This window comes from Burkholderia arboris (assembly GCF_902499125.1).
GTDB classification, from domain to species: Bacteria; Pseudomonadota; Gammaproteobacteria; order Burkholderiales; family Burkholderiaceae; genus Burkholderia; species Burkholderia arboris.
The window spans coordinates 1-57,175 of record NZ_CABVPX010000010.1; the positions used below are offsets into that span (position 1 = coordinate 1).

At 68.3% G+C, this 57,175-nt stretch carries 50 protein-coding genes, 1 tRNA gene and 1 pseudogene; 18 read left to right on the forward strand and 34 right to left on the reverse strand.

The annotated features are described in order from the left end of the window. Positions 1-226 (forward strand): annotated as a pseudogene (locus BLA15945_RS14090) (glycosyltransferase); the annotation flags it as partial. 15 nt (positions 227-241) lie between these two features. Beyond that, positions 242-1,504 carry a glycosyltransferase family 87 protein gene (locus tag BLA15945_RS14095; RefSeq protein ID WP_174992686.1) on the forward strand — a complete coding sequence of 421 codons (1,263 nt, stop codon included), beginning with the start codon at positions 242-244 and terminating at the stop codon, positions 1,502-1,504. Here the strand turns inward: BLA15945_RS14095 and BLA15945_RS14100 are convergent. From BLA15945_RS14100 to BLA15945_RS14160, 13 genes are all read right to left on the reverse strand, one after another. Next, complete coding sequence (locus BLA15945_RS14100; protein ID WP_174992687.1) at positions 1,468-2,508, reverse strand: TadG family pilus assembly protein; 1,041 nt, start codon at positions 2,506-2,508, stop codon at positions 1,468-1,470. The genes BLA15945_RS14095 and BLA15945_RS14100 overlap by 37 nt on opposite strands. Beyond that, positions 2,501-2,929, reverse strand: coding sequence for a TadE/TadG family type IV pilus assembly protein (locus BLA15945_RS14105; protein ID WP_059237172.1), 429 nt, complete (start codon positions 2,927-2,929; stop codon positions 2,501-2,503). Before BLA15945_RS14105 ends, BLA15945_RS14100 begins: the two co-directional genes overlap by 8 nt. Further along, complete coding sequence (locus BLA15945_RS14110) at positions 2,926-3,801, reverse strand: tetratricopeptide repeat protein (protein ID WP_174992688.1); 876 nt, start codon at positions 3,799-3,801, stop codon at positions 2,926-2,928. Before BLA15945_RS14110 ends, BLA15945_RS14105 begins: the two co-directional genes overlap by 4 nt. Further along, positions 3,798-4,742 (reverse strand): type II secretion system F family protein, encoded by a 945-nt coding sequence (locus BLA15945_RS14115; protein WP_174992689.1) that lies wholly within the window; start codon positions 4,740-4,742, stop codon positions 3,798-3,800. The genes BLA15945_RS14110 and BLA15945_RS14115 overlap by 4 nt, the downstream gene beginning before the upstream one ends. Continuing rightward, positions 4,739-5,716 (reverse strand): type II secretion system F family protein, encoded by a 978-nt coding sequence (locus BLA15945_RS14120; protein WP_174992690.1) that lies wholly within the window; start codon positions 5,714-5,716, stop codon positions 4,739-4,741. The genes BLA15945_RS14115 and BLA15945_RS14120 overlap by 4 nt, the downstream gene beginning before the upstream one ends. After that, a complete protein-coding gene (locus tag BLA15945_RS14125; protein WP_174992691.1) occupies positions 5,713-7,137 on the reverse strand; it encodes a CpaF family protein in 1,425 nt (474 codons plus the stop codon). Before BLA15945_RS14125 ends, BLA15945_RS14120 begins: the two co-directional genes overlap by 4 nt. Further along, positions 7,134-8,357: an AAA family ATPase gene (locus tag BLA15945_RS14130; protein ID WP_174992692.1), complete on the reverse strand. Its 1,224-nt coding sequence runs from the start codon at positions 8,355-8,357 to the stop codon at positions 7,134-7,136. Before BLA15945_RS14130 ends, BLA15945_RS14125 begins: the two co-directional genes overlap by 4 nt. A gap of 20 nt (positions 8,358-8,377) precedes the next feature. Continuing rightward, entirely contained in the window at positions 8,378-8,758 is a 381-nt protein-coding gene (locus BLA15945_RS14135) for a CpaD family pilus assembly lipoprotein (protein ID WP_059237177.1), read from the reverse strand. Between the two features lie 15 nt (positions 8,759-8,773). Beyond that, entirely contained in the window at positions 8,774-10,156 is a 1,383-nt protein-coding gene (locus BLA15945_RS14140; protein WP_174992693.1) for a type II and III secretion system protein family protein, read from the reverse strand. Between the two features lie 54 nt (positions 10,157-10,210). Beyond that, positions 10,211-11,230: a Flp pilus assembly protein CpaB gene (gene cpaB, locus BLA15945_RS14145; RefSeq protein ID WP_174992694.1), complete on the reverse strand. Its 1,020-nt coding sequence runs from the start codon at positions 11,228-11,230 to the stop codon at positions 10,211-10,213. Between the two features lie 19 nt (positions 11,231-11,249). Continuing rightward, positions 11,250-11,723, reverse strand: coding sequence for an A24 family peptidase (locus BLA15945_RS14150; protein WP_059237180.1), 474 nt, complete (start codon positions 11,721-11,723; stop codon positions 11,250-11,252). A gap of 88 nt (positions 11,724-11,811) precedes the next feature. Next, positions 11,812-11,994: a Flp family type IVb pilin gene (locus BLA15945_RS14155; RefSeq protein WP_041493341.1), complete on the reverse strand. Its 183-nt coding sequence runs from the start codon at positions 11,992-11,994 to the stop codon at positions 11,812-11,814. Positions 11,995-12,307: 313 nt separating this feature from the next. Beyond that, complete coding sequence (locus BLA15945_RS14160) at positions 12,308-12,643, reverse strand: hypothetical protein (RefSeq protein WP_155627206.1); 336 nt, start codon at positions 12,641-12,643, stop codon at positions 12,308-12,310. Between the two features lie 216 nt (positions 12,644-12,859). Here BLA15945_RS14160 and BLA15945_RS14165 point away from each other — a divergent pair, with 216 nt between their 5' ends. The 6 genes from BLA15945_RS14165 (at position 12,860) to BLA15945_RS14190 (ending at position 18,721) form a co-directional block, all read left to right on the forward strand. Next, positions 12,860-13,927 carry an ABC transporter substrate-binding protein gene (locus BLA15945_RS14165; RefSeq protein ID WP_174992695.1) on the forward strand — a complete coding sequence of 356 codons (1,068 nt, stop codon included), beginning with the start codon at positions 12,860-12,862 and terminating at the stop codon, positions 13,925-13,927. Positions 13,928-13,942: 15 nt separating this feature from the next. Further along, the gene (locus tag BLA15945_RS14170) at positions 13,943-14,785 is read left to right on the forward strand and encodes an ABC transporter permease (RefSeq protein ID WP_174992696.1); all 843 of its coding nucleotides are present in this window, start codon (positions 13,943-13,945) and stop codon (positions 14,783-14,785) included. Positions 14,786-14,820: 35 nt separating this feature from the next. Next, on the forward strand, positions 14,821-15,636 hold the full coding sequence (locus tag BLA15945_RS14175; protein WP_174992697.1) for an ABC transporter permease: 816 nt from the start codon (positions 14,821-14,823) through the stop codon (positions 15,634-15,636). A gap of 40 nt (positions 15,637-15,676) precedes the next feature. Next, positions 15,677-16,522 carry an ABC transporter ATP-binding protein gene (locus tag BLA15945_RS14180; protein ID WP_174992698.1) on the forward strand — a complete coding sequence of 282 codons (846 nt, stop codon included), beginning with the start codon at positions 15,677-15,679 and terminating at the stop codon, positions 16,520-16,522. A gap of 147 nt (positions 16,523-16,669) precedes the next feature. Beyond that, entirely contained in the window at positions 16,670-17,623 is a 954-nt protein-coding gene (locus BLA15945_RS14185; protein WP_059237185.1) for a TauD/TfdA dioxygenase family protein, read from the forward strand. Positions 17,624-17,773: 150 nt separating this feature from the next. Next, a complete protein-coding gene (locus BLA15945_RS14190; RefSeq protein ID WP_174992699.1) occupies positions 17,774-18,721 on the forward strand; it encodes a TauD/TfdA dioxygenase family protein in 948 nt (315 codons plus the stop codon). 45 nt (positions 18,722-18,766) lie between these two features. Here BLA15945_RS14190 and BLA15945_RS14195 read toward each other — a convergent pair whose 3' ends face one another. Next, positions 18,767-20,428: an ABC transporter substrate-binding protein gene (locus BLA15945_RS14195; protein WP_174992700.1), complete on the reverse strand. Its 1,662-nt coding sequence runs from the start codon at positions 20,426-20,428 to the stop codon at positions 18,767-18,769. Between the two features lie 299 nt (positions 20,429-20,727). Here BLA15945_RS14195 and BLA15945_RS14200 point away from each other — a divergent pair, with 299 nt between their 5' ends. Next, positions 20,728-21,135 (forward strand): DUF427 domain-containing protein, encoded by a 408-nt coding sequence (locus BLA15945_RS14200; RefSeq protein ID WP_059237188.1) that lies wholly within the window; start codon positions 20,728-20,730, stop codon positions 21,133-21,135. A 174-nt stretch (positions 21,136-21,309) separates the two neighbouring features. Then, positions 21,310-22,302 (forward strand): sulfonate ABC transporter substrate-binding protein, encoded by a 993-nt coding sequence (locus BLA15945_RS14205; RefSeq protein ID WP_174992701.1) that lies wholly within the window; start codon positions 21,310-21,312, stop codon positions 22,300-22,302. A 4-nt stretch (positions 22,303-22,306) separates the two neighbouring features. Here BLA15945_RS14205 and BLA15945_RS14210 read toward each other — a convergent pair whose 3' ends face one another. Further along, on the reverse strand, positions 22,307-22,891 hold the full coding sequence (locus BLA15945_RS14210; RefSeq protein WP_059237190.1) for a putative glycolipid-binding domain-containing protein: 585 nt from the start codon (positions 22,889-22,891) through the stop codon (positions 22,307-22,309). Positions 22,892-23,125: 234 nt separating this feature from the next. Here BLA15945_RS14210 and BLA15945_RS14215 point away from each other — a divergent pair, with 234 nt between their 5' ends. Then, positions 23,126-24,034 (forward strand): LysR family transcriptional regulator, encoded by a 909-nt coding sequence (locus tag BLA15945_RS14215; protein WP_059237191.1) that lies wholly within the window; start codon positions 23,126-23,128, stop codon positions 24,032-24,034. A 26-nt stretch (positions 24,035-24,060) separates the two neighbouring features. On the opposite strand, the gene potE is transcribed toward BLA15945_RS14215, so the two are convergent. After that, positions 24,061-25,446: a putrescine-ornithine antiporter gene (potE, locus tag BLA15945_RS14220; protein ID WP_059237192.1), complete on the reverse strand. Its 1,386-nt coding sequence runs from the start codon at positions 25,444-25,446 to the stop codon at positions 24,061-24,063. Between the two features lie 62 nt (positions 25,447-25,508). Then, positions 25,509-27,809 carry an Orn/Lys/Arg family decarboxylase gene (locus BLA15945_RS14225; RefSeq protein WP_059237193.1) on the reverse strand — a complete coding sequence of 767 codons (2,301 nt, stop codon included), beginning with the start codon at positions 27,807-27,809 and terminating at the stop codon, positions 25,509-25,511. Positions 27,810-28,315: 506 nt separating this feature from the next. Between BLA15945_RS14225 and BLA15945_RS14230 the strand changes: the two genes are divergently transcribed. Both BLA15945_RS14230 and BLA15945_RS14235 read left to right on the forward strand, forming a co-directional pair. Beyond that, entirely contained in the window at positions 28,316-30,496 is a 2,181-nt protein-coding gene (locus BLA15945_RS14230; protein ID WP_174992702.1) for an ornithine decarboxylase, read from the forward strand. A gap of 304 nt (positions 30,497-30,800) precedes the next feature. Then, positions 30,801-31,964 (forward strand): MFS transporter, encoded by a 1,164-nt coding sequence (locus BLA15945_RS14235; RefSeq protein WP_174992703.1) that lies wholly within the window; start codon positions 30,801-30,803, stop codon positions 31,962-31,964. Positions 31,965-31,998: 34 nt separating this feature from the next. Here BLA15945_RS14235 and BLA15945_RS14240 read toward each other — a convergent pair whose 3' ends face one another. The 8 genes from BLA15945_RS14240 to BLA15945_RS14275 form a co-directional block, all read right to left on the reverse strand. Next, positions 31,999-33,156 carry an iron-containing alcohol dehydrogenase gene (locus BLA15945_RS14240; protein ID WP_174992704.1) on the reverse strand — a complete coding sequence of 386 codons (1,158 nt, stop codon included), beginning with the start codon at positions 33,154-33,156 and terminating at the stop codon, positions 31,999-32,001. Next, on the reverse strand, positions 33,153-33,488 hold the full coding sequence (locus BLA15945_RS14245; protein WP_059237196.1) for a putative quinol monooxygenase: 336 nt from the start codon (positions 33,486-33,488) through the stop codon (positions 33,153-33,155). The genes BLA15945_RS14240 and BLA15945_RS14245 overlap by 4 nt, the downstream gene beginning before the upstream one ends. A 28-nt stretch (positions 33,489-33,516) precedes the next feature. Further along, entirely contained in the window at positions 33,517-34,092 is a 576-nt protein-coding gene (locus tag BLA15945_RS14250) for a glycerol-3-phosphate responsive antiterminator (protein ID WP_059237197.1), read from the reverse strand. 5 nt (positions 34,093-34,097) lie between these two features. After that, entirely contained in the window at positions 34,098-35,657 is a 1,560-nt protein-coding gene (locus tag BLA15945_RS14255) for an FAD-binding oxidoreductase (protein WP_174992705.1), read from the reverse strand. Further along, a complete protein-coding gene (locus BLA15945_RS14260; RefSeq protein WP_174992706.1) occupies positions 35,654-37,333 on the reverse strand; it encodes a glycerol-3-phosphate dehydrogenase/oxidase in 1,680 nt (559 codons plus the stop codon). Before BLA15945_RS14260 ends, BLA15945_RS14255 begins: the two co-directional genes overlap by 4 nt. A gap of 18 nt (positions 37,334-37,351) precedes the next feature. After that, positions 37,352-38,893: an FGGY family carbohydrate kinase gene (locus tag BLA15945_RS14265; RefSeq protein WP_174992707.1), complete on the reverse strand. Its 1,542-nt coding sequence runs from the start codon at positions 38,891-38,893 to the stop codon at positions 37,352-37,354. Then, a complete protein-coding gene (locus tag BLA15945_RS14270; RefSeq protein WP_174992708.1) occupies positions 38,890-40,353 on the reverse strand; it encodes an MFS transporter in 1,464 nt (487 codons plus the stop codon). The genes BLA15945_RS14265 and BLA15945_RS14270 overlap by 4 nt, the downstream gene beginning before the upstream one ends. A 240-nt stretch (positions 40,354-40,593) precedes the next feature. Further along, positions 40,594-41,310, reverse strand: a complete 717-nt coding sequence (locus tag BLA15945_RS14275; protein WP_174992709.1) for an SDR family oxidoreductase — start codon at positions 41,308-41,310, stop codon at positions 40,594-40,596. Positions 41,311-41,442: 132 nt separating this feature from the next. Here BLA15945_RS14275 and BLA15945_RS14280 point away from each other — a divergent pair, with 132 nt between their 5' ends. Beyond that, positions 41,443-42,420: a LysR family transcriptional regulator gene (locus BLA15945_RS14280; RefSeq protein WP_174992710.1), complete on the forward strand. Its 978-nt coding sequence runs from the start codon at positions 41,443-41,445 to the stop codon at positions 42,418-42,420. A gap of 11 nt (positions 42,421-42,431) precedes the next feature. On the opposite strand, the gene BLA15945_RS14285 is transcribed toward BLA15945_RS14280, so the two are convergent. Next, the gene (locus BLA15945_RS14285; RefSeq protein WP_174992711.1) at positions 42,432-43,169 is read right to left on the reverse strand and encodes an SDR family oxidoreductase; all 738 of its coding nucleotides are present in this window, start codon (positions 43,167-43,169) and stop codon (positions 42,432-42,434) included. Positions 43,170-43,272: 103 nt separating this feature from the next. Here BLA15945_RS14285 and BLA15945_RS14290 point away from each other — a divergent pair, with 103 nt between their 5' ends. The 3 genes from BLA15945_RS14290 to BLA15945_RS14300 all read left to right on the forward strand — a co-directional run bounded on the left by BLA15945_RS14290 (position 43,273) and on the right by BLA15945_RS14300 (position 46,369). Next, on the forward strand, positions 43,273-44,220 hold the full coding sequence (locus tag BLA15945_RS14290; protein WP_174992712.1) for a LysR family transcriptional regulator: 948 nt from the start codon (positions 43,273-43,275) through the stop codon (positions 44,218-44,220). 127 nt (positions 44,221-44,347) lie between these two features. Then, positions 44,348-45,736, forward strand: a complete 1,389-nt coding sequence (locus tag BLA15945_RS14295; protein ID WP_059237206.1) for a nucleobase:cation symporter-2 family protein — start codon at positions 44,348-44,350, stop codon at positions 45,734-45,736. Positions 45,737-45,943: 207 nt separating this feature from the next. Next, on the forward strand, positions 45,944-46,369 hold the full coding sequence (locus BLA15945_RS14300; RefSeq protein WP_174992713.1) for an NUDIX hydrolase: 426 nt from the start codon (positions 45,944-45,946) through the stop codon (positions 46,367-46,369). Between the two features lie 74 nt (positions 46,370-46,443). On the opposite strand, the gene BLA15945_RS14305 is transcribed toward BLA15945_RS14300, so the two are convergent. From BLA15945_RS14305 to fdnG, 8 genes are all read right to left on the reverse strand, one after another. After that, positions 46,444-46,656: a hypothetical protein gene (locus tag BLA15945_RS14305; protein WP_059237208.1), complete on the reverse strand. Its 213-nt coding sequence runs from the start codon at positions 46,654-46,656 to the stop codon at positions 46,444-46,446. 203 nt (positions 46,657-46,859) lie between these two features. Next, positions 46,860-46,955 (reverse strand) — tRNA-Sec (locus BLA15945_RS14310). Between the two features lie 32 nt (positions 46,956-46,987). Continuing rightward, positions 46,988-48,913: a selenocysteine-specific translation elongation factor gene (selB, locus tag BLA15945_RS14315; RefSeq protein ID WP_174992714.1), complete on the reverse strand. Its 1,926-nt coding sequence runs from the start codon at positions 48,911-48,913 to the stop codon at positions 46,988-46,990. Further along, positions 48,910-50,349, reverse strand: a complete 1,440-nt coding sequence (gene selA / locus BLA15945_RS14320; RefSeq protein WP_174992715.1) for an L-seryl-tRNA(Sec) selenium transferase — start codon at positions 50,347-50,349, stop codon at positions 48,910-48,912. The genes selB and selA overlap by 4 nt, the downstream gene beginning before the upstream one ends. A 75-nt stretch (positions 50,350-50,424) precedes the next feature. Next, complete coding sequence (gene fdhE / locus BLA15945_RS14325) at positions 50,425-51,360, reverse strand: formate dehydrogenase accessory protein FdhE (protein ID WP_174992716.1); 936 nt, start codon at positions 51,358-51,360, stop codon at positions 50,425-50,427. 108 nt (positions 51,361-51,468) lie between these two features. Next, a complete protein-coding gene (locus BLA15945_RS14330) occupies positions 51,469-52,095 on the reverse strand; it encodes a formate dehydrogenase subunit gamma (RefSeq protein ID WP_059237212.1) in 627 nt (208 codons plus the stop codon). Next, a complete protein-coding gene (fdxH, locus tag BLA15945_RS14335) occupies positions 52,092-53,006 on the reverse strand; it encodes a formate dehydrogenase subunit beta (protein WP_059237213.1) in 915 nt (304 codons plus the stop codon). The genes BLA15945_RS14330 and fdxH overlap by 4 nt, the downstream gene beginning before the upstream one ends. 10 nt (positions 53,007-53,016) lie before the next feature. Then, entirely contained in the window at positions 53,017-56,088 is a 3,072-nt protein-coding gene (gene fdnG, locus BLA15945_RS14340) for a formate dehydrogenase-N subunit alpha (RefSeq protein ID WP_081051928.1), read from the reverse strand. Positions 56,089-56,230: 142 nt separating this feature from the next. Between fdnG and BLA15945_RS14345 the strand changes: the two genes are divergently transcribed. Continuing rightward, positions 56,231-57,163 (forward strand): YihY/virulence factor BrkB family protein, encoded by a 933-nt coding sequence (locus tag BLA15945_RS14345; RefSeq protein WP_059237215.1) that lies wholly within the window; start codon positions 56,231-56,233, stop codon positions 57,161-57,163. Positions 57,164-57,175 lie beyond the last annotated feature (12 nt).

The following is a 57,175-nucleotide window of genomic DNA, read 5'->3' on the forward strand; positions in this document are numbered from 1 at the left end:
CGGCATCGGCGTCATCGGCGAATACCTCGGCCGCATCTATCACGAATCGAAGCAGCGCCCGGTCTATCTCGTGCGGCAGCGCTTCCACGCGCAGCGTGACGCAGCCGCGCATCCGGCGTCGACGCTGCTGCAGTTCCCGCTCAAGCGCCCGCACGCGGCCCGCCGCCGGACGCCACTACCCGCGGCGGTGGCCGGCCACGGCGCGCGGAAAGCCTCCGCCAAGTAACCGCGCATGCGACGCATGGATCTCCCCCGGCAATCGGCGCGATCGGCGGCCCCTCCCCTGCGCGCCTGGCTGACACCCCGGCGCGTCGTTGCATACAGCGCCGTCGCGCTCGCGTGCTACGCGCTACTCCTCGCACTCTGGATATCCGTCATACGTCACGCGCCCGCCACCGCCCTGTCACGTCCGGGCGCCGGCTACGCGGTGTTCTGGACGGCGTCGTACGTGATGCTGCACGGCTCGCCGTGGCAAGCGTACGACTTGCCAACCTTCGCGCGGCTGGCGGCCGAACTGTTCCCGCAGTTCCGCCACGAAAACTTCGTCGCGTGGCTGTACCCGCCCACCAACCTGCTGCTCGTGACGCCGCTGGCGCTGCTGCCCCATGCGATCGGCTATCCGCTGTTCGTCGCGTTCGGTGTCGTCGTATTCGGTTTCGCCGCATTACGCGTATCGGGCCTCGGCGCGCTCCCCGGCGCGGCACGTGCCGGCGGGATCGCGCTGGTCGCCGCTCCGTGCGTGTTCGTCACCGCGATGTTCGGGCAGAACGCGTTCCTGACCGCGTCGTGCGCGGCGCTGGCCGTCCGCTGGGCGGACCGCCGGCCGATGTGGGCCGGCCTCTGCATCGGCCTGCTGTCGGCCAAGCCGCAGATGGCGCTGCTGTTCCCGTTCGTGCTGGTCGCGACGCGCGCATGGCGCACGATCGCGTGGGCCGCGCTCGCCACCACCGCGTTCGCCGCGTTGAGCGTACTGATCTGCGGTGTCGAGTCGCTACACCTGTTCGTCGCCGGTACGGCGCTCGCGCGGTCGCTCCTCCTCGAGCAAGGCGTCGTGTTCTGGCTCGCGTCGCCTGCGCCATTCGCCGCCTTCCGTCTCGCGGGCCTGCCGCCTGGCATCGCGTATGCCGCGCAGGCGTGCGTCGCGGCGCTGGCGATCGCCGTCGCCTGCGTCGTATGGACGCGCTCGCGCGACGTCCGCCTGCGCGCGGCGGTGCTGGCGGTCGCGACCCTCGCGGCGAACCCGTACGTGTGGCACTACGAGCTCGCCTGGCTCGGCATCGCGATCGCGTGCATGCTGGCGGCCAGCTGGCAGGACGGCTGGCGGCGCGGCGAGCAGACCGCGATCGCGCTCATGTGGCTGCTGCCGGCCGTCGAATACCTGAACCCGTGGCTGCAATGGCCGCAGGTCGGCCCGGCCGTCACGCTGTTCACGCTGCTCGTGCTGCTGCGCCGCGCCGGCCCGGGCGCTCAAAACGCGAGGCGCGGCGGCACGTATACGCCGTAGTACGGCCCCACGCCGGTCGCGACGCCCGTCATCTTCACGCCGGCGACGAAATGGCCCTGGATGTACTTGGACGAGCCGCCGAGCGACACGTCGATATGGAACGGCGCGAATGCGACGATCGGCACGGTGGTGCTGGTCGCGGTCTGCGTGACGACCGGCACCACCACCGTCGTGCCGACCGGCACCGACGCGTAGAGCGCCGTCTTCGAGCCGGTCGCGAGATTGATGCTGTCGCCGATGTTGAGCGTCGTCGGATTGCCGGTCGCCATCAGCCCCGCAATCGTCGACGTGTCGGTCGCGGTCGACTGGAACGACGTCCACTGCCCGCCCATGCACAGCAGGCCATAGATCTGACCGTTCGTGATCGAGAATTCAAACGGCTGGCCCGTCAGCGGATTGATCAGCGGCTGGTTGGTCGCCGCGTTCCAGTACAGGTTGTACACGCACTGGTCGATCGCGACCGGAAACAGCCCGCCTGCCCCGATCCCGCCCGGCGCCGCCAGCACCGCCACCGCGGTCGCGCTGTCGGATGCGCCGGGAATCCCCAGCAGCCCGGCGAGCAGCAGCGGAATCGAGCCGCCGTTCACGCCGGGCGCGCGCGACACGGTGACCTGCACCGCCGGCACGTCGTACGTGCCGGGCGTGATGGTCGTCGGCTGCATCGACGCGGGGCTGCGCGTGACGTTCCAGTATCCGGTGGTCACCGTGCCGGTCGACAGCGCCGCACCGGCCGCCGAGTTCAGCGCGATCACACCGTTCGCCGCCGGCGCGGCCTGCGACCAGTTCACCGCACCGCCGCTCGGCGACATCATCGCATCGGCCCCGGCGAGCGCGGCCGCATCGGCCGCGTTCTGCAGCTGGTTGTTCACCGTGACCACCCACGCGATATCGATCGCCAGCGCGCCGAACGACAGCAGCGGAATCAGGAACAGCAGGAAGAACAGCGCGACCGAACCGCGCTGCCGCACGGGGCCGACCGGTTGCGTGGCGGTCACGTCATTCATAGAGCATCACCGACGTCGCCGAGACCGTCACGGGGCCGGTCAGCGCGCTGAACGCGGACCCCAGCACGAGCCCCGAGTACGTGTAGGTCACGGTCACCGTCAGCGCGGTGCCCGACGTCGTGCCGTTCGCCTGCGTCACGGTCACCGCCGGTGTCGTCGCCGTGCCGCCGGTGATCAGGCTGTTCTGCATGGCGGTCTGTGCGATGCCGGCGATCTGCGTCGTGGTCAGCATCGGCACCCGCAACATGACGCCGGCGCGCGCCGCCTCGCGGCTCGCGTTCGTGATGACGGCCTTGTCGCACAGGATCAGGCTCGTGTCGATGATGCCGATCAGCACCATCAGCAGGAACGGCAGCATCAGCACGAACTCGAGGGACACGACGCCGCGCGCGCGGCGCGCGCCCGTCGCCCCGCGTGTCATTTTGCAGCCCCCGCACCCGGCGGTGCGACGCCCGGTTCCAGCGCCGCGCCGGACAGTGGCGGCGGGCTGCCGGCCCCTCCGGCAACCCCTGCGCCCCCGCGCGACGCAAGCCGCGCGCGCACCGCCTGGTAAAAGCGCAGGTTGTCGGCCACCGCCGATGGGGGCAAATCCGCGGACAGCAGCTTCTTCGCCGAATCGGTGTTGCCGAGCACGCCGTACGCGAACGCGAGGTTCTGGCGCGCCTGCCACGGCGCGGACGGCAGCCCGGCGACGTCGAGCAGCACGTTCACGCCCTCGCGCGGCCGGTTGCTCAGCACGAGCGACAGCCCAAGGTCGACGCGCAACCCCTGCGCGTCCGGATGCGCACGCAGTGCCTCGCGATACACGGCCTGCGCATCCGCATGACGCCCCTGCAGGTCGAGTACGGTACCGAGCCCTTCCGCCGCGAGCGGATGATCCGGCTGCGCGGCCAGCAGGTCGCGATAGCGCTGCGCGGCTTCGTCGAGACGGCGCTGCCGCAACGCGACGCGCGCGAGCCCGAGCCGCGGGCCGAGCTCCGCGGGCGCCTGTCGCTGCGCTTCGTCGTAGAGGATCCGCGCGCGCTCCAGATCGCCCGCGCGGTAGTTGACGTCGCCGAGCCCGAGGCGCGCCGCGAGCGAATCGGGATGCTTCGCAAGCACCTTCTCGTACAGCGTCGACGCGAGATCGACGTTGCCGCCCGCGAGCGCGCTGTCCGCGATGCGCAGCTCGGCCTGCGGGTCGTCGCTCCGGTGCGACAGCACCGGCCGCGTCTGGATGCCCGGCGTGCCGCAGCCGGCCAGTACCGGCAGTACGGCCGCGAGCGCGAACGCGCGTACGACGGATCGTGTCATCTGAATACCTCGAGCAGGCGAATCGCCGCCGGGCCCGCCGCGATCAGGCAAACCGTCGGCAGGATGAACAGCATCATCGGCAGCGTGATCTTCGGCGCCAGCTTCGCGGCCCGCTCCTCGAGCGCGACGATCTGCTCGGTGCGCTCGGTGCGCGACAGCGTGCGCAGCGCCTGCGTGATCGGCGTGCCGAACCGCTGCGATTGCGTCAGCGTGGTCGCGAGCGAGCGCGCCGACGTGAAATCGACGCGCGTCGCGAAATGCGCGAGCGTCGCGGATACGTCGCCACTCAGCGTCAGCTCGTCCGCGCATACGGTCAGCTCGTCGGCGAGCGGCGGGCAGATGCGCGACAGCTCGTGCGCGACGCGCCGGATGCCCGACGCGAGGCTGTTGCCGGCCATCGTGCAGATCACGAGCAGGTCGAGCGCGTCCGGAAAGCACGCGGCGATGATCCGCCGCCGCCGCCGGATCATCGCGCCGAGCACGTATTCAGGCACGATCACGCCGATCACGAACGCGGCGATCATCGCCAGCGCACGGATCACGAAGTATTCGCCGAAGCGCGGAATGAGCGGGCTGAACACGATCGCGCCGCACGCGAACAGCACGCCGCAGCTCAGCTTGATCCCGATCATCGACGACACCGCACGGCGCTCGCGAAAGCCCGCGCGCGTCAGCTGCAGGCCGAGCTTGACGCGCTGCATCGGGTCGAGCACCGGCAGCCGTTCGCCCAGTTGCGCGAGCCGGCGCGTCAGGTCAAGGCGGACCCCGCCCGGCTGCAGCCACCCCGCCACCGGTGCAGGCGGGTGCTGCCCGGCAGCCTGCCGCACGCGCGCGGCGATCCGCTGGCGGGTACCGCCGCCGGGCGTGGCGAGCGCCACCGCGACACAGGCGAGCAGCAACAGCAACTCGAGGCCGCGGGCGGCCAGTATCGACATCGTCATCGCGCGGTATCCAGTCTCGAGATCTTGCGGATCACCAGCAGGCCGACCGTCAGCAACCCGGCCGCGATCGTCAGCATCGTGTGCCCCGCGGGCGTCCTGAACAGCAGCATCACGTAATCGCGGTTCACCAGGAACAGCGCGCCGATCATCACGAACGGCACCGCCGAAATGATGTTCGTCGTGATGCGCCCTTCGGCGGTCAGCGCACGGGTCTTCAGGCGGATGTCGCGGCGCGTGCGGATGATGCTCGACAGCTCGTCGAGCGTTTCGCCGAGACTGCCGCCGGTTTCGCGCTGCAGCAGCAAGTAGACGGTGAAGAACGAGAAGTCGGCGATCGTCAGCCGGTCCGCCGCCTGTGTCAGCACGTCCTTGAGATCCGCGCCGACGCGCAGGCTGTCGCCCATCGACCGGAACGTCGCACGCACCGGTTCGGCCGCACTGTCTCCGACCATGCCGATCGCCTGCGTGACCGGAATGCCCGCGCGCACCGCCCGCACGATCACGTCGATCGCGTCCGGGAACGCTTCGAGAAAACGGATCCGGAAGCGCTCCACCAGCGCACGGTAGCTGGCGCGCATCGCGACCAGCGGCAATCCGGCGTAGATCAGCGGGCGCAGGAAGCCCGGCGGCCCGATCAGCTTCACCGCGACGATCGCCGCGATCGCGCCGGCGATCGTGCTCGTGACGACGATCTTCACGCCGCCCTTGCCGCCTACCGCGCGCACGCGCGTCACGCGGCGCTGCAGCCAGGCGCGCAGGCGACCTTGACGGCGCTCGAGGTTGAACAGCGCGACGCCGGGCGCGGCGGACCCGTGCCCGTCGCGCCCGGCGAGCAACGGCGACAGCCGGCGCATCCGCGCGCGGATGCGCTGGGCCGGCGTGTGGCTCGCGCGGTCGAACAGCGACGACAGCACGAGCCCGATCGCGAGGATCATCACGAACGCGCCGGCCGCGAACAGGTCGGCGGCCCTCATTGCCGGAATACCTCGGCGAGCGCATCCTCGACACCGTAATACGCGGCACGCGCCGCGAATCCCGGCCGCAACGGCGACGCCTCGAATACGCCCTTCACCGCATCGCGCGTCGTGTCGCCTTCCTGACGGAACGCGAACAGGTCCTGCGTGATGACGACCTCGCCTTCCATCCCGACGATCTCGGTGATCCGCGTCACGCGCCGCACGCCATCGCGCATCCGCTCGATCTGCACGAACAGGTGCACGGCGCTCGCGATCTGGCGCCGGATCGACAGCAACTGCAGGTTCGCGTTCGCCATCATGACCATGCTTTCGAGCCGGCTGATCGCATCGCGCGGCGAATTCGCGTGAATCGTCGTCATCGAGCCGTCGTGACCCGTGTTCATCGCCTGCAGCACGTCGAACGCCTCGGGGCCGCGAATCTCGCCGAGGATGATGCGGTCGGGCCGCATGCGCAGCGCGTTGCGCACGAGATCGCGCTGCGAGATCCCGCCGAGCCCCTCGGTATTCTCCGGCCGCGTCTCGAGGCTGACGACGTGCGGCTGCAGCAGTTGCAGCTCGGCCGCATCCTCGATCGTCACGATCCGTTCGTGCTGCTCGATGTGCTGCGACAGCCCATTGAGCAGCGTCGTCTTGCCCGAGCCGGTGCCGCCCGAGATCACGATGTTCAGCCGGCACGCGCACGCGACCTTCAGCACCTGCAGCATCGGATGCGATATGTTGCCCTGCTGCGCCATCCGCGCGAGCGTGATGTCGCGCTTCGCGAACTTGCGGATCGAGATCGACGGGCCGCGCATCGCGACCGGCGGCAGCACGACGTTCACGCGGCTGCCGTCGGCGAGTCGCGCGTCGACCATCGGGCTGCTCTCGTCGACGCGCCGCCCCACCGCCGCCGCGATCCGCTGCGCGACGCTCGCCACGTGCGCGTCGTCGCGAAACTTCAGCGCCGTGAGTTCGAGCCGGCCCGCTCGCTCGACATAAACCTGGTCGGGCCCGTTGACGAGGATGTCGGTGACCGTATCGTCGGCGAGCAGCGGCTCGATCGGCCCGACGCCGAACATGTCGTTCAGGATCGCATCGACGATCAGCACCTGCTCGCCGGCCGTGATCTTCAGGCGCTCGCGCTCGACCGTGTGCGCGGCCACCTGCTCGATGCCCGCGCGCACCTCGTCGCGCGTCTTCATCAGCGCCGCCGACATGTTCATCGACGCGAACACCGCACTGCGGATCGCATCGAACTTGCTCGACCGGATCAGCGCCTCGTGGGTATCGGCTGCCACCGGCGCGCGGGCCGGCGCCGACGCGGGCACCGGCACAGGCGCTGGCACGTCCACCGGGGCCGGCACGGGCTCGCGCGCCACGGCGGACGTGGCGGCCGGCTCGGGGTCCGCCGGCGGCCGGTTGCGGGTACCGAACGTCACGATCCCTTCCTCCACCTGGCGAACCGCGCATACCACGGCTCGGCGACGACCATCGGCTCGCCGGTGATGCCGTTCGCGAGCTGCCGGATCTGGTCGACGAAGCCATACCGCTTCGCACCTTCGATCGGCTCGCCGAGGTTCTCGGCGACGGCGAGCGTCTGCGGCTCGTGCGGCAGTTCGTGCAGCTTCGCGCCGCCGAACGCCTCTTCGAAATCGACCGGCTCGACGCGGCCCGCGACCGGCGCGAGCGGATTGTTCAGTACCATCGACAGCAGCCGCTCGCCGGGCAGCTCCCGCACGAAACGCACGAGCCGCGCGGCCTCGTATGCGGCGTGCACCGAGCGGTCGACCACGACATGGACGAGATCGGACGCGACGAGCGCGTCCTCGAGCAGCTTGCCGGCGCTGCTTCCCACGTCAAACAGCACGTAGTGGAAACGGTCCTTCAGCATGTCGACCAGGCGCGCGACGGCCTCGTCGCCCAACGGCGCGTCGGCGCCGTACGCCAGTTCGGCGGACAGGACGTGCAACCGGTCGCCCTTCGTCACGAACATGCGCTCGAACAACGCGTCGTCAGGGCGCTGCCCCATGTTCAGCAATTCGATCAGCCCGTTGTTGCTAGACAGCCCGAGCATCGAATTCGCGCCGCCGCCATGCAGGTTCAGGTCGACGTAGGCCACGCGTCGGCGCTTCTCGCCCGCCAGGAAGCGCGCGAGGCTCACCGTGATCGTGGTCGCGCCGACGCCGCCGCGGGCGCCGACGAAGCTGACGACCTTGCCGGTGCGCGCCTGGACGACCGATTCCGTCGCCGTCAGCGCGCGCCGCATCAACTCGACGGTCAGCGGCTTGACGATGTAGTCCTGCACGCCGATGCCGAGCAGGTTGCGAAACAGCCCGACGTCGTTCTGCGTACCGATCGCGATGACCCGCACCGACGGGTCGCACACGTCGGCGAGACGCATCAGGTCCGACACCGGCAGCACCGAATCCGACACGTCGATGATGAGTTGGCGCGGCGAACGCTCGTACTGCTGCAGCAGCCGGATCGCATCGTCGCAGGTGCCCAGCTGCAGTTGGGTGCGCGTGATCGACAGCTCCTGCGTGACGCGACGTATCACGTCGTGGCTGCCCGAATCGGATACGACCGCGACGAGATCGGCCGCGCCCGCGGACGTGGCGCGCCTGGCGTTCTGACGGTCGAGGAGGTTCATGGGCGGCATCGTGATGGCATCCGGTCCGGTCAATGGCTGGGCGAGACGGTCGTCTGCGTTTTGCCCGGCGTCGGCACCTTCACGCGATCCTCGACGTAGCGGCGCACCGCGTCGGCCGCGGTCTGCGCGTCCGCGCCGCCGTACGGCACGGGTGCGACGAGATCCTCCGGCCGCGCGAGCATCGCCGCGAGGTTCGCGTAGGTCGCGCAGCCGAACGGCACGCCGGGCCGCGCGTACCCCGCGTCGACGAGATGCGATGGCTGCATCAGCTTCGCGCAGTCGGGCGGCACCGCGTGCGTGCCGTCGAAGCCGATCGCACGCGCATCGGGCAGGTTGACCGGCGGCGGCGCCGACAGGCAGCCCGCGAGCACCAGCGGTAGCAGTGCGGCAACGGTCGATCGGGTTCGCATGCGCGCTCCTCCTGTTCAGTACACGAAGCCCGCGGCGCCGACGAGGCGTGGCGTGTCGCCCGACAGCAGGTCGAGCCCCAGGTTGCGCTGCACCGCGAACTCCAGGTCGCTGCTCGGCCGCGCGACGGTGTCGATCGCCTGCTCGAGCTGGCCGGGCCCGGCCGGCTGCACGATGTACGGCGTGACGATGACGACCACTTCGGTCTTGTTGTCCTGAAAGTTCTTCGACGAAAACAGGCGGCCGATGATCGGCAGCCGGCCGAGCCCCGGAATCTGCGATACGGTGTCGGCCGTCTGGCTCTGCAGCAACCCGCCGATCGCGAAGCTCTGCCCGCTCGACAGCTCGACCGTCGTCTCGACGCGCCGTACCGTGAGCCCCGGCACCTTGACGCCGCCGGTCGTCACGCTGTTGCTCGCATCGATCTCGCTCACTTCCGGCCGCACCTTCAGGCTGATCCGGTTGTCGGCGAGCACGGTCGGCGTGAAATCGAGCGACACGCCGAACGGCTTGAACTCGACCGTGATCGCACCGGTCGACGAACCGGCCTGCGCAACCGGAATCGGAATCTCGCCGCCCGCGAGGAAGCTCGCGGTTTCGCCGGACATCGCGGTCAGGTTCGGTTCGGCGAGCATCGTGATCAGGCCCTCCTGGTCGAGTGCGTCGAGCACCACGTCGATCGACCAGCGCCCCGCGCGAAATCCGCCGAGCACCGAGAACGCGCCCGCCGGCGACAGGTTGAACAGGCTCGTCGTCGGATCGAACAGCGTGCGTCCGTTGAACAGCCCGCCGACGAAGTTGCCGGCGCTGCCGAGCGAGCTCCAGTTGATGCCGAGCTGCTGCGTGATGTTGCGGCTCACCTCGGTCACCCGAACGCGCAGGTTCACCTGGATCGGGCGCGACAGCGTGAGCCGGTTGACGATCTTTTCCTTGTCGTGCAGGTACGGCGTGAGCGACTGCATCACGGCGTCCGCATCGGCCGCGCCCGGCACCTTGCCCGACACCATCAGCGAGCCCGGTGCGCCGGACACCGCCAGCTTCAGCTGCGGAAAGCGGCTGTCGAGCACGCCCTGCAGCGACGCCGTGTCGACCTGCACGATCACCGTCTTGCGCAGGATCGGGCGATGGTTCGCGCCGAGCGCGATCAGCGTCGTCGTGCCCGCCTTCTTGCCGAACACGAACACGGTGCGCGGCGACGGAACCTGGATGTCCGCGATGGCCGGATCGGCGACGAACATCGCGGCCGCGGGCTCGGGCAGCGACAGCAGCTCCCCTTTGCCGGTCGCGATCGACAGCGCCTCGCCCGCGGCCGGCGCCCGCGCGACCTGCGCGGACGCGCCCCCGGACGCCAGGACGCAGGCCAGGCCCAGGAAAGCGATCGAACGAACCATGCGCACCATGCGTGTTCCCGTCAAATGCCGGCCGCCGGGCGGGCGGCCCGAATCGTCAAGCCGTCATTGCGCCGCCGCTGCCGGCGGCGGTGCGGCGGCCTCCGCCGCAACGTTGGCGCCGCCTGGTGTCGCGGGCATCGCCGGCCAGGACGGCAGCCCGGACGGCAGCGGCGGCAGGCCCGGCGTGCCGGCCCCGCCGCCACGCGCTCCGTCGTCGACCGACGAGCCGCGATAGATCACGACCGCGTTGCTTCGCCACGCCGGCCGCGCGCCCGTATCCGGCCCGGTGGACGGCTCGCGTGCGGCCTCGCGGGCCGCGCGCGACACGTCACCTGCCCACACGGGCTGCGTATCGGGCTCCTGCTCGGCGCCGCCTGCCGGTTGCCGCCGGTCGCTCGTCGCGAAACTGCGCAGCGCGAGCGACAGCGAGCCGAGGCGAGTCGCCACCAGCACGACCTGCGCGGTGCGCGGCGCGACCTCGAGCGTGACCGTGCGTGCGCGAGCCGTCGCGTCCGGCGCGCTCGCGGGCGGCTTCGCACGCTGGAATTCGGAACCGACCGCGAGCACGCGCGCGCGCCGCACCACCGTCTCCGCTTCGAACGTGCCTGGCGACGTCGCCGAGCCGCCGATCGGCTGCGTCAGCAATACGTCGACGAAGTCGCCCGGCTGGATCAGCCCCGCGTTGCCCGACACGTCGTCGACCGGCACCGAGATCGCGCGCATGCCGGGTTGCAGCGCGGCCGCGAGAAAATCCGGCGCGCCGGCCGGAATCACGTTCTCGACGCGAATCGGTGTGCCCGCGCCAACATGGTTGCGCAGCAGCGCGCCTTTCAGGTCCGCGCCCGGCTGCGACTCGACGAACGCGCCAGCGGGCACCTGCGCGCGCGGCATGCGCTTCCATGCCAGATCGTTGTCGCGCAGCAGCAACCCTTCCGGCAGATCGGCGGCGGCGACCCGCACGCGCGCCTGATCCGTTTCCGCGGGCACCGACGGCGTCGACGCGGCGACGTACAGTTCGCGCAGAATGAACGCACCGATGCCGGCGGCAACGACGAGCACGGCCATTCTCAACGGTTTGGGCATGGCGGCGTGCGTCCCCCGGCTAGGTAAGCGAAACCGTATGTGGAAACGACGCCCAGACGGCCAGCGTGCCGCCGAGCGCGAGCGCAACGCCGTACGGCACGCCGCGCGCGGCGAGCGCGCGGACCGGCGCGTCGCGGCGCGGCCGCGACGCCAGCAACGCGAGGCCGCACAGGAGTCCGCCCGCGCCGACACTCGTCAGCACCGGAAACACCAGTGCCGGGCCCGCCCACAGGAATACCGCCGCCGCCAGCTTGACGTCGCCTCCGCCGATCCAGCCCGCGTGGCGCATGCCGCCGAACAGCAGCAGCACCGCCGCGCCGGTCGCGACATGCCCGGCCAGTGGCGCGAACCCGTCACGCGCGAGCGCCGCCGCGACGAAATAGAGCGCCGCGAACGCCAGCACCGCGCGATTGGACAGGCGCCGGTCGCGCAGATCCTGCGCGGCGAGCGAGGCCAGCAAGACCGTGGCCACCGACTGCACGAGCGTGAGCATGGGAGAGCCGTCCGTCGATACGCCCCGGCCGGATACGTTCTACCGCTGCGGATCCCGGTGTGCGTCGGCGGCGCGCGGGTTCAGGGGATCAGATCAGGCTCGTCACCTTGTTGATCAGCGTGGTGAACACGCTCGGCAAGCCGCCGCTGGTGCTGCTGAGGATCACGCCGACCGCCGCCAGCGCGACCACGACGATACCGGCCAGCACGGCATATTCGAGCGAGCTGACGCCGCGCTCGTCACGCAGCAGGGACTTGACGTATTGCAGCATGGCAACCTCCGTGTAACGGGTCGGTGACCGACCGTTGAACGAAAAGACGCGCTGTTGCTCCGGCGGTTGCGCAGGACCTTCGCCCATTGCGATGCATGCGCGCAACCCTGGCACGAGGTCGCGCGCATCCCCCCGGAATCCTCCCGATCACTGCAAGCGCGACGTGCAACGACGACGTCGATCGTTGCGTGCCTGCGCCCTTGGCGCGGTCTGTTCCACACGAAGCAACCGCGCCGATTCGTCTAGGGTATAGACAATTTTTCAGGCGAATTCAAATAATTTGGCGTCGGAATGCATTTATGGATTTCCCCCTTCAACGGTGAAAGCCGTGCCGCTCATTTACCGTCATTTTTTCTCGCGGCACTTCGAATGATTCGCGTACCGAAACAGGCAAGGCGTCTGTTGAGGCGCATGATTTACCGATCGGCAACCGAACCGTTTCCATTCGCTTTATCGGCATGCGGAACCGATCCAGATACACCTGTCTCACCGCGACGGTCCTGCCGATCCGGCAAAAACGACGTGCTCGCATCACGTCTTCCCGATTACCCTTCCCCGTCTTTCCGCCCCGATTAGGCAAGCGATTTCCACGCTGATTCACGCTCGCCGGCATCGCGATTTTCCATTCGGCAATTGCCGGATTCAGCATCCTGCTTCAATCGATATGATTGGAATCCTGAATTGATTTCCAATGCATGTGAGTGCGGCGCTCGTCCGCACATGGCGGAACGCCATGCACGGCAGTCCGCAAAGCGCCGATAAGCATAGTTCAAATCGTTGCTTGTCCGCCCCCGGCACGTCATCGAGAATGACCCGACGGGCTCAGGCCCGGCCTCGTCCCCCAACGTCCCGGATCCAACGATTCATGCTTCCACTGCACCTGCTGCGATCGCTGCTGATCGCGTCCCTCGTTGCGTTGCCGGCCGCTGCCGCGCACGCCGGTCAACCCGCCACCATCCGCATCGGCGTCGCCCAGCAAGGCGCCGGCGATCCGCCGACCTTCGGCGGATCGAGCGCCGCCACCGTGCAGTTGCAGCAACTGGTCGAAAAGGAATTCGCCGCCGACGGCATCAAGGTGCAGTGGCTGTTCTTCAAGGGCGCAGGGCCCGCCGTCAACGAGGCGATCGCCAACAAGGCGCTCGACTTCGCGTACCAGGGCGACCTGCCGGCCGTGCTCGCCCGCTCGAACGGGATCAGGACGCGCCTGCTGCTCGCCGCGAGCGTGCGCTCGGGCGTCAAGATCGCGGTGCCGCCCGATTCGACGATCCGTTCGATCAACGAGCTGAAAGATCGCCGCGTATCGATTTTCCGCGGCACCAACCTGCAGCTCGTCGCCGATAACGCGCTCGCGAAGAACGGCCTCGGCGAACGCGACCTGCGCGTGATCAATCTCGACTCCGCCAGCTCGCTCGCCGCGCTCGCGTCGAAAGGCATCGACGCATCGGTGGGCGACTATCAGCTGTACAAGCTGCGCGATGCAGGGCTCGCGAAGATCATCTACGAATCGCAGAACGACGGCCCGCAACTGACGCGCCAGACTCACCTGCTCGTGCTCGACGATTTCGAGCGCGCGCACCCGGACATCGTGCAGCGCGTCGTCACCGCGTTCGTGAAGGGCGCGCAATGGTCGTCCGACGAGGCGAACCGCGATGCGCTGTTCAAGCTGTGGGCGAAGAGCGGCGTGCCGTATGCGTCGTGGCAAGCCGACTATGCGAACCAGCGCCTGAAGGACCGCCTGTCCCCGCTGATCGACCCGTTCCTCGTCGCGCGCTACAAGGCCGTCGCACAGGATGCGCTGAACCTGAAGCTGATCCGTCAGCCGGTCGACGTCGATGGCTGGTTCCAGCCGAAGTATCTCGACAATGCGTTGCGCACGCTGAAGCTCGACCACTACTGGCAGCGATACGACGCAGCCGGCAAGCCCCTCTCCTGATCCGGACCCGCCCCGATGAGCGACACCGCGTTTCCCGTCCCGTCGTCCGAGCCGCACGCGCTCGCCGCGCAGCCGCGCCGCGCGGCAGGCGTGCGGCGGCTCGCGTGGCAACTCGCGCCGTGGGCGCTGCCCGCGCTGCTGTTCGCACTGTGGACCGTCGGCAGCGCACGCGGCTGGATCGCGCCGCAAATCCTCCCGCCGCCCGAGCGCGTGGTCGAATCGCTGAACGATCTCGCGACGAGCGGCGACCTCGCACGCCACACGCTGATCAGCCTGCAGCGCGTGCTCGTCGGCTTCGCGGCCGGCACGCTGCTCGGCTTTTCGATCGGCGTCGCACTCGGCCTGTCGCGCACGCTCGAAGCCTACCTGCTGCCGAGCTTCAATGCGCTCGTGCAGATTCCGGTGCTCGGCTGGCTGCCGTTCCTGCTGCTGCTCGTCGGCGTCGGCGAACCGCTCAAGTACCTGCTGATCGCGCATGCGGCACTCGTCCCCGTCACGCTCAGCACGTTGCAAGGGTTTCGCCAGACGCCGCCCGCCCTCGACGAAGTCGCGCGCGTGTTCGGCTACACGCGCCGGCAACGCATCGTCCACGTCGTACTGCCGGCCGCGATTCCGACGCTCGCGACCGGTGTACGGCTCGCCTTCACGAAGTCGTGGCTCGCGCTGGTCGTGGTCGAGCTCGTCGCCTCGTCCGAAGGGCTCGGCTACCTGATCGTGTACGGGCGGCAGCTGTTCCAGCTCGATCTCGTGATGGCGGCCGTGGTCGTGGTCGGCGCGGTCGGCCTGCTGATCAACCGGGCGCTCGACGCGCTCGAAGCGCGCCTGCGCCGCGGCGTGCCTTCCGCGTTTCGCGGCTGAACCGGCCTGCCCGCCCAATCGAAGGAGACTCACCCGTGCCACATTCCGCCACGCGGGACGAAACGCCGGACACTACGGCCGCCCGCCGCCTGCATGCGCCCGACTGGCGCGGCTTCGTGCTGCCGCTCGTCGCGTTCGCGCTCTGGTGGGCCGCCGCTTCCGCACACCTCGTGAAAAGCGGGCTGCTCGTCGGCCCCGCCGACGTGCTGCACACCGGATGGGCGCAGGCCACGAGCGGCGCGCTCGGCCGCGCGCTATCCGCGTCGCTCGCACGCGAAGCGTGCGGCTTCGCGATCGGCGCGACGGGCGGGTTGCTGCTCGGCGCCGCGCTCGGGCTGTCGCGCGTCGCCGCGCGGACGGTCGGCCCGAGCTTCGACACGTTCAAGCAGATCTCGCTGTTCGCGTGGATTCCGCTGATTTCCGTATGGTTCGGCCTCGGCGACGCCGCCAAGGTCGTGTTCCTGTCGCTCGCCGCGCTGCTGCCCGTCGCCGCGCACACCTGCGACGGCATTCACGCGGTGCCGCGCGCGTACGTCGACGTGGCCCGCGCGCTGCGCTACTCGCGGCTCCAGCTCGTCCGCTACGTGATCCTGCCGGCCGCGTTGCCGTCGATCTTCACCGGGCTGTATCTCGGCCTGATCTATTCGTGGCTCGCGACGCTCGGCGCCGAATACCTGCTCGTCGCGGGCAGCGGGATCGGCAACACGTTGATCGACGGCAGCGAGCAGTTCCGGATGGATCTCGTGCTGTTCGGGATCATCGTCGTCGGCGTGACCGGCTGGGCACTGAATGCGATCGCGCGGGCGATCGAGCGCACGGTGCTGGCCCGGCGCGGCGACCTGTCGCGCTGATCGCCCTTTCCTTTCCTGCCGCTCCTCTCTTCGCACCGCCATGACGACCCTCGCCTCCGATTCGCTCGACATCCTCCATGTGAGCAAGCACTACGCACAACGCGGCGCAGCGCTCGCCGTGCTCGACGACGTATCGCTGCACGTGCGCGCCGGCGAATTCGTCACGATCGTCGGCGCCAGCGGCTGCGGCAAGTCGACGCTGCTGCGGCTGGTCGCCGGGCTCGACACCGACTACACGGGCGAAATCCGCGCCGGCGACGAGCGCGTGCGCGACACATCGCTGCAACGCGGCATCGTATTCCAGGATCATCGGCTGTTCCCGTGGCTGACCGTCGAGCAGAACATCGGCGCCGCGCTGCGCAACGCGCCGCTGGATGCCGCCGCGAAACGGCGCGCGATCGCGGATCACATCGCGCTCGTCGGGCTGAACGGCTTCGAGCACGCCTTTCCGAACCAGTTGTCGGGCGGGATGGCGCAACGCGTCGCCATCGCGCGCGGCCTCGTGAACCGCCCGCGCGTGCTGCTGCTCGACGAACCGTTCGGCGCGCTCGACGCGCAGACGCGTACTCGGATGCAGAACGAACTGCTGCGCATCTGGGAACAGGAGCGCATCACGATGATGCTCGTCACGCACGATGTCGACGAAGCCGTCTATCTCGGCGACCGCGTCGTCACGATGGCGCCGCGCCCGGGCCGCATCGAGCGTATCGTCGACGTCGCGCTGCCGCGGCCGCGCCGGCGCGATTCGCCTGAATTCGCGCGATTGCGCAACACGGTGCTCGCCGATTTCGACGACAGCGAACCGCCGCGCGACGACGGCACGGGCGGCAAGCGCATCGACACGCCGCGCCCGCACCGGATCGGAGAATGGCGGCTCGCCTGGTAGGCGCGCGATGGGCCGCGTCGTTCAGCACCACGACACATATCGTTCATCGCAGCGCGCACGCTAAGGTTGTGAAGATTCATCGGTTCCGGTTCCGCACGGTCCCTGCTTGAATGGAGATTCGACCGACCCGACTCCAGGAGACTCCCGATGTCCGAAGTCCAGCACGCCGCTCACCCGTCTTCGCATGCTTCGCACGCCGCGCCGCGTGCGGCCGCCGTCCCGCTTCAGCTTCGCCAGGTCGCCGGCCGGATCGGCGCCGAGATCGCCGGCGTGCGTCTGTCGGCCGCGCTCGACGACGCGACGTTCGACGCGATCCAGGCCGCACTGCTGCGCCACAAGGTGCTGTTCTTCCGTGGCCAGCAGCATCTCGACGACACCGCGCAGGAAGCCTTCGCACGCCGCTTCGGCAAGACGGTCGCGCACCCGACCGTGCCGTCCGTCGACGGCAGCGCGCACCTGCTCGAACTCGATTCCGCGCACGGCGCCCGCGCCAATTCGTGGCACACCGACGTGACCTTCGTCGATGCGTACCCGAAGATCTCGATCCTGCGCGCGGTCGTGATTCCGCCGTTCGGCGGCGATACCGTCTGGGCCAACACGGCCGCCGCGTACACGCACCTTCCCGACCCGCTGCGTGCGCTCGCCGACACGCTGTGGGCGCTGCACACCAACGCATACGACTACGCGTCGACGCACGTGCATGCCGACGACACGCAACTGAAGCGCTATCGCGAAGTGTTCACGTCGACCGTCTACGAAACCGAGCACCCGGTCGTGCGCGTGCATCCTGAAACCGGCGAGCGCACGCTCGTGCTCGGACACTTCGTGCAGCGGCTCAAGGGGTTGTCGTCGCAGGATTCCGCACACCTGCTGCAGGTGTTCCACGAGCATGTGACGCGCCTCGAGAACACCGTGCGCTGGAACTGGCAGGAAGGCGACGTCGCGATCTGGGACAACCGCGCGACGCAGCACTACGCGATCAACGACTACGGCGATGCGCGCCGCGTCGTGCGCCGCGCGACCGTGCACGGCGACGTGCCGGTCGGCATCGACGGCCGCCAGAGCGTCGTGCTGAAGGGCCCGGGCGCGACGCTGCAGTAACGCCCACCGATCGCGGCGGCGCCCGTTGCCGCGCGCCGCCGCGCGATTCCCTGCAGGACACCCGACCATGAACCTTCCGCCCCCGGCCCAACGCTTGCACGCGCAACGATGTCGGCCATCCATCCCGCCCACTTCCGCCAGGAGCGTCGCATGAGCGCCCTACTCGAACCCGCCGCCCAGCCGGTCGACGTGATCCCGCTGTCCGCCCATATCGGCGCGGAAATCCGCGGTGTCGACCTCACGCAACCGTTGACCACGCCGCAGATCGCGGCGATCCGCGCCGCGCTGCTGACATGGCGTGTCATCTTCTTCCGCGAGCAATTCCTCACGCACGAGCAGCATGTCGCGTTCTCCGCGCAGTTCGGCGAACCGACGGTCGGCCACCCGGTGTTCGGGCACGTCGACGGTCACCCTGCCGTCTATTCGATCGCGAAACATCGCAAGGCGACGCGCTTCGAAGGCGAACCGGTGCGCCGGCCGTGGACGGGCTGGCACACCGACGTGACGGCAGCCGTCAATCCGCCGTGGGCGTCGATCCTGCGCGGCGTAACGATCCCGCCCTACGGCGGCGACACGCACTGGACCAACCTCGTGCGCGCCTACGAAACGCTGTCCGCGCCGCTGCGCGGCTTCGTCGACGGCTTGCGCGGCATTCACCGCTTCACGCCGCCGGCCGGTGCGCGCGCCACCGGCGCGTTCGACGAGGCCGTCGAACGCCGCCCGCTCGTGACCGAGCATCCACTCGTGCGCGTGCATCCGGAGACCGGCGAACGTGCGCTGTATGTGAGCCCGAGCTTCCTGAAGTCGATCGTCGGGCTCACGCCGCGCGAAAGCCAGGCGTTGCTCGAACTGCTGTGGGAACACGTGACGCGGCCGGAATTCACGATCCGCTTCAAGTGGGAACCGCGCAGCATCGCGTTCTGGGACAACCGGGCGACCGCGCATCTCGCGCCCGTCGACATCTTCGATCTCGACTTCGACCGCCAGCTGTACCGCACGACGCTGACCGGCGACGTGCCGGTCGGCCCCGACGGCCGGCCGTCGGTCGCGCTCGAAGGCTCGCCGGTCGAAACGGCGGCGGCCGTCGCGCTCAACTGATCGCCATCGGCACCGGCGCGCCCGGGCGCGCCGGCCCCTTCTCCGTCAATCGAGCCACACGCCGTCGAACCGGTGCCCGCCGAGCGGCGAGAACGTCAGCCCGTGGACCCGCTTGGAGATCGGCAGCGACACGATCGACGTCGCGATCGGCGTGAACGGCACCTGGTCCTTGAACACCACCTGCGCCTGCTCGTACAGCGACGTGCGTTTCGCGACATCCGCGTTCGAGCGCGCCGCGCCGACGAGTCGTTCGAAATCCTGATTGCACCACTTCGCGAGGTTGCTGCCGTGCACCGCGTCGCAGCCGAGCAGCGTGCCGAGCCAGTTGTCGGGGTCGCCGTTGTCGCCCGACCAGCCGTACAGGATCGCGTCGTGCTGGCCGTCGTGCTTCGCGCGGCGGTTGTATTCGCCCCATTCGTAGCTGACGATCTTCGCGCGCACGCCGATCTTCGCCCAGTCCTGCTGGATCAGTTGCGCCATCAGCTGCGCATTCGGGTTGTACGGGCGCTGAACCGGCATCGCCCACAGCGTCAGGTCGAAACCGTTCGGGAAGCCGGCCTGCGCGAGCAGCGCCTTCGCGGCGGCCGGGTCGCGCGGCGCATCCTTCAGGCGCGGGTTGTACGACCATTGCGCGGGCGGCATCGGGTTCGTCGCGATCTTCGCGTCGCCGTTGAACACGGTCTTCACGATCGCCGCCTTGTCGATCGCGATGTCGAGCGCGCGCCGCACGTCGACGCGATCGAGCGGCGCATGCTGCGTGTTGTACGCAACGAAGCCGACGTTGAACCCCATTCCCGAGAACAGCGACAGTTTCGGGTCGCGCCGCACCGTCTCGAGATCGGCCGGGCGCGGGAACACCGACACCTGGCATTCGCCGGCCACCAGCTTCTGCAGCCGCGCCGCCGGATCGGGCGTGATCGCGAACACGAGGCGCGCGAGCTTCACGTCGTCCGGTTTCCAGTAGTCGGGGTTCGCTTCGTAGCGGATCAACGCATCCTTCTGGTACGTACGCAACAGGAACGGCCCCGTGCCGACCGGGAACTGGTTGATGTCGGACTCGCGATGGTGCGCGGCAAGCTGCGCCGCATATTCGGCCGACAGCACCGATGCGAACGCCATCGCAAGATTGCGTACGAACACGACGTCGGGCGTCTTCAGCACGAAGCGCACCGTGTAGTCGTCAACCTTCTCGATGCGCTCGACGTTGCGGTCGAAACCGAGATCGCTGAAGTACGGAAAGACGACCGGGTAGGCCTTGCGAAACGGATCGTCGGGATCGAGCATGCGGCGGAACGTGAACACGACGTCGTCGGCCTGGAACGGCCGCGTCGGCTTGAACCATGCGGTCGTCTGGAATTTCACGCCGCGCCGCAGGTGGAACGTGATCGTTCGCTGGTCGGGCGACACGTCCCAGCTCGTCGCCAGCGACGGTTCGAGATCGAGCGTGCCGCGCTTGAACTGCACGAGCCCGTTGTAGATCGTGTACGTGCTCGCGTCGAAATCGGTGCTCGTCGTGTGCTGGCCGGGATCGAAGCCGGCCGGGCTGCCTTCGGTGCAGTACACGAGCGTCTTGCCCGCGGGCGCGGCGAACGCGTGAGTCGCTGCGCCCGCGAGCAGCAACGACGCGGCGATGCAGCGGAGCGCGACCGCGGCATGCGATACGCCGCGCACCCGGCACGCGGCTGACGAAACGAAAGGATTCTTCATGATGGCAGAGGGAAGGAAAGGCTGTCATGCGAATGACGACGGCCGATCTTCGCGCGCCTCGCGCCGATCGCTTACCAATTAATTCGGCGTTGCTTATCGACACGGCTGCATCCCGCTGCCCGTGCGCGGGAACGTCCACGCAAGCGCCGGACGACGGCCCGGTGGCCGTTCGCGCCACGGCCTTCCGGCCCCCTGCAGATTCTCCGGAATGGGTGCATCGTATCGGCTGGCAAACAACGGCACCGGCACGCCGGGATCCACCCGGCACGGCTGCGCCGCCGATTCCTGGAGAACCCACGATGTCGAACAGCCCCGATACGTCCGCTCGCCCCGTGAAGTCGCCGGGCCCCGACCATCCGATCACGGTCGAGCCGCATCCGTCACGCGTGGTGGTCAAGGTGGCCGGCAAGGTCGTCGCCGATACGCGCCGCGCGCTGGCACTGCGCGAAGCCAGCTATCCGGCCGTGCTCTACCTGCCGCGCGAAGACGCCGACATGGCGCTGCTGCAACGCACCGACCATGCGACCTACTGCCCGTACAAGGGCGATTGCGCGTACTACTCGATTCCCGCCGGCGGCGCACGTGCGGTCAACGCGGTATGGACCTACGAGCATCCGTATCCGGCCGTCGAGGCGATTCGCGGACACCTCGCGTTCTATCCCGATCGCGTCGACTCGATCGAGGAAAGCGCCGCCGGCGCGGATTGAGCAGCGCTGATTTGCATATACGCATTCGTTGGTTGGCCGCCGGGCGGCGCCGCCGTATCGTCCTGAATCCGGCGCGGGCCGGCCCGTTGCGTGCCTCGCCCGCATCCGGCCCGGTCCTGCGCCGGCCGCGCCGCCTTCGTGCGCGGCCCGAGAACCCGCTCGCAGGACGCTCCGATGAACGACACACCGCACGCAGACGTTGAAACGACCCCGGCGAACCCGCGCCGCCGCCAGTGGCTGCACGGCGCGGCCGCCGGGCTGGCCGGGCTCGCGCTCGGGCCGCTCGCGGCCCTGCCCGCCCGGGCCGACGACGGCGGCACGCGGCTGCGCATCGGCTTCCAGAAATACGGCAACTTCGTGGTGCTCAAGGCACGCGGCACGCTCGAGAAGCGTCTCGCGAGCCAGGGTGTCACCGTGCAATGGCTCGAATTCCCGGCCGGCCCGCAACTGCTCGAAGGGCTGAACGCCGGCGCGATCGACGTCGGCACGGTCGGCGAAACGCCGCCGATCTTCGCGCAGGCAGCCGGCGTCGATTTCGTCTACATCGGCAACGAGCCGCCCGCGCCGCAGGGCGAGGCGATCGTCGTGCTGCCCGATTCGCCGATCCGCACCCTCGCGCAACTGCGCGGCAAGAAGGTCGCGTTCAACAAGGGCTCGAATGTCCACTACCTGCTGGTGAAGGCACTCGAGCATGCGGGCCTCACGTATGCCGACATCCAGCCGATCTACCTGACGCCCGCCGACGCGCGCGCCGCATTCGTGCAGCGCAGCGTCGATGCGTGGGTGATCTGGGATCCGTACCTGGCCGCCGCCGAGCGGCAGCTCGGCGCGCGCGTGGTCGCAAACGGCGACGGGCTCGTGCGCAACACGCAGTACTACCTCGCGGCGCGCAAGTACGCGGCCGCACATCCCCAGGTGTTGCGCGCCCTGCTCGATGAAGTCGACGCGGTCGATCGCTGGGCGCGCGATCACGTTCCCGAGGTCGCCGCGCAACTGTCGCCGCTCGTCGGCCTCGACGCGCCGACGCTCGAAGTCGCGCTCAAGCGCGCCGGCTACGGCGTGCAGCCCGTCACCGATGCGACGGTCGCGTATCAGCAGAACATCGCCGACGCGTTCAGTGCGCTGAAGCTGATTCCGGGCAAGTTGGCGGTGGCCAGCGCGCGCTGATGCGTCACGACGCAGGCGTCGCGCCGATGCGCCGCCATTCGTCGTAATCGGTGACGAGGCCCGCGTCGTCGATCCCGAGATCCGCCGCATACGTGCCGCTCTCGTAGCGATACATGCGGGGCGCCGTATGCGTATAGCGCTGTTCGCCGCGCACGAGGTCGAAATCCGGAAAACGCAGCCACGCGGTGCGAATCGCGGCCGATTCGCCGACGGCGAGCGCCAGCCGCCGGATCGGCAGCGTATTGGTCGACGGGCTGAAGCCGAGATCGATGTCGGTTGCGCCCGCGAGCGCCGGTGCATCGACGCCGCCGATCGTCCATTGCCCGGCCTCGCAGGCGATATCCATCTGCCGTGGCGGCGCCGTGCCGCTCCACCGTGTCACGCGCGCCGCGCGCGTGAGCCAGTCGATGCCGCACGCGATCGCGTAGTCGATGCGAAACGGCGTGCCGTCGATCGCGCCCGACACCGAACCCGACAGGTCGATGCCCGCTGGCGATTCGACGAGCCGGCACCATTCGGCGGCCTGCCACGTCTGCACGATCTGCCATGCGACGCAGTGCGTGCGTGTGGCTTCGTTCCGTTGCGTCATCTCGTGGGCTCCTGTCGGTCGCGCGGAAGGAAGCCGATTTTCGCTCACGATGCCGACGAACGCACGCGGCTTCGGCGACGGGCGCCGCTTCGCGGCCGCCCGCCCCCGCGCGGGCACCGGTCGCGCGGCGGCCGATAGTGAGTATCGGTCCGGCACACACCGTCGCGCCGCCGCTGCTTTGGTACCATCGGTCGATCGGCAAAAATCGAACCGGACGACACAAGGCGCGATCTCATGGATTTGTTGGCGGCGATGCGCATCTACGTCAGGGTCGTGGAGCGCGGAACGATGTCAGGCGCGGCGCGGGATCTCGACATGGGTCAACCGGCCGTCAGCGAACGCATCGAGAAACTCGAAAAGCATCTCGGCACGCGGCTGCTGATGCGCAGTGCGCGCACCCTCGCCTGCACCGAGGAAGGCCGCCTCTTCTACGAACGCAGCAAGGCGCTGCTCGAGGCGGCCGAAATGGCGGTCGCATCGGTATCGAAGACGGAAAACGCGCTCGACGGCACGATCCGGCTCGCGGCACCGCAATGCTTCGGCGAGGCCGTGATGCCGGGGGTGCTGATGCAGATCCGCACCGCGTATCCGAAACTGCATATCGACCTGGTGCTGAACGACGATATCGTCGATCCGGTCACCGAGGGCGTCGACATTTCGATCCGCGTCGGCCAGCTCGGCGACGGCGGGTTCGTCGCGTACGCGCTCGGCGCGGTCGGCCGTGTGCTCGTCGCCGCACCGTCGTATCTGGACCGGCACGGCCCGATCGAAACGAAGGCCGATCTCGCGAACCATCCGTTCATCCGCGTGAAAGGCGTATTCGCGAGCGAACAGGTGCCACTGCAACGTGACGGCAGCGCGGTCGAATACGCACGGATCCGGACGATCATGACCACGAGCCACTGGCGCCCGATGTTCGACACGATCGCGGCTGGCGGCGGCATCGGCGTGGTCCAGCAACCGGCTTGCGCCGACGCGCTCGCGCGTGGCCAGCTCGTCCGGATCCTGCCGCAGTACGACGTCCCCGACTTCGCGTTGAATGTGCTGGTGCACGCGCAGCGGCCGCTGCCGCCGCGCGTGCGGACCGTCGTCGACCTGCTGAAGCAGGCACTCCCGCCGCTGCTGGCGAAGCGCCGCCCGTAGCCGTCACCGGCCACCGGCCGCCGCCGTCACGCCTGCAGCGACTTGCCCGGCTCCTTGACGTGCGCGTCGACTTCCATCTGGTAGAAGCGTGCGCTGACGAAGCCGAACAGCGTCCAGCCCAGGAACACGCACAGGCCGCCGAGCATCAGCGCCTGCTCGCCCGAGCTGAACAGCGCATAGAAGCTGTACGCGGTGGCGACCATCGCGATCACGTTCGTCACCAGCGCCTTGCCGGGCGGCACCTTCGCAACCTTCTGGATCGTGATCAGCGCGGCCATCGACATCACGTAAGGCACGAGGTTGGTGACGACCGCGAGATCGACGATCTTCTGGAACTGGCTGCTCAGTTCCGGGCTGATCGTCATCAGCGCCAGCGCAACCTGCGCGACCAGCAGGATCACCATGCCGACGATCGGCGTACCCGTGCGCGTCGCACGGGCGAACACGGGCAGGAAGTAGCCGACGTCCGCCGAGCTCTTGAACACCTGCGCGACCGTGAACTGCCAGCCGAGCAGCGAGCCGATGCACGCGATCACCATCAGTGCGGTGACGATCGTGCCGACGGTCGGCGTGAACATCGTCGCGAATGCGATGCCGAACGGCGCGTTCGACTTCGCGAGGATCGCGTTGGGCACGATGCCCGCGATCACGTTGGTCGACACGATATAGAAGATCGCCGATGCGATCGTGCCGCCGAGCACGGCGATCGGCACGTTGCGCTCCGGATTTTCGACGGCGTCCGAGTTCGCGCACGCCGATTCGAGGCCGAGGAACGCCCACAGCGTCACCGCGATCGAGCCGCCGACGGCCGGCCCGAACGGCATGTTGTTCGGGTTCCATGCGGCGCCCCAGGTGGCGCCGCTGAACCAGAACCAGCCGATCAGCGACACCACGACGACCGGGATGATCACGCCCCACACCGTCACCGCACCGATCCGGCCGGTGATGCGCGAGCCGCCGAAGTTCGCGACCGTCGTCAGCACGAGCAGGAAGATCGTCCACAGGCCCGTCTGCAGCGGCGACAGCGTCGCGTCGAACAGCACGGTGCCGTAGCCGACCGCCGTGACGCCGATCGCAACGTTGGCGATCACGAGCGACAGCCCGTACGTATAGTTCGCCATGTAGTTGCCGGCCTTGCCGAACGCGTATTCCGCGTAGCCGCCCATCCCGCCCGGCTTGCGGCTCAGCATCCCGCAGCGCGCGAACGCATAGGCCAGCGCGAGCGAGCCGCCGGCCGTGACGATCCACGACAGCAACGAGATCGTGCCGACCTGTGCGAGCTTCGACGGCAGCAGGATGATGCCGGAGCCCATCATGTTGACCGCCGTGAGGATGGTCAGCTGCCAGACGTTCATCCGGTTCTTCGGCGCGGCCGCCGGGGCCGCGTCGGTCATGCGCGCTGCGTTTTCCATGGTGTCGATCCTTCGATGTGAGGCCGCCAGGCGGCCATTCGCTCGTTCGTCCGCTCAGACGCTCACGCCGTCAGGCAGTACACGCGGTACGTGCCGTCCTCGACTTCCACGCCGTGCGTGTCGTGCGCAAAGCCCGGAAAGCGCCGGTCGTATGCTTCGAGCGCCTTCAGGTAGCCGAGCACCGGGCCGCCGGCCGGCCCCGCGTTCTCGCCCGGCATCAAGAGCGGAATGCCCGGCGGATACGGCACGACGCCGGTGGCGACCGTGCGCCCGGCCAGCTCGTCGAGCGCGACCTGCTCGACGCGGCCCTGCACGAGATGCTCGTACGCGCGCACCGGGCTCATCTCCGGCGTCGGCAGGATCGAGAACGCCTCCGACATCAGCCGCGTCGTGCCGAGCTGCTCCATCGCCGCGAACATCGTGTCGGCCAGGTCCTTCAGCCCCATGCCCGCATAGCGCGAGCCATGCTCCTTCGCGAGCGACGGAATCGCCATGTCGAGCGGCAGGTTCGCGTCGTAGTCGCGCTTGAAGTCGCACAGCGCGCTGACGAGCGAGCCCCACTTGCCCTTCGTGATGCCGATCGAGAACAGGAACAGGATCGTGAAATCGGTCGTCTTCTCGACGACGATCCCGCGCGCGTCGAGATACGCGGTGACGACGCTCGCCGGGATGCCGACCGGCATCAGGCCGCCGGCCGGTGCGACGCCCGGCGTGACGATCGACACCTTGATCGGGTCGAGCATGCAGTAGCCGTCCTCGATGTTGCCGAAGCCGTGCCATTGCGCGCCGGGGCGCAGCACCCAGCACGCCGGGTCGCTCGCGAGCAGTTCGGGCGGCGCATCGTGGAACGGCAGCGTGCGGCCCGTGCGCGCCTCGAGCACGGTGTCGGGCTGCCAGCATTCGAAGAACCAGTCGCCCTTCGCGCCGAATTCGCCGTTCATCCGCGCGATCATCTGGCGGAACGCGACGGCCTCTTCGATCGACTCGTGTGTCAGCGCGGCGCCGCCGGGGCCGTCCATCATCGCCGCGGCCACGTCGTTCGACGCGATGATCGCGTAGTTCGGCGACGTCGATGCATGCATCATGAACGTTTCGTTGAACTGGGCATGCGGAATCGGGCTGCGGCCGTCGCGCACGTGGATGTACGACGCCTGCGACAGCGCGGTCAGCAGCTTGTGCGTCGACTGCGTCGCGAACACCGTGGGGCGGTCCGCGCGATGGTCGCGCGGGTCGCCGTGCATCGCATGGCGGTCGCGGTAGATCGGGTTGAAACGCGCGTAGCCATACCACGCTTCGTCGAAGTGCAGGCGATCGACGCTCGCGCCGAGCAGTTCTTCCACGCGCGTGACGTTGTAGCAAAGGCCGTCGTACGTCGAGTTCGTGATGATCGCGTGCTTCGGCTGGCGATCGGCCAGCCCGGCCGCGAGCGGGTTCGACGAGATCGCCTCGCGAATCGCCGTCTGCGTGAGGCGCTCTGAGGCGATCGGCCCGATGATCCCGTAGCGATTGCGCGTCGGCACGAGGTAGGTCGGAATCGCACCCGACATCGTCATCGCATGTTCGGCCGACTTGTGACAGTTGCGGTCGCACAGCGCGATCTGGTCGCGGCTCACGCTCGCCATCAGGATGATGCGGTTCGACGTCGACGAGCCGTTCGTCACGTGATACGTGCGATGCGCGCCGAACACGCGCGCCGCATAGCGTTCGCTTTCGCCGATCGGGCCCGAGTGGTCGAGCAGCGAGCCGAGTTCGCCAACCGAGATCGACAGGTCCGAGCGGAACAGCGCTTCGCCGAAGTATTCGAAGAATGCGCGGCCGACCGGCGATTTCAGGAAGCCGGTGCCGCCCGTGTGGCCGGGCGTATGCCACGAGTATTCGTAGACGCGGGAGAACTTCGCGAGCGCGCCGAACATCGGCGGCAGCACGGTCGAGCGATAGCGCTCGATCGCCGCGTGGATGCGCCCGCCGATGAAGTCGGCGGTATCTTCGAGCAGCCACACGAAATCGTCGACCTTACCCATCACCGCCGACGGCACCGTCGACGCGACGCTGCGGTCGGCCAGCAGGAAGATCGGCACGTTCGCGTTGCGATGCCGGATCGCATCGACCACGGCCTCGGACGGCCCGTGGCCGTCCACGCCGAGATCCCAGTCGAGCAGCACGCACTGGATCGACGGGTCGGAGCGGATCAGCACGATTGCATCGTCGGCGGACGTCGCCGTGAGCACGTCGATACCGCGCTGCACGAGCTCCGCACTCAGCGTGCGGACCGCGCGCCCGGTGGCGGTTTCCTGCGTGATTTCATCGTCGACCAGCAGTGCACGCATGCCGAGACGACGAATGCCACCGACAGAAGTATTCATGTTGTTGCCCTCGCTGTTGCGTTGCTTCGATTGGTATTGTTCGTCTCACGAGCACGCGGACAGCAGGTCACGGGCAGCGGCATGAGACGCTCGCAATTCCGGCTTGATTCGCCATCCAATTCGGAGCCGACTATGCCATAGATGCTTTTCGATGAAAAGCTGACGATTCGTTGAAACCATCGGCGCCTTTCAAATCGGATTTCATAATTGGATCATTTTTATGTGCACCGCAGCATGTCAATTCCCGATTATTTGATCATTCTCATCCTGCAATGACATTATCGATTCCGGTCGATTGAATTCGCGGCCTATTGTTGCTACGATCGGCTGCGCCGGGCATGGTCCGATCGCGGCTGTGCCGCACCGCGCAAGGCTATATCGAGCCGCGCGCATTCGGCATTCAGCATTCGCGGGAGCGTTTCAATCGGCTGCGGCGCATGTCGGATCAGGACGACGCGCCGGCGCGAATCGCGCTCCCGCTTCCGCACATTTACGGGAGAGTTCGCGTGAGTCTGTTGAAAATCGCAGTCGAGCCGGCGCTGATTGGCGCCTTCCTCACCACGCACGAACAGGTCGACGTATTCCAGACCGATTTCACGAATATCGCGGCAATCGTGGTCGGAATCGATTCGGCGCAGAAAGTGCTGAAAGCCGTCGAAAAAACCGGGTTCGCGATTCCGTTCTTCGTCGCGGTCGAGCCCGACCAGGAAGTGCCGCCGTCGATCCTGCCGAGCGCGAGCGGCGTGATCCAGCTCCGGCACGGCGGGCGCCACTATTACGGCCGGCAGATTTCCGCCGCCGCCGACATCTACAGCGAGAATCTGCTGCCGCCGTTCTTCAAGGTCATGCGCGAATACGTGCAGCGCGGCTACGTCGAGTTCGACTGCCCGGGCCACCAGGGCGGCCAGTTCTTCTCGAATCACCCGCTCGGCCGGATGTTCTTCGACTTCTTCGGCGAGACGATCTTTCGGGCGGACCTCTGCAACGCGGACGTCCGGCTCGGCGACCTGCTGATTCACGAAGGGCCCGCGCTGGAAGCGCAGCGCAACGCCGCGCGCATCTACAACGCGGACAAGACCTACTTCGTGCTGAACGGCACGTCGACCTCGAACAAGGTCGTCACCAGCGCGCTGCTCGCGCCCGGCGATCTCGTGCTGTTCGACCGCAACAACCACAAGTCGGTCCACCTCGGCGCGCTCGTGCTGTCCGGCGCGCGGCCCGTCTACCTCGAAACCGCGCGCAACGCGTGGGGCCTCATCGGCGGCGTCGACAGCGCGGCGCTCGGCGAAGCGCGCATTCGCGACGCGATCCGCGACGTCGCGCCCGAGCGCGCCGACCTGCCGCGCCCGTTCCGGCTCGCCGTGATCCAGCTCGGCACCTACGACGGCACGATCTACAACGCGCGCGAAATCGTCGACCGGATCGGGCATCTGTGCGACTACATCCTGTTCGATTCGGCGTGGGTCGGCTACGAGCAGTTCATCCCGATGATGCAGGACTGCTCGCCGCTGATGCTGACGCTCGGCCCCGACGATCCCGGCATCTTCGTCACGCAGTCGGTGCACAAGCAGCAGGCCGGCTTCTCGCAGACGTCGCAGATCCACAAGAAGGACAGCCACATCGAAGGCCAGAAGCGCTTCTGCGACCACCGCCGCTTCAACAACGCGTACATGATCCATGCGTCGACGAGCCCGTTCTACCCGATGTTCGCGGCGCTCGACGTGAACGCGCAGATGCATGCGGGCCCGGCCGGCAAGCGCCTGTGGCGCGACTGCGTCGCGCACGGTGTCGACGCGCGCAAGCTGCTGATGAAGACCTGCCGCCAGATCCGCCCGTTCGTTCCGCAACAGGTCGACGGCCGCCCGTGGGCCGACTACCCGACCGAGCAGATCGTCGACGACCTGCGCTTCTTCCGCTTTCACCCGGCCGACACGTGGCACGGCTTCGAAGGCTATGCGGACGACCAGTACTTCGTCGATCCGTGCAAGCTGCTGCTGACGACGCCCGGCATCGATCCCGACACGCACGAGTACGCATCGTTCGGCGCGCCGGCGCCGATCCTCGCGCGCTACCTGCGCGAGCACGGCGTCGTGCCCGAGAAGGCCGACCTGTACACGATCCTGTTCCTGCTCACGCCGTCGGAGAGCTTCGGCAAACTGCAGCATCTGGTTGCGCACCTCGCGCAGTTCGAGCGCCATCTCGACCAGGACACACCGCTGCGCGAAGCGATTCCGTCGCTGTGCGAAGCCTATCCGGAGCTGTACGGCACCATGCGCTTGCGACAGCTGTGCCAGCGCATGCACGACTTCTACCGCAGCCACGACATGAAGCACCTGCAGAAGCAGATGTTCCGGCGCGCGCAGTTCCCGAAGCAGGCGATGCAGCCGCAGGCCGCGAACGCCGAGCTGATCCGCAACAACGTCGAGCTCGTCACGCTCGACCGCATCGAAGGCCGGATCGCGACCGAGGGCGCGCTGCCCTATCCGCCCGGCATCTTCTGCGTGGTGCCCGGCGAAGCGTGGGGCGGCCCGGCGCTCGATTACTTCCGTGCGCTGGAAGCCGGGATCAACGCGCTGCCGGGCTTCGAGCCGGAAATCCAGGGCGTGTACCTGGAGACGAAGCCGGACGGCACGAAGCAGGCATCGGCCTACGTGGTCGCGGCCGGCGCCGACGCGTCGCGCGCGTAGGGCGGCCCAGCGGCCGCGCGCCGCTCACGGCCCTTCTTCGAGACCGCCGCCCATCGCACGAGCGGGCGCGGGAACGGGGACCGGATGCGCGTGGCCGCAGGCGGCGCAAATCGCACCGGCGCGGCCGCGATTGCGTCGCGACAACGTACACGAGAGCGGCACTTGCATGCGCCCCCGGCGTGCGCTACCGTCCTCCTTTCCGGGATAACCGAAGCCTCGCCTCGAAACCCATCCGTCGATTCGATCCGATGCGGCCCCGCCCCTGCCCGGCGCTGTCGCGTCGACCGTACAGGAGGGGTTTGCGATGGACGTTCGCGTGTACCTGCTGGCCGCCGCCGTATTCCTGGCCGGCGTCGCCGAAAACATCTGCGTCGGCATCCTGCCGGCGATCTCTGCCGGCCTTCACGTGTCGATTGCGGCCGCCGGCCAGCTCACCACGATTTTCTCCGCCGTATTCGCACTGGCCGCGCTCGTGGCAGCCGGCTGCGTCGCGCGCGTCGAACGGCGCACCGCACTGTTCGCGGCCCTCGGCACATTCGCGGCCGCGAACCTGTTTGCTGCCGCGAGCCCCGGCTATGCGAGCCTGTTCGCCGCGCGCGTGCTGATGGCTGCGAGTTGCGCGACGCTGATCCTCGTCGCGACGCGGTTCGCGGCCGAACTCGCGCCGGCGTCGCAACGCGGCCGCGCGATCGGCATCGTATTCATGGGGATCAGCGCATCGCTCGTGCTCGGCGTACCGATCGGGATGCGCATTGCCGAATGGGCCGGCTGGCGCGCAGTGTTCGTGTCGATCGCCGTGCCCGCGCTGCCGCTCGGCATCCGGCTCGCCCGCCGGCTGCCGCGCATGGCGCCTGCCGCGGCCGGCGCGCCCGGCGTGCCGTCGTATCGCGCGGTACTGTCACGGCCGCGCCTGCTGGCTGCGCAACTCGTCTCGATCGCGATGATCGGCGGGCATTTCACGCTGTTTGCGTATCTCACGCCGTATCTGCAGGCCGTGCTGTCGCCCGGTGCGGCCGCACTCGAAGGGTTGTACGTGGCGTTCGGGATCGCCGGCGTGACCGGCGCGTGGCTCGGCGGACTCTTCTCGGACCGGCTCGGCGCGTCACGCGCGCTGTGCGCATGCCCGGCCGTGTTTCTCGTCGCGATGGCGATGCTGCCGGCGGCCGGTGCATCGCCGCTCGCGTTCGTGCCCGCGATGATGCTGTGGGGTGGCATCAGCTGGTCGATCTCGCCGATCGTGCAGAACTACCTGATCCATACCGCGCCGTCGCTGGCCGATGCGAGCGTCGGCATCAACGTGTCGGCCATGCATGCGGGCGTCGCGCTCGGGTCGGCGCTCGGCGGCGTGCTCGTCGGGCGCGATGCCCTGCTCGTCACGCCGTGGGCCGGGTGCGCGCTCGTGGCCGTCGCGCTGGCATGCGCGTGCGTTGCGGCACGGCCCGCGCGGCAGGCCGCCCGCGCCTCGTGAATCGTGACGGGCGGCGCCATGCGCACCGGCCGCATCACCACGCCTGCCGGTAAATCGCCAGCGCGTCAGCCTCCGCCACCTCGCGCGGATTGTTCACGAGCAGGCGCGTCTGCAGCATCGCATCCGACGCCATGCGCGGCAGGTCGCTCTCGCCGATGCCGACTTCGCGCAGCGTGCGCGGAATACCCGTCGCGACGATCAGCCGGTCGATTTCGGCGATCAGCACGTGCGTGCGCGCTTCGTCGCTGCCCGTCGCCGACGGCGCGACGATCGCCGCGAGTTCCGCATACAGCGGCGCGGCCGCCGGCGCATTGAAGCGCAGCACGTGCGGCAGCACCAGCGCGTTCGACAACCCGTGCGGCACGTGGAAAATGCCGCCGACCGGATAGGCCAGCGCATGCACGGCCGCGACCGGCGCATTCGCGAACGCCTGCCCCGCGAACATCGCGCCCACCAGCATCGCTTCGCGCGCGTGCCGGTTCTGGCCGTCGTCGCACGCTGCCAGCAGGTTGCGAGACAGCAGCGTGAGCGCGTGCGTCGCGAGCATGTCCGACACCGGATTCTTCAGCCGCGCGGACGTATAGGCCTCGATCGCGTGCACCATCGCGTCGATGCCCGTCGCGGCGGTTGCCGCGCGCGGCAGGCCGAGCGTGAGTTCGGCGTCGAGAATCGCGACGTCCGCGAACAGGTGCGGCGACACGACGCCCATCTTGCGCGCCTCGCCGACCGTGACGATCGACACGGCCGTGACCTCGGAGCCCGTGCCGGCCGTCGTCGGCATCTGCACGAGCGGCAGCCGCGCGCTCGCGACCTTGTCGACGCCATACATGTCGGCCAGCGCCTGCTGCCGCGGCGCGAGCACCGCGATCAGCTTCGCGACGTCCATCGACGACCCGCCGCCCAGGCCAAGCACGATCTCGGCATCGGCCGCGACGGCCCGTTCGGTCGCCTCGAGCACCACGTGCTCGGGCGGGTCGGCGATCACGTCGTCGATCACCGTCACCTGCCAGCCGTGCGCGGCGAGGCTCTCCAGCGCGGGCGCGAGCACGCCGCTGCGATGCAGGAACGCATCGGTGACGACGCACAGCCGCGCGAGCGCCGGAAAGCGTTCGCGCAACAGCGGGCCGAGCCGGCGCGCGGCGCCAAATTCGACGATCTGCGTCGGAACGGTACGGAATTGAAACGGGTTCATCGGGTGCCTCCCGGTGGCGTCGCCGTGCCGGTGTCCGGCTGCACCATGTAGCGCGACACGTCGCGGCGATCGAGCAACGGAATGATGGCCCCGATCCCGATCCGCTGGAAATGCGGCGTTTCCCGATGCGCGTCGAGGCCGTCCGCGTCGCGGTAGCGCTCGAGGATCACGATGTGGTCGGGGTGCTCCGGCGACCGGAAATACGCGTAGTCGAGGTTCTTCGGCTCGGCGCGCGTGGCCGGCGCGAGTTCCGCGAGCAGTTCGACCACGCGGTCGCCGTTGCCGGGCTTCGCGAAGTAATGCGCGATCACCTGCAGGTAAGGTTCGTTCATGCTGCGCTCCGTGTTCGACAGAGGCCCGTCACGCCGACGGGTCGAAATTCCACCACGCGCTGTCGCTCGTCGACACCGCGACCGCCCCGTGCCGCCTCGCGCTGCGCACGTCGTCCGCGTTGCCGACGAAGCCCGACGCGACGATCGGCGGCAGCGCCTGCCGGTCGGCTTCGCTCAGGTGCGCGAGCATCGGCGCCGGCATCAGCTGCACCAGGTTCGGATCGCTCTGCTCGATCGCCTTCACGCTGCGCGGCCACGTCGAGCGGTCGGTCACGAACACCTTCTGCATCGTGATCAGCCCGGCGCGGTTCGCACGCTGGATCGTCGCGACGCGCGTCGACACCAGGCTCGCGACGCCGATATCGGCCAGATATTCGACGCCGCCCTTGTCCTGCGACAGCCCGTCGCAACTATCGATGTTGACGATCACGAACTTGCCGGCCCGGGCGAGCGCCGCGACCACCGCCTGCAGCCGGCGCAGGTCGACGTTCGCGACGATGCCGACCTCGGCCTCGCTGTCGATGAAGCTGTCGGCCTGCTCGACGCCATACAACGTGGCGATGACGGGATGACGGGCGAGACGCGCGCCCAGCGACTTGTCCATGACGTTTACCGGTCGACGTGCGGGCCGGTCTCGTCGCCGAGACCGAGCTTGCCGGGGTTGAGGATGTGTTTCGGATCGAGCGCGCGCTTCACCGTCTGCAGCACCGGGAACGCCGTGCCCAGCGAATCGCGCAGGTACGGCGAACGCAGCAGCCCGACGCCGTGGTGATGACTCAACGCTGCATTGTATTGGATCAGCACCGCGTTTGCCGCGTCCCATGCGGCGCGGTACCACGCGGCCCGCTCGGCCACCGCGACGTCGCCGCGCAGCGAGAAATACAGGCACGCGCCGTCCGCGTATGCATGCGACTGGTGCGCGGATCCGGCCAGCGTGCCCGGCACCGCCTGCAGCGCGGCCACCACGTCGCGATAGATCGCCGCGAGATCGCGCCAGCGGCCGCACATCTCCAGCGTGTCGGCCACGAAGCCCGGGCTGCGCTTGAAGCCTTCCGCGCTCTTGCCGGTCAGGTAGCGTGTGTCGAGCCACTTCTCGAAGATCGCGTCGCCGTCGAGCTTGCGCCCGCTTTCCTCGCCGACGCGTGCGCCGATCGCCATCACGGCGTCGACCATCTCGCGCGCGCCTTCGTCGGCGATCAGCAGCACGTTCGTGTCGGGCAGGCCGAACTGCACGCCGCTCTCGAGCGCGTCGTAGAGCCGCAGTGCCGCCGGGTTCGCACCGCGTTGCAGGATCTCGCGGCACGCGTCGAGGCCGGCCGCGAACGTGTCGAAGCCGTACGCGATCGCGCGGCCGTAATCGGGCAGCCGATGCAGCTTCAGGCGCGCACGCACGATGATGCCGAGCGTCCCTTCGCTGCCGATGAACAGTTGCTGCAGATCCGGGCCGACCGCCGCGCGCGAATAGCCGCCGAGCGTGACGAGGCTGCCGTCCGCAAGCACCACGTCCATCCCGAACACCATGTCCTCGATCTTGCCGTAGCGCGTCGACAGTTGCCCCGCGCCGCGGCATGCAATCCAGCCGCCCACCGTGCTGATCCCGAACGATGACGGCCAGTGCCCCATCGTCAGCCCGTGTTCGCGTTGCAGCGTGTCCTCGAACACGTCGCCGAACATCCCGGCTTCGACGTCGACGATCTGGCTCTCGGTGTCGACACCGATCAGCCGGTTCAGCCCGCACACGTCGAGCACGATGCCGCCGCGCACCGGCAGCGCCGCGCCCGTCACGTTGCTGCGGCCGGCGGACGCCGTCACCGGAATCGTCGCCGCGTGCGCGATGCGCATCACGGCCTGCACCTGCTCGACCGTCGACACGCGCACGACGACCGCATGCGGCGTCGCCGGCCGGCCGCCCGTTTCCGCGACCATCGACGCGGCCCACCAGTCGCGGGTCCACGCGACGACGTCGGCCGGCTGCGCGAGCACCTCGTCGGCCACCGCGCGCAGTGCGTCGACCTGCTGCGGCGATACCGCGACCGGCGCGCGCTGCATGCCGGCCTCGACAGGCGCGCCGCCGGCCGCCAGGTTCAGCGAGTATGGCGGCGGCGTATGCGCGCCGACGACGTAGTTACCGCGGTTGTAGCCGCGCTTGATGGCTTCCTTGCTGATCATCCGTGTTCTCCCATGAGGATGGCTTTTTCGAGTGCGATGGCGGCGACGTAGTCGCGCACCTGGCTGGCGACGGCCGCATCGGACAAGCCGAGCTCCGCCTGAAGGATCGCGCCGACGCGCGGCGCCGCGCGTGCCGACGCATCGCGCGCCATCAGCCGCGCGCGGGTGCGGCGCGACAGCACGTCGTCGACGCTGCGCGCGAATTCGTGACGCACCGCATAGAGCACTTCCGCTTCGCTGTACGGCAGCCCTTCGACGATCGGCGCGAGCAGCGACGGCGCCGCATCGGCGAGATCGCCGACGAAGCGCGCCTCGGTGCCGTAGCGTTCGCCGAGATGCGCGGCAAGCCCGCCCGATGCGACGATCGCCTGCGGGTCGTAGCCGGCCGCGCCGAGCAGGTAGGCCGATTTCGTGCGGCAGCGTGCGCGGCGGCCGAGCAGCTTGCCGACCGTATCGATCGTCTGCTCGGCCATGTGCCGCGACGTCGTCAGCTTGCCGCCGACGATCGTCACGAGCCCGTCGGGCGCGACGTGAATCTCGTGATTGCGCTTCATCTCGATCGTCTTGCCGCCCGGCGGCCCGACGAGCGGCCGGCATCCGGCGATGCTGCCGACCACGTCGTCCGCGCTCAGGTCGGTCTTCAGCGCGGAACGCGCGCCGTCCAGCAGGAAATCGAGTTCCTGCCGCGTGCAGTGCACGTCGTCGAGATCGCCGTCGTAGTCCTCGTCGGTCGTGCCGAGATACGACACGTTGCCCCAGCGCGTGATCGTCGCGCGGCGGTTGCGGCCCGGCACGGGGATCGTCACCGTGCAGTCGTTGCGGATCTTCAGCCACGGGATCGCGACATGCACGCCCTTCGCGGGCCGCACCTGCAACGCGGGCGCATCGCCCTTGCGCGCGCCGGTCCAGTCGCGCAGCCAGACGCCGGTCGCCATCACGACCACCCGCGCCCGCACGCGCCGTTCGCGGCCGTCGGCATGCACGATCGCGCCGTCGACCTTGCCGTGGCCGTCGCGCGTCAGCTCGACCACGCGCGCGTGGTTTGCGACCGCCGCGCCATGAAACGCGGCCGTGCGCACCAGGTTCAGCGTCAGGCGCGCATCGTCGACTCGCGCGTCGAAGTACAGGAAGCCGCCCGTCAGGTGGGTTTCGTTGAAGGTCGGGCAATGGGACAGCACCTCGGCCTTGGTCAGCTTCTGGTGCAGGATGCCCTCGCGCCAGCCGCCGGCGATGTCGTAGGTCCACAGCAGGCTTTCGAAGGCCTTCGCCAGGCGCCGGTCGAACACGCCTTCGCGCTCCATCACCGGAAACAGGAACGGCAGCCGCTGCACGAGATGGCGCGCGTTGCGCCGCAGCCGCTGCCGCTCGAGCAGCGAATGACGCACGAGCCCGAGATTGCCCTGCTCGATGTAGCGCAGCCCGCCGTGCACCATCTTCGACGATTTCGACGACGTGCCCGACGCGAAGTCGCTCTTCTCGACGAGTGCGACGCGCAGCCCGCGCAGGCTCGCATCGAACGCCGCGTACGCACCCGTCACGCCACCGCCGACGATCAGCACGTCGAACGTATCGGTCTCGAGTCGTGCCAGATGCTCGTCGCGGTTCACGCGCAACGGTTCCGTGCCCGTCATGCCGGCCCGGTCCGTCCGGGGTTTTCTGGATGGCAAAAACATCATGCTGGTCGTTCTCCGTGCTTACGCATGAGCAAAATCGGCCGCGTGCGCGAGCTCGGACGCGATCCGCGCGTGCCAGGCCGCGCGCCGGCGCTGCCGGCTGTCCGCATCGATCGAGGGTTCGAACACGGCGTCGGTGACGAGCGTCGCGCGGGCCGCGTCGAGCGAATCCCACAGCAACCCCGATGCACCCGCGAGGAATGCCGCGCCACGCAGGCTCGCGCGGTCGCCTTCGCGCATCCGGCGCACCGGCACGCCGCTCACGTCGGCCTGGATCTGCAGCAGCGTGTCGCTGCCCGCGAGGCCGCCGCCGACGATCAGCTCGGACACGTCGGCCCGCGCGACCGCCTGGTTGGCTTCCATGCACGATGCAACCGAATGCGCGATGCCTTCGAGCACCGCATAGGCGACCTCCGCCTGTGTCGTCGCGATCGAGATGCCCGACAGCAACGCACGCGCGTTCGGCTCCATCCGCGGCACGCGCAGGCCCGTGAGCGCCGGCACGAACGTCACCCCGCGCGCCGACTGCACGGTGCCCGCCAGCGCGCTGATCTGCGCGGGATCGTCGAACCAGCGCAGCTTTTCGCAGACCCAGCGCAAGGCCGATCCGGTCGTCGCGACAAAGGTTTCGAGCGAGTAATGCGACACGCCGCCGTGCCGCCGTGCAGTCATCGCGAGCGTGCCGTCGTGCGCGTGACCGGGTTGCGCATGCGATCCGGCGTCCGGGCGCGCCGTACCCGTCAGCAGGTCGACGAAGCTGCCGGTGCCGTGCACGCACATCGCCTGCCCGCGCTCGACGCAGCCGAGGCCGACCGCCCCCGCGAACTGGTCGCCCGCGCACGCGAGAATCGGCACGTCGATGCCGAGCACGTCCTCGCGCGTGCGGCCGAACGCGTCGGCATCCTCGCGCAGCGCGGGCAGCAGCTCGCGCGGAAAGCCGAGCGCATCGAGCCACGGGTCGAAGTAGCGGTGTTCGCCGAGCCGGTACGCACTCGCGGAAGTTGCGTTGGTCGGCGTCGTCACGCACGCGCGCGCATCGGACAGATGCCACAGCAGCCACGTATCGATCGTGCCGAACGCGAGACAGCCGGCGCGCTGCGCGTCGGCCGCCGCCTGCGACGTGCGCAACTGGTGCACGGCCCACAGATACGGCGAGCGCACGCCCGCCGGCCGCCCGACCTGCGGCACCAGCACGCGGTCCCAGTCGGCCGCGAGACGGTCGAGCTCGTCGGCATGACGCGTGTCCTGCCAGACCATCGCGGGCACGAGCGCGCGCCCGGTCCGCGTGTCCCACAGCACGGCGGTCGCACGCTGCGTCGCGAGCGCCAGCGCGACGATGCGCACACCCTGCTCATGCGCATGGGCAAGCGTCGCGCGGCAGACCGCGAGCGTCTTGTCGAGGATCGCGTTCGCGTCCTGTTCGACGACGCCGGGCCGCGGGCTGTCGACCGACAGCGGCAGGTATTCCAGGCACGACACGTGTCCGCTCGCGTCGACGAGCGCGGCGCGCGTGCCGGACGTGCCTTCGTCGATCGCGAGAATGGCGTTTCGGGTTTCGGTCATCGCTGCGTTTTCTCGATGGCGGGTTTCAGGAAGGCCGACGCGGTGCGCGCGTCTTCGCCGAAGTGCGGCGCGTCGGGTTCGTTGTCGGGATTGATCGTCGTGCGGGTTGGATCCCAGCGGATCGCGAAGCAGATCGCGCTGGCCACGCACGGCACGATCGCGAGAATCAGGAACGTGTGCTCGAGGCCGTAGCGCGCACGAAACAGCGGAAAGACCAGCAGGCCGAGCGCCGCGCCGATCGACCCGAGCGCGCCGACGATGCCGTTCGCGCCCGCCCGCAGCTCGCCGCGAAACGACAGCGACGACAGGCTCTTGCCGTTCGCGCCGGGGCCGGCCGAGTGGAACAGGATGAACAGCGACGGCACGACCACCGACAGCCACAGCGGCATGCGCGCATGAAACAGCCCGAGCGCAACCAGCATCGCGCAGACCGCCGCGAAGCCGAATGCCGACGCACGACGCAGGCCGGCACGGCGGCCGACCGCCGACGACGAGAAGCCGCCAACGATCCCGAACAGGTTGAACACGAGCGCGCCGAGCGTCGCGTAGACGAAATCCTTGCCGAACAGCGCGGCGCTGATCAGCGGCAGATACCAGCCGATCGCGAAGTATTCGATCGACTGGCCGATCTGCACGGTCGCGGCCAGGATCGTGCGCGGCAGGTAGACGCCGCGGAAGATCAGCAGCACGTTCGCGAGGCCGCGCGTGGCCGGATTGACGACCGGCGTGCGTTCATGCGCAGGCGCGGCGATGAATCCCTGCCCGTAGATGCGTGTCATCGCGCGCGCCGCATCGTCGAGCCGCGCCTTGCGTGCGAGCCAGATCGGGCTTTCGACGAGGTACGCGCATTGCAGCGCGAGGATCGCGACGCCGAATACCGCGGTGGCCGCCACCGAGTAGCGCCAGATCGAATCGCCGACCTGCCACGCATGAAACAGCAGCGCGAGCAGCAGGTTCAGGCAGACGGCCGTGTACCACATGCCCTGCCAGGTATTGAGCCGGCTCTTCAGGCGGCCCGGCGTGAACTCCGCGAGCATCGCCATCGCGATCGCGAAGTCGATTCCGTACGCCATCCCGACGAAGAAGCGGCCCGCGAGAATCGCGTTGAAATCCGGTGCGAACACCACCAGCAGTGCACCGATCACCGACAGCAGCTTCGCGGCGATCAGCGGCCGCACACGGCCCCACCGGTCGGCCATCCAGCCGCCGATCGGGTTGAACGCGATCGCGACCCACGATGCGAACGACGTCATCCATGCGACCTGCGCGGCCGACAGATTCAATTCGTGTGTCATCGGCCCAAGGCCGGCGCTCAGTGCCGAGTTGGAAAATGCGTCGAGAAACAGCCCGCCGAGCGACAGCCACCAGACGAGCCCCGCCCTGCCCGTGATACCGGGGCGCGCGTCGAGAAAGGAGATGACGTCTTCAATGCCATGAAGCTTGACTGCGATCGTTTGCACAATCGGCCTCCGTATATTTTTTCTGTAAGAGGCTCGACATTGCAGATGCGATCGACGCATGGAGAGACCATCTTACAGATAGTCTCTTATCTAGATCTGCCAGCGCAATTTACGGCGGGCAGCGCGCCTGTGTCAAGCGCGGTCGGTTGTGCGTTGCAGCGAGCGGCGCATCATCGTGTCGCGCAATCGTTGCGCCCGCAACGGCGTTCGCACGCGGGCAATGCACCGCGAACCGCGCGTTTACCACGGCACGGTCCGCCCCAGGTAGTCGAGGTATTCGAGCCCGGGCCGCGCCCGCTTCGCGAGCAGCACGTCGACGAGGCCCGGCACGCTCTCTTCGATGGTCAGGCGCGCATCGGGCCCGCCAAGTTCGGTGCGGACCCAGCCGGGCGCCATCAATGCCATCGCACGACGCGGATCGGCCTGACGCGCCGCGAAGCTGCGCATGAACTGGTTCAGCGCCGCCTTGCTGCCGCGATACACCTCGCGCATCCCGCTGACGTTGTTCGCAACGCTGCCCTGCCCCGACGACATGGCGCCGATCAGGCCTTCCGCGGTCACGAGATCCTGCAGTGTCTCGATCACGCGCATCGGCGCCAGTGCATTCGTGATCATCACGCGCACGAATTCGTCGGTCGCCACTGCGCCGATCGTCTCGTTCGGATCGTTGGTCGTCCCCGCGTTCACGAACAGCATGTCGAAGCGCCTGCCCGACAGGCGCTCGCGCAGCACGGCCAGTTGCGCGGGCTCGCAGATATCGAGCATCTCGATATCGAGCCGGCCGTCGAACCGGTCGGCCAGGTCGTGCAGCTTCGTGCGCCCCGATCCTTCGCGCACGGTACCCGTCACGTTCCAGCCCTGGTTCAGGAAACCCTCCGCCATCGCGAGCCCCAGGCCGCGCGAGGCCGCGACGAGCAGGAGCGTGGGGACGTGTCGATTCGATTCAGTCGATTGCATGGTTTCCGCCTTGGTCTGGTTTCGTCATGCGGCCACTATAGGCGCGCACCACGACAGGCGCCAGACGCACCGGATGCAACCGACAGTTGCACCGAACGCCCTGTCATTCACGCAAAAGCGTATCCTGTCCGCATGGAAGACCTCGACCTGAACCTCGTCACCGCGCTCGACGCGCTGCTGTCGGAAAGCAGCGTGACCGGCGCCGCGCGGCGGCTGGGCCTGAGCACGTCCGCGATGAGCCGCACGCTCACACGGCTGCGGCTCTCCACCGGCGATCAGTTGCTCGTGCGCGCCGGGCGCAAGCTCGTGCCGACACCGCATGCCGCCGCGCTGCGCGACCGCGTGCATGCGATCGCGCTCGACGCACGCGCCGTGCTCCGGCCGGCGACGGCCGACGTCGACATCGCCACCCTCACCGCCACGTTCACCATCCGGGCGGCCGCGTCGTTCATGGAAATGCTGTCGGGTCCGGTGGTCACCGCGCTCGGCGAAGTCGCACCACACGTGCGCATCCGCTTCGTCCCGAAACCCGACCGCGATCCGCAGGCGCTGCGCGACGGGGCGATCGACCTGGAAATCGGCAAACGCGGCGACGATGCGCCCGAGCTGCACACGCGCATGCTGTTTCACGACTGGCACGTCGCGGTGGCGCGCACCGGGCACCCGCTGTTCGCATCGGCCAGGATCACGCCGGCGCGCTATGCGGCCTGCCGTCACGTGATCGCATCGCAACTCGGCGATTTCGACGGGCCGGCCGGCGACGCGACCGGCAGCGCCGGCCCGGGCCACGCCGTGCACGTCGTCGTGCCGGGCTATCCCGATGCGATGCGCGTCGCCGCCAGCACCGACCTGATCGCGCTCGTGCCGCGCTCGAGCCTCGGCAACGCGTTCTCGCCGGGACTCACGGAAGCCCTGGGGCTGCGCAGTTTCGAGATCCCGGTGCACCTGCCGGCGATCCTCGTTTCCGCGCTGTGGCATCCGCGCATGCATGGCGACCCCGTGCATCGCCGCCTGCGCGATGCCGTCATTGCCGTCTGCCAGCGCGCGTATCCGGATTCCCGCGCGCCGCGCGCAACCGCACGCCGCGCCGGACCGCGTACCGCCGGCTGACGTCACGCGGCTCAGACCAGCCGGCCGCCGCCGTCGATGTGCAGGATTTCGCCGTTCATGAAGCCGTTGCCCAGCAGGAACGCGATCGCCTCCCCGACTTCGTCCGCCCGTCCGACACGACCGCCGGGCAGCGCCGCTGCAGCGCCCGTGAGAATCGCGTCACGCGCTTCCGGGCCGAACCCATCGTAAAGCGGCGTTTCGACGAAGCCCGGCGCGACGACATTGACGCGAATCGGTTTCAGCTCCAGTGCGAGCGACTGCGCCAGCGCCTCGACGCCGCGTACGGCGGCGGCAATGACGGACGTGCCGTGCGCGGCCGGCCGATCCGACAACTGCCCGCCGGTCAGCACGATCGAGCCGGTCGCGGGCATCAGCGGCAACGCGGCCCGGATCGCATACACCGGCCCGGCGATGCGCTCGTGCAGCGCGGTGAGCAATTGGTCGGGATCGGTCTCGGTCAGCTTCCCGGCAATGAATTGACCGGCCGTGACGACGAGGTGATCGACGCGCGTCAACGTGTCGAATACGGCCTGCACGGCGTGCCGGTCCGCGATATCGGCGACCGCGATGCCCGCGCCGCCGATTGCCAGCGCGGCAGACTCGAGCTTCGCGCGGGTCCGGCCGACCAGCGTGACGCTGGCGCCCTTGGCCTTCGCGACGGCAGCGGCAGCGAGTCCGATTCCCGAACTCGCCCCGAAAACCACGACGTGCGCGCCCGCCAGCGCAGAACATTGCGTTACCTCGTTCATGTCGACTCCTCGTCAGGGGGTGAAGGTCCACGAACGTTAGGTCATTCTCCATTTCGCCGGAACATGGGAGACTTGCATAGGGCTCATGCCATAAGGGAATAAGATGGATTCGCTGCGTGCCATGCGCGTGTTCGTCCGCGCGATCGAGCTGGGCAATTTCTCGGCGGTCGCGCGCGAGGAAGACACCGGCCAGCCGACGATCAGCAAGATCGTCGCCAGATTCGAACAGGAACTGGGCGTGCGCCTGCTCGAACGTTCGACGACGAGCCTCGCGCCGACCGACGAGGGCAGGCGGTTCTACGACCGCTGCAAGCGCGTACTCGACGAATACGAAAGCGCGGTGGCCGACGTGCGCGGACAAACGCTGCGCCCGGTCGGCAAGCTGGTGGTCAACGCGCCGCTCGGGCTGGGCGAGCTGAGGCTGAATGCGCTCGTGCTCGAATTCCTCGCCGCGTGGCCGGAGATCGATGTCGAACTGCACCTGACCGATCGCGTGATCGATCTGGTCGAGGAAGGCGTCGACGTCGCGATTCGCCTCGGCCAGGTGCTGCCGCCGGATGCCGTCGCGCGCCACATCGCTTCGTCGCCGCGCCTGCTGGTGGCCACGCCCGCATACGTGGCGCGGACGCCGACGATCCGCCGCCCGGAAGATCTGACGAAGCACGCGTATGTCGGCTACGCCCGCGCGGACATCATCGGCAGCGAACTGACATTTGCACGGGGCGACGAGACAGTCGCCGTTCCGGTACGCGGCCGGTATCGCGTGAACAGCTCGATCGCGCTGCGGGAATGCTTCCTGGCCGGGCACGCGCTCGGCAGCGCGCCGGCGTGGCTCGTCCAGGACCTGATCGACGCCGGACAGCTCGTCAGGCTGCTACCGAAGTGGGACATGGTGCCGGCGCACGCGCTGCATCTCGTTTACGCGTCGCGCCGGTATCTGCCGCTCCGGACCCGCACCTTCCTGCAGTTCATGGAACAGCGGATTCCGGAACTGCCCGGTTTCAGCGCGACCGCCACGGCGGCTACGGTCGCGACGCGGCAAACCCGCTGATCGCCCGGCACCGATCCGCCCCCTTTCCCCGATCCAACGAATCCCCACTATTGCGGCGCGCGCCGGCGGCGCCGGCGGGCCCTTCGGCTAAAATGCCGCACTTTCCACCTTGTCCGGCCCGCTCGCCATGCAACCCGCCTCCTCCGCCCAACCTGCCTCCCACGGCGCCGACGCCGCAGCATCGGCCCGCGACCTCGTCTACGGCCCGAACGACCGGCCGGCGCCGATGGTTGCCTTCGTCGCCGCGCTGCAGCACCTGCTGGCGATCATCGTGCCGATCGTCACGCCCGGCCTGCTGATCTGCCAGGCGCTCGGCGTGTCCAGCCGCGATACGACCCTGATCGTGTCGATGTCGCTGGTGATTTCCGGCATCGCCACCTTCGTCCAGTGCAAGCGCTTCGGCCCGCTGGGCGCCGGCCTGCTGATCGTCCAGGGCACCAGCTTCAACTTCGTCGGCCCGCTGATCGCCGGCGGCAGCCTGATGGTCAAGCAAGGCACGCCGGTCGAGACCGTGATGGCCGCGATCTTCGGCGTCGTGATCGCCGGGTCGTTCGTCGAGATGGGCGTGTCGCGCATCCTGCCGTTCGTGAAGCGCCTGATCACGCCGCTCGTGACCGGCATCGTCGTGCTGCTGATCGGCCTCACGCTGATCAAGGTCGGCCTCATCAGCATGGGCGGCGGCTATGGCGCGATGGCCAAGGGCACGTTCGCGAGCGCGGAAAACCTGACGCTGTCGGGGCTCGTGCTCGGCACGATCATCCTGCTGAACCGCGTACCGATCGTCTGGGTGCGCAGCACCGCGCTCGTCATCGCACTCGTGATCGGCTATCTCGCGGCCGCCTTCCTCGGCCGCCTCGACTTCACCGGCATGCACCAGGCCGCGCTGTTCCAGGTGCCGACGCCGCTGCACTTCGGCATCGGCTTCTCGTGGTCGCTGTTCGTGCCGATGCTGATCATCTACCTCGTCACGTCGCTCGAGGCGATCGGCGACGTCACGGCCACCAGCAAGATCTCGAACGAGCCGGTCGAAGGCCCGGTGTGGATGCAACGCATCAAGGGCGGCGTGCTCGTCAACGGCGCGAACTCGCTGCTGGCCGGCGTGTTCAACACGTTCCCGAGCTCGGTGTTTGCGCAGAACAACGGCGTGATCCAGATCACCGGTGTCGCAAGCCGCTACGTCGGCATCTGGATCGCGGGGATGCTGGTGGTGCTCGGCCTGTTCCCGGTCGTCGCCGGCGTGCTGCAGGCCGTGCCGGAACCCGTGCTCGGCGGTGCGGCGATGGTGATGTTCGGCGCAGTAGCCGCATCGGGTATCAACATCCTCGCGGGCGTCCAGCTCGACCGACGCGCGTTGCTGATCATCGCGGTGTCGCTGGCGCTCGGCCTCGGCGTGTCGCAGGTGCCGGACATTCTGAACAGCCTGCCGCACGCGCTCAAGAACGTGCTGGAATCGGGTGTGGCGACGGGCGGCATCTGCGCGCTCGTGATGAACTGGTTCCTGCCGGAAAAGAAGTAACCGGACGAACCGCGCGACGCGCGTGCGCCTGTCGGGCCCATCGCGCGTCGTGCCGAACGACATCGGGGCGCCGTGCAGGCAACGCGATCTGCACCCCATCTCACGCGTTCGGCATGCGCCGTGGTCGACTGCGCATCCGAGGCGATCAATCGTCAAACCCGGTCAGGCCACCTTGGCCGATCGATTTGTGCTGGTTAGAATCACTGCATGCCCCAAGCCCCCGCACCCAACACCGCTCCCGAAGCGAGCGCCGTCCCGGTCAAGGAACGCGCGACCGTCGTCTGCTATCGCGACGCGCAGGTGTTGCTCGTCGCGCGTGCGGCGTCGCGCTGGGCGCTGCCCGGCGGCACGATCAAGCGCGGGGAAACGCCGCTCGAAGCCGCACATCGCGAGTTGTGCGAAGAAACCGGGATGACCGGCCAGGATCTGACGTACTCGATGCAATTCACCGGGCTCGCGAAAGTCCATCACGTGTTCTTCGCGGAAGTCGGCCCGGACCAGACGCCGCAAGCGAACAACGAGATCGAGAAATGCAAGTGGTTTCCGATCGACAGCGTCGACGGATTGCGCGCGAGTATTCCGACGAAGCGAATCGTCGAACTCGTCTACAACCACGAAATCCGCAAGGCGTAGCGCGCCGACGGCGAGCGCACGCGTGAGCCGTCGGCCGGCTCAAGTCGACTGTCGCGGAACGGCGGCGCGAACGCTCAGTGCATGCGCTTTCGGCGCAATTCGTGCATGGAATAGACGACGAGGAAGATGCCCAGCATCGCCACGCCGGACGCCATGAAGTCGTTTGCGCTTCCCGAGCTGTGCAGGGACTTCGGGAAAATGCCGAGACTCAATCCTGCGACAGCGAGAAGCAATCCTGCTGCCACGCCCCAGATCGGTCCGGCGGTCTTTTCGATTTTATTTTTCATACAGCACCCGTCTACAGTCATTACCTGAACGGTATCGGCAAAGGCGCCGCGTCTACCTTCAGTGATTCCACTATAGCCGGGAAATAATTCGCAGACTTTTAGTGCTTTTCCGGATCAAGTTTGCCGGGTCGTGACCGTCGCACGACGTCGCTCCGTGACGCAGGCGCGCCATCTGAAGCAGGTCGAATCGCGAGAAAACGGGATGGCGGAAGGCAGCAGGAGTCGAACCTACCCGGGAGTGTCTGACACCCCCAACCGGGTTTGAAGCCCGGCCGTACCACCGGATACGAATGCCTTCCGTGGGGAAAAGAACCAAAAGAACAACGAGCGCCTACGCCTGAATACCCACCCAACCGCTGTCAGGCCGCAGGTAGTGAAGATCGCGGTGGAAGCGAGTATACCCAACCCGATCGAAGAACTCGAGAATCTGGATCGCGCGCTTGCGGCCAAGCCCCGTCGCGTCGCGGAACGTCGCGGCATCGAGCCCGCCGCCGCGCGACGGCGCGAGATGCGCGACCAGCGCCGCCAGCTCGCGCGCAACATCCGCGTGATAGAACAGGTCGCGCACGACCTGGTGCACGTCGCCGCGCCGCGCCAGCTTGCGCAGCAGCGTACGCACCGCGTCCTCGGCGGCGCCCGTGTCGCGGGCCAGGTCGCGCACCCACGGCGGATCGAAGCGCCCCGCATGAATCAGCGGCAGCAGTTGCTGCGCCAGCGCTTCCTCGCGTGGCTCGAGGCTCACCGAATGCGTCGGCAGATGCAGCCACGGCCCGCTGCGCGCAACTTCGCCGCCGGCCACCAGCGCCTCGACCAGCGCACGCCACAGCGCGTCGCCGACGAGCGGCGCAGCCATCCGCCGCAGGCGTGCGGCGTCGAGCCCCTGCTCGTCGGGCATGCGCTCGTGATACGTGCGCAGCGTATCGATCGCCCGCGTCTGCAGCGCGCGCCAGTGTGCATGCGCAATCACCGCGCCGTCGTTCGACGCGGTGTCGCGTTGCCCGATCGGCAGCGCGTCGTCCGGCAATGCCAGCGCATTCGGCGCGAAACCCGTCAGATGCGTGAGCGTCGCGCGCGGAAGGCCGAGCGGCGCCTGCGCGAGCAACGCATCGAGTCGCCCTTCGTCGAGCCATGCCGCCAGCGCATCGAGCCATGCCCGGCGCGCGGGCGTGCGGCGCTTGCGTGCCGGCCCGAACGGATCGAGCACTCGACCGCCGCCGACGGTGCGCGTCGCCTGCGGGTTGCGGACGATGAACCGGTCGCCCGGCAGCGCGAACACCGGCTCGTCGAACACCAGTTGCACACGCATACGTTGGCCGGCCGCGAGCGTGTCGCCGTCGAGCAGCGCCACGTGTGCGACGCGATGCAGCGTGCCGAGATGCACATGCAGCGGCGCCCAGTGCGTCAGCGTCAGACCGGCGTCCGCGAGCAGCGTCAGCTCGACGTCCAGGCGCGGCGACGTCGCGACGAGCCGCGCATCGGCGACGGTATCGCCACGCTCGACGTCAGTCTTGTCGACGCCGGCCAGGTTCAGCGCGCAACGCTCGCCTGCGCGGCCGGCCTCGACCGGCCGGTTCTGCGCATGGATGCTGCGCACTCGCGCCGCGCCGCCCGTGCGCATGATCGCGAGCGTATCGCCCGTCGCGACGCGCCCCGCGAATGCAGTGCCCGTCACGACCGTACCCTGCCCCGCGAGCGTGAACACGCGATCGACCGCGAGCCGGAACAGCCCGTCGTCGCGGCGCGCACGCCACGCGATCGCCGCATCGGCCAGGTGACGCTTCAGCGCTGCGACACCCGGATCGTCCGCGACCGTCGCCCGCGTTTCGAAAATCGGCACGCCGGCCAGCGTCGAATCGTGCAGCCATGCGGCGATCTCGTCGCGCACCTCGGCGGCCCGCGCGGCGTCGACACGATCGCATTTCGTCAGCGCGACGGCGCCATGCGTGACGCCGAGCAGTTGCAGGATCGCGAGATGCTCGCGCGTTTGCGGCATCACGCCGTCGTCGGCGGCAATCACGAGCAGCGCGAAGTCGATCCCGCACGCGCCGGCCGCCATCGTATGAATCAGCTTCTCGTGGCCCGGCACGTCGATCAGGCCGAGCACGTCGCCGTTGTCGAGCGGCGTATACGCATAGCCGAGTTCGATCGAGATGCCGCGCGCCTTCTCTTCCTTCAGGCGGTCGGTATCGACGCCCGTCAGCGCGCGCACCAGCGTCGTCTTGCCGTGGTCGATGTGTCCCGCGGTCCCGACGATCATGCGGCGGGCCCCGCGAGCGGCACGCATTGTGCGGCGAACACCGCTTCTTCAGCGGCTTCGAGGCAGCGCAGGTCGAGCCGCAGCGCATTGTCGGCGATCCGGCCGATCACCGGGCGCGGCCATTCGCGCAGCCGCTTCTCGAGTTGCACGAGCGCCCGGCCGCCGCGTTTGCCGTCCGCCGGGCGCACGACGAGCCCGGCGCTCGGCAGTTGATCGACCGGCAGCGCGCCGCTGCCGATCTGGCTGAACATCGGCTCGACCGTCACGTCGAAACCGCCGCCGAGCGCGGCCTGCAGCATCGGGCGCACGCGTTCGGCCGCTTCGGCGATCTCGCGCTGCGGGCGCGTCAGCAGGCGCAGCGTCGTGAGCCGGTCGCGCAGGAATTCCGGCGACTGGTACAGACGCAGCACGGGCTCGAGCGCCGCGAGCGTCAGCTTGCCGACGCGCAGCGCACGCTTGAGCGGGTGTTTCTTGATCTTCGCGATCAGCGCGCGATCGCCGACGATCAGGCCGGCCTGCGGCCCGCCGAGCAGCTTGTCGCCGCTGAACGTGACAACGTTTGCGCCGGCAGCAACGGTTTCCTGCACGGTCGTCTCGTGCGGCAGGCCCCATTGCGACAGGTCGGCGAGCGTGCCGCTGCCGAGATCGACGGCGACCGGCACGCCGTGCTCGCGCGCGAGCGGCGCGAGTTCGGCAAGCGTCGCCTCCTTCGTGAAGCCGCTGATCGCGTAGTTGCTGCAGTGCACCTTCATCAGCAGCGCCGTGCGCGGGCCGATTGCGTCCGCGTAGTCGCGCAGATGGGTGCGGTTGGTCGTGCCGACCTCGCGCAGCTTCGCGCCTGCGCGGCTCATGATGTCGGGAATGCGGAACGCGCCGCCGATCTCGACCAGCTCGCCGCGCGACACGACCACTTCCCGCTTCGTCGCGAGCGCCGACAGCGTCAGCAGCACGGCCGCAGCGTTGTTGTTGACGACGGTCGCGGCTTCCGCGCCCGTCAGTTCGCACAGCAGATCGTCGATCAGGTCGTCGCGATCGCCGCGGCGGCCCGTGGCGAGATCGAATTCGAGGTTGACCGGCCGCGTGAGCGCGTCGACCACCGCGCGCACCGCGTCGTCGGGCAACAGCGCACGCCCGAGGTTCGTGTGCAGCACGGTGCCGGTCAGGTTGAACACGGCGCGCACGGCGCCCGTGCTCCGTGCGGCCAGCGTGCGCGCGAGGGTGGCGGCGATGCGCGGCTCGTCGAGCGGCTCGGCCGCTGCCGGATCGCGCTGCGCGGCGGTACGCCAGCGTTCCAGCTCCGCGCGCAGGGCGTTCAGCACGCGCGTGCGGCCATAGTCCACGATCAGCGGTTGCAACGGTGCCGACGACAGCACGCGCTCGACGGAGGGCACGCGCGCCAGCACCGCATTCAATTCATTCACACCCGGTTCGGTCACGTAGTGGTGGCTCCAGTCTCATGCTTCGCAGTCGGCCGGCGCCGGCGCTCGCGCACCGCCCCCGGCCTCGTGCCGTCAGTCCGCTTCCCGCGCGACGTCCGGCCACAGCAGCGGGTTCGGCGAACTGCGCTGGTAGCCGGCCTCGTTCATCAGCAGGTCGAGCGTGAGGCTCGCGAGATCGTCCGCCAGCGGCTCGAACTCGTAGTCCTTGTCCTGATAGCCGATCTTGCGATAGGTCTTGCACTCGTCGCACGATTCGGCCTTGACGGCTTCGCTGCCGCCCTCGATCCCGTGATACGCGATGCCCTTCGTCGAATCGCAGTGCGAGCACTTCGTGCGCACCATGTGCCACTCGGTCGTGCACAGCCCGCATTGCAGGAAACGGTAGCCCTGGTACTGGCCGCCGACCCGCACGACGCTCGCGACCGGATGCGAGCCGCACACGGGGCACAGCCCCGGCTGGTCGAGATACGGAACATCGGCCGGTGTCACACGGCTCGCGAGGTCCGTCCAGACCACCTGCAGCGCGGCCATCAGGAACGGCGCGGTAGCCGGGTCGACCTCAGCGAAGCGCAGCGCGAGGATCGCGTCGGCCTGCGCGTCGAGTTCGGCCGGCGCCATCAGACGCAGCCGGTCGAGCAGTTTCGCGAGCTGCGGGTTGACGAGCCCGGCGCCTTCGACGCGGTCGAGCAGTTCGTACAGCACGGCGCGCCAGCGCGCGTCGCGCTCACCGTCGAGTGCCGGCACGAGCGGCATCGAATGCTGCTGCGCACACGCGATCGCTTCCTTCGACGGCAGCGGCAGGTCCAGCGTTTGCAGCGTCGCATGCTGCGCGTCGGCGACGGTGGCCATCAGCCGCAGGTAGCCGCTGATCGGGTTCAGGTCGGCAAGCTTGCGCATCCGCGCGGCGCGCGCCGCGAACGCGGTCGCGCGCTCCGGCAGGCGAAAGCGCGGAATGGCCGAATGATCGAGTGCCGAGATCTCGGTCGGTTCGAGAATACGTTGTGTCACAAATATGTCTTCCAAATAAACAAGCGCCGACAGGTCGGCGCTTTCAGGCGGTTCCGACGGTCGACGGGGCCGCCCGCCGCAATCGGCGAGCCGCCCCGCTCCGGTGCGTTATTTCACGCTTTCACGGAACCACTTCGGGTGATGCTTGCGAGCCCAGCCCAGCGTGACGGTGCCACGCACCATCGCGCCGATCGAGCCCTTCACCCACAACGCCGCGTAAATGTGCACGATGATGCTCGCGATCAGCACGAAGGCCGCCACGGCATGCACGACAGCGGCCGCGCGGATCACCCCGATCGGGAAGTAGAACGAGAAGTAGCGCCGCCAGATCACGACTCCCGACAGCAGGAGCAGCAGCAGGCACGCCACCAACGTAAAGAATAGCAGCTTCTGCCCGGCGTTATAGCGCCCGACAGGCGGCAGCTTGTCTTCCTGGTTGGTCAGCACGTCGCCGATCTGCTTCAGCCACTGGCGATCGTCCGCGTCGAGCGCGTTGTGGTGCCAGAAGCGCACGACGAGGATCGCGAACGACACGAACATCACGAGGCCGACGAACGGATGCAGGATCCGCGTCCACTGGCCGCCGCCGAACAGCGCGGTCAGCCAGAACATCGACGGATGGAACAGCGCGAGCCCGGACAGCGCGAGCAGCACGAACGTGATCGCGGTGATCCAGTGGTTCGTGCGCTCGTTCGCCGAGTAGCGGACGATCAGGTTGGGGTCGTCGTGGCTCATTTCGCGTCCTCCTTGATGCGTCGGGCCTCGTCGCGCGCGGCCGATTCCTCTGCGTCGCTCACCTCGTTCGGACCGACGCGGACGTAGTGGAAGAACCCGGCGAGCGCGGTCAGCGCGATGCCGGCGACCGCGAGCGGTTTCGCGATCCCCTTCCACAGCTTCACCATCGGGCTGATCGACGGGTTGTCGGGCAGCCCGTGATACAGCGACGGTTTGTCGGCGTGGTGCAGCACATACATCACGTGCGTGCCGCCGACGCCCTGCGGGTCGTACAGCCCCGCGTGCTCGAAGCCGCGTTCCTTCAGGTCCTCGATCCGCTCGGCCGCGTGCTGCTTCATGTCCTCCTTGGTGCCGAACACGATCGCGCCCGTCGGGCAGGTCTTCACGCAGGCCGGTTCCTGGCCGACCGCGACGCGGTCGGAACAGAGCGTGCACTTGTATGCGCGATGATCCTTCTTCGAGATCCGCGGAACGTTGAACGGGCAACCGGTCACGCAATAGCCGCAACCGATGCAGTTCTCCTCGTGGAAATCGACGATCCCGTTGTTGTACTGCACGATCGCGCCCGGCGACGGACATGCCTTCAGGCAGCCCGGATCCTCGCAGTGCATGCAGCCGTCCTTGCGGATCAGCCACTCGAGGTCGCCCGCCGGGTTCTCGTATTCGGAGAACCGCATGACCGTCCACGAATGCTCGGTCAGGTCGGCCGGGTTGTCGTACACGCCGACGTTGGTGCCGACCTCGTCACGCAGGTCGTTCCACTCCATGCATGCCGTCTGGCATGCCTTGCAGCCGATGCACTTCGATACGTCGATCAGCTTCGCGACGCTCCCGGTCACCGGTTCGCGCACCGTGGGCGGTGGCGTCGTGGTGGCCGAGACGCGCTTGATGTCCAGCGATTGCAATGCCATCTCTTTCCCCTTACGCCTTTTCGACCTTCACCAGGAACGACTTGAATTCCGGTGTGTACGAGTTGCCGTCACCCACGGACGGAGTCAGGGTATTGGCGAGATAGCCGGGCTTCGTCAGACCCTTGAAGCCCCAGTGCAACGGGACGCCGACCGTCTGGACCTTCTTGCCGTCGACCGTCAGCGGCTTGATCCGCTTCGTGACGAGGGCGACCGCGATGATGTAGCCGCGCTTGGACGACACCTTCACGTGCTCGCCATGCGCGACGCCGACTTCCTTCGCGAGGTCTTCGCCGATCTCGACGAATTGCTCGGGCTGGATGATCGAGTTCAGCCGCGCATGCTTGGTCCAGTAGTGGAAATGCTCGGTCAGCCGGTACGTCGTCGCCACGTGCGGGAACTCCGCCACCTTGCCGAACGACGCACGGTCGTCCGCGAACACGCGGGCAGCCGGGTTGTTCAGCGCCTGCGGGTTGTTCGGGTGCAGCGGGTTCGCGTCGAGCGGCGTCTCGAACGGCTCGTAGTGCTCGGGGAACGGACCTTCGTTCATCCCCGCGCGGGCGAAGAAGCGCGCAACGCCTTCCGGGTTCATGATGAACGGCCCCATCCCGTTTTCGGGCGATTCGTCCACCTTGAAGTCCGGCACGTCGGCGCCCTTCCACGCGCTGCCGTTCCAGCCGATCAGCTTGCGGGTCGGGTCGAACGGCTTGCCGGCGACGTCGCACGATGCGCGGTTGTACAGGATCCGCCGGTTCGCCGGCCACGCCCACGCCCAGTTCAGCGTCTGGCCGATGCCGGTCGGGTCGGAGTTGTCGCGCCGCCCCATCTGGTTGCCGGCCTGCGTCCACGCACCGCAGAAGATCCAGCAGCCGCTCGCGGTCGTGCCGTCGTCCTTCAGCTGCGCGAACGCGGCAAGCTGCTCGCCCTTCTTCACGAGCGTCTTGGCCGGATCCTTCGGATCGGGCAGATCGGCGAGCGCCTTGCCGTTGAACTCCATTGCCAGCTCTTCGGGCGTCGGGCTTTCCGGGTTCGAGTACGGCCACGTCAGGTTCACGATCGGGTCCGGATACTTGCCGCCGTCCGTCTGGTACATCTTGCGCATGCGCAGGAACAGTCCCGACATGATCTCGAGGTCGCTCTTCGCCTCGCCCGGCGGCTCCGCGCCCTTCCAGTGCCACTGCAGCACGCGGCTCGAACTCACGAGCGAGCCGTTTTCTTCCGCAAAGCACGTGGTCGGCAGGCGGAACACCTCGGTCTGGATCTTCGACGCATCGACGTCGTTGTAGTCGCCGTGATGCTTCCAGAACTCGGACGTCTCGGTCGCGAGCGGATCCATGATCACGAGCCACTTCAGCTTCGCGAGGCCTGCCGCCGTCTTCACCTTCGACGGCGCCGCCGCGAGCGGGTTGAAGCCCTGGCAGATGTAGCCGTTCATCTTGCCGGCATTCATCAGCTCGATCACCTGCAGCAGGTCGTACTGCTTGTCCAGCTTCGGCAGGTAGTCGTAGCCCCAGTTGTTCTCGGCGGTCGCGGCATCGCCCCACCACGACTTCATGAAGCTGACGTGGAACGCCTTGTAGTTCTTCCAGTAGCTCAACTGGTTCGGCCGCAACGGCAGCTGCACGCGCTTCTTGATGTAGCCGTCGAAATCCTGCTCGGACTGCATCGGCAGCGTCATGTAGCCCGGCAGCAGGTTCGACATCAGCCCGAGGTCGGTCAACCCCTGGATGTTCGAGTGCCCGCGCAGCGCGTTCATCCCGCCGCCGGCGATGCCGATGTTGCCGAGCAGCAACTGCACCATCGCGCCGGTGCGGATGATCTGCGCGCCGATCGAATGGTGGGTCCAGCCGAGCGCGTACAGCACCGTGCCGGCGCGGCCGGGAACGGCCGTGGTCGCGAGCATCTCGCACACCTTCAGGAATTTCTCCTTCGGCGTGCCGCAGACCTGCTGGACCATGTCCTGCGTATAGCGCGCGTAGTGCTGCTTCAGCAGGTTGTACACGCAACGCGGATGCTGCAGCGTCGGGTCGACCTTCACGAAGCCGTCGTCACCGCGCTCGTAGTCCCAGCTCGATTTGTCCGGGTACGCGTGCTTCTCCGCGTCATAGCCGGAATAGATGCCGTCGTTGAACGCGAAATCCTCGCGCACGATGAACGAGAAGTCCGTGTAGTTCTTCACGTACTCGTGCTGGATCTTGTCGTTCGTCAGCAGATAGTTGATGACGCCGCCCAGGAAGACGATGTCGGTGCCGGTGCGGATCGGCGCGTAGTAATCGGCCACCGAGGCCGTACGCGTGAAGCGCGGGTCGACGACGATCAGCCGCGCCTTGCGGTGCGCCTTCGCCTCCGTTACCCACTTGAAACCGCACGGATGGGCCTCGGCTGCATTGCCGCCCATCACGAGAATCACGTCCGCGTTCTTGATGTCGACCCAATGGTTCGTCATCGCTCCACGGCCAAACGTCGGGGCAAGACCTGCCACCGTCGGGCCATGTCAGACACGCGCCTGATTGTCGAATGCGAGCATGCCAAGACTGCGGACAGTCTTGTGCGTCAGGTACCCGACCTCGTTGCTGCCGGCCGACGCGGCCAGCATGCCGGTCGTGAGCCAGCGGTTGACCTTCGAGCCGTCTTCGGCCGTCTCGACGAAGTTCGCGTCGCGGTCGGCCTTCATCAGCTTCGCGATGCGGTCGAGCGCGTCATTCCACGAAATCGGTTCCCACTTGTCCGAGCCGGGCGCCCGATACTCGGGGTGCGTCAGGCGGTTCGGGCTGTGGATGAAGTCGATCAGGCTCGCGCCCTTCGGGCACAGCGTGCCGCGATTGACGGGATGGTCGGGATCGCCCTCGATGTGGATGATGCTCGGCTGCGCGTTCTTCGCGCCGTCTCCGAGGCTGTACATCAGGATGCCGCAACCCACTGAACAGTAAGGACAGGTGTTGCGCGTTTCGACTGTGCGCGCCAGCTTGTACTGTCGGACTTCGGCGAGCGCTTCGGACGGAGAGAAGCCCATCAGGGCTAGACTCGATCCGGCAAGCGACGTAGCCGTCACCTTCAGGAACTGGCGCCGGGACATTTGTAGCATGGCTGGTCTCGGCGTTATTGTGGGGGTGGGGAAACTGAAAGGAATTATAGACAGTTCGCGCAACTATGTTCGAATCCTCGGATCAATACTGAATTGTCTGATTACCAACGATGATCCGCGTTCCGCGCGCCACCGAACCGTCATGAAACGACAGATCACCTCCGAAGCCACCCGTCTCGCGCAACAACAGGCCAACTGGGCCCTCACCGCGTTCAGGCGCTTCTCGTCCGACCGCTGCTCCGCGATGGCCGCGGGCATCGCGTTTTTCTCCGCGTTCTCGCTCGCGCCGATGCTCGTGATGGTGATCGCGGTGGCCGGCTGGTTCTACGGCGACGACGCCGCGCGCGGCCAGGTGTTCGAGCAGGCGCACCAGCTGATCGGCGACGACGCGGCGGCCAGCATCCAGACGATCGTGCAGAACGCGCACCGCGCGGGCGAGCGCGGCGGGCTGGCCACGCTGATCTCGTTCGCGGCGCTCGCGATCGGCGCGTCGGCCACGTTCGCATCGCTCAGCGCCGCGCTCAGCGTGATCTGGCCCGCCACCGAAAACCGCTGGTCGAGCATGCTCGGGCTCGTGCGCGTGCGGCTGATCTCGTTCGGGCTCGTGCTCGGCGTCGCGTTCCTGCTGATCGTGTCGCTCGTACTCGACACCGCGATCACGTTCGTCGGCACCTGGCTGCTGGGCAATTCGCCGTACGTGATCGTCACGAACCTCGTGCAGTTCTTCGTCGGCATCGCGGTGCTCGCGGCTGCGTTCGCGTCGCTGATGAAGTTCCTGCCCGATGCGCGCGTCGCGTGGCGCGACGCCGCGGTCGGCGGGATCGTGTCCGCGATCCTGTTTTCCGGCGGCAAGAAGCTGTTCGCGCTGTACCTCGCGCATGCGGGTACGGCCAGCGCATTCGGCGCGGCCGGATCGTTCGCGGTCCTGTTGATGTGGCTGTACTTCTCCGCGATCGTGCTGCTGCTCGGCGCGGAATTCGCGGCCGCGCGCGGCAACGCGCACCGGCCGGCCGGCGCCGCACCGGCTGCATCCGTTCAACCCGGTCACGCCGACGACCTTACGCGCAACGACTGAACCGCGCGCCTT

Bases quoted from the DNA above. Each gene is read 5' to 3' on its own strand.
- BLA15945_RS14100 (WP_174992687.1), bottom strand. From the start codon at position 2,508: ATGAATGACGTGACCGCCACGCAACCGGTCGGCCCCGTGCGGCAGCGC.
- BLA15945_RS14150 (WP_059237180.1), bottom strand. From the start codon at position 11,723: ATGCTCACGCTCGTGCAGTCGGTGGCCACGGTCTTGCTGGCCTCGCTC.
- BLA15945_RS14095 (WP_174992686.1), top strand. From the start codon at position 242: ATGGATCTCCCCCGGCAATCGGCGCGATCGGCGGCCCCTCCCCTGCGC.
- fdxH (WP_059237213.1), bottom strand. From the start codon at position 53,006: ATGGCATTGCAATCGCTGGACATCAAGCGCGTCTCGGCCACCACGACG.
- potE (WP_059237192.1), bottom strand. From the start codon at position 25,446: ATGGAAAACGCAGCGCGCATGACCGACGCGGCCCCGGCGGCCGCGCCG.
- BLA15945_RS14235 (WP_174992703.1), top strand. From the start codon at position 30,801: ATGGACGTTCGCGTGTACCTGCTGGCCGCCGCCGTATTCCTGGCCGGC.
- BLA15945_RS14115 (WP_174992689.1), bottom strand. From the start codon at position 4,742: ATGACGATGTCGATACTGGCCGCCCGCGGCCTCGAGTTGCTGTTGCTG.
- selB (WP_174992714.1), bottom strand. From the start codon at position 48,913: ATGATCGTCGGGACCGCGGGACACATCGACCACGGCAAGACGACGCTG.
- BLA15945_RS14170 (WP_174992696.1), top strand. From the start codon at position 13,943: ATGAGCGACACCGCGTTTCCCGTCCCGTCGTCCGAGCCGCACGCGCTC.
- BLA15945_RS14225 (WP_059237193.1), bottom strand. From the start codon at position 27,809: ATGAATACTTCTGTCGGTGGCATTCGTCGTCTCGGCATGCGTGCACTG.
- BLA15945_RS14180 (WP_174992698.1), top strand. From the start codon at position 15,677: ATGACGACCCTCGCCTCCGATTCGCTCGACATCCTCCATGTGAGCAAG.
- BLA15945_RS14210 (WP_059237190.1), bottom strand. From the start codon at position 22,891: ATGACGCAACGGAACGAAGCCACACGCACGCACTGCGTCGCATGGCAG.
- BLA15945_RS14245 (WP_059237196.1), bottom strand. From the start codon at position 33,488: ATGAACGAACCTTACCTGCAGGTGATCGCGCATTACTTCGCGAAGCCC.
- BLA15945_RS14155 (WP_041493341.1), bottom strand. From the start codon at position 11,994: ATGCTGCAATACGTCAAGTCCCTGCTGCGTGACGAGCGCGGCGTCAGC.
- BLA15945_RS14140 (WP_174992693.1), bottom strand. From the start codon at position 10,156: ATGGTGCGCATGGTTCGTTCGATCGCTTTCCTGGGCCTGGCCTGCGTC.
- BLA15945_RS14135 (WP_059237177.1), bottom strand. From the start codon at position 8,758: ATGCGAACCCGATCGACCGTTGCCGCACTGCTACCGCTGGTGCTCGCG.
- BLA15945_RS14165 (WP_174992695.1), top strand. From the start codon at position 12,860: ATGCTTCCACTGCACCTGCTGCGATCGCTGCTGATCGCGTCCCTCGTT.
- BLA15945_RS14240 (WP_174992704.1), bottom strand. From the start codon at position 33,156: ATGAACCCGTTTCAATTCCGTACCGTTCCGACGCAGATCGTCGAATTT.
- BLA15945_RS14105 (WP_059237172.1), bottom strand. From the start codon at position 2,929: ATGACACGCGGGGCGACGGGCGCGCGCCGCGCGCGCGGCGTCGTGTCC.
- BLA15945_RS14260 (WP_174992706.1), bottom strand. From the start codon at position 37,333: ATGATGTTTTTGCCATCCAGAAAACCCCGGACGGACCGGGCCGGCATG.
- BLA15945_RS14185 (WP_059237185.1), top strand. From the start codon at position 16,670: ATGTCCGAAGTCCAGCACGCCGCTCACCCGTCTTCGCATGCTTCGCAC.
- BLA15945_RS14200 (WP_059237188.1), top strand. From the start codon at position 20,728: ATGTCGAACAGCCCCGATACGTCCGCTCGCCCCGTGAAGTCGCCGGGC.
- BLA15945_RS14285 (WP_174992711.1), bottom strand. From the start codon at position 43,169: ATGAACGAGGTAACGCAATGTTCTGCGCTGGCGGGCGCGCACGTCGTG.
- BLA15945_RS14130 (WP_174992692.1), bottom strand. From the start codon at position 8,357: ATGCCGCCCATGAACCTCCTCGACCGTCAGAACGCCAGGCGCGCCACG.
- BLA15945_RS14295 (WP_059237206.1), top strand. From the start codon at position 44,348: ATGCAACCCGCCTCCTCCGCCCAACCTGCCTCCCACGGCGCCGACGCC.
- BLA15945_RS14110 (WP_174992688.1), bottom strand. From the start codon at position 3,801: ATGACACGATCCGTCGTACGCGCGTTCGCGCTCGCGGCCGTACTGCCG.
- BLA15945_RS14265 (WP_174992707.1), bottom strand. From the start codon at position 38,893: ATGACCGAAACCCGAAACGCCATTCTCGCGATCGACGAAGGCACGTCC.
- BLA15945_RS14205 (WP_174992701.1), top strand. From the start codon at position 21,310: ATGAACGACACACCGCACGCAGACGTTGAAACGACCCCGGCGAACCCG.
- BLA15945_RS14195 (WP_174992700.1), bottom strand. From the start codon at position 20,428: ATGAAGAATCCTTTCGTTTCGTCAGCCGCGTGCCGGGTGCGCGGCGTA.
- BLA15945_RS14275 (WP_174992709.1), bottom strand. From the start codon at position 41,310: ATGCAATCGACTGAATCGAATCGACACGTCCCCACGCTCCTGCTCGTC.
- BLA15945_RS14290 (WP_174992712.1), top strand. From the start codon at position 43,273: ATGGATTCGCTGCGTGCCATGCGCGTGTTCGTCCGCGCGATCGAGCTG.
- BLA15945_RS14305 (WP_059237208.1), bottom strand. From the start codon at position 46,656: ATGAAAAATAAAATCGAAAAGACCGCCGGACCGATCTGGGGCGTGGCA.
- cpaB (WP_174992694.1), bottom strand. From the start codon at position 11,230: ATGCCCAAACCGTTGAGAATGGCCGTGCTCGTCGTTGCCGCCGGCATC.
- BLA15945_RS14190 (WP_174992699.1), top strand. From the start codon at position 17,774: ATGAGCGCCCTACTCGAACCCGCCGCCCAGCCGGTCGACGTGATCCCG.
- BLA15945_RS14255 (WP_174992705.1), bottom strand. From the start codon at position 35,657: ATGATCAGCAAGGAAGCCATCAAGCGCGGCTACAACCGCGGTAACTAC.
- BLA15945_RS14345 (WP_059237215.1), top strand. From the start codon at position 56,231: ATGAAACGACAGATCACCTCCGAAGCCACCCGTCTCGCGCAACAACAG.
- BLA15945_RS14120 (WP_174992690.1), bottom strand. From the start codon at position 5,716: ATGAGGGCCGCCGACCTGTTCGCGGCCGGCGCGTTCGTGATGATCCTC.
- BLA15945_RS14215 (WP_059237191.1), top strand. From the start codon at position 23,126: ATGGATTTGTTGGCGGCGATGCGCATCTACGTCAGGGTCGTGGAGCGC.
- BLA15945_RS14330 (WP_059237212.1), bottom strand. From the start codon at position 52,095: ATGAGCCACGACGACCCCAACCTGATCGTCCGCTACTCGGCGAACGAG.
- BLA15945_RS14300 (WP_174992713.1), top strand. From the start codon at position 45,944: ATGCCCCAAGCCCCCGCACCCAACACCGCTCCCGAAGCGAGCGCCGTC.
- BLA15945_RS14160 (WP_155627206.1), bottom strand. From the start codon at position 12,643: ATGCTGAATCCGGCAATTGCCGAATGGAAAATCGCGATGCCGGCGAGC.
- BLA15945_RS14280 (WP_174992710.1), top strand. From the start codon at position 41,443: ATGGAAGACCTCGACCTGAACCTCGTCACCGCGCTCGACGCGCTGCTG.
- BLA15945_RS14250 (WP_059237197.1), bottom strand. From the start codon at position 34,092: ATGGACAAGTCGCTGGGCGCGCGTCTCGCCCGTCATCCCGTCATCGCC.